Raw genomic sequence first — 57,671 nt, 5'->3', positions numbered from 1 at the left:
AGAAAAAAAGAGCGAACCAATAAAATGACGCATGGGTTTCTAGCCTACTACAATACTTTATTTAATGGTAAAGAGGCGCTAGAAAGCGAACTGAACAATCGGAAAAAGAACCATCAAGAAAATTATTATAAGCCCTATATCAAACTCTTTATGTACGACAATGAAGATGAGGCGGTAGAGGGGGAAAGCAACGATATTGTACCAAGTTTTGGTGGGGATATGAATGCCTCGAAACCCAAAAGCAAAGGGGCAAGCACTTTGGAAATTGCAGAAGCTAAAGCCCTAAAGGCGATTGAAAATCATAGTGTGATGAAAGATGGGGTAGAACGCAACAAAACTATATTTGATGCCTACTTAATCCTCGCCAAAGCCCGAATGTACAAAGGCGAATATCTTTCGGCATTAGATGCCATTAATACTCTATTGTCCCAAATGAAATCGGATAAGCGTTTGCCATTAGCCAAAATCTATGAAGCAAGATTGTATTACAAAATGGAAGACTACTACCGAGCCGATGAACTATTCACCAGTTTGAAAAATGAAGGGGTAGCGAAAAAATATAAAGGCTTACTCAGTGCATTTTATGCAGAAAATTTGTTGGCAGAAGGTAAAAAGGAAGCTGCCGTAGACGAATTGGCAGACGCCTATGCTTTTAATAAAAATAGAAATCTACGCTCTAGAATTGCCTTTTTAAGAGGACAAATTCTAGCCGATTTAGGCAGAGGCGAAGAAGCCAGAGAAAGTTTTGCCACTGCGTATAAAAAATCCAACAACTTTGAGTTTGAGGTAAAATCTCAAATCGAAATTGCTAAAACCTTTAATGGAACAACCGATGACTACGAAGGAGCAAAGCAATACTTAGAAAAAATAGCTAAAAAAGGAACCTACGCATCTAGGAAAAATGAATTTTATTATGCGTTAGGGCTAATGGCACTAAAAGCAGGGAAAGAGGACGAAGCCAACGCGTTTTTTGAAAAATCATTAAAGGAAAAGATGTCCGATGGACAAATCCGAGGGCTAACCTACTACGAAATAGGAAAAAAATACCTAGAAAAAGACGACTATATCGCTGCGGGGGCTTATTATGATAGTGCCGTATCTACCATGACTTATCAGCCGCAAAAGGAAACGTTAGAAAACTTATCTAAAAATATTAAAAAGATTTCTAAAAACTATTACCTGATCAAGAAAAACGATAGTATTCTAGCATTGACTAAAATGAGCGTGCCAGAACGGGAAGCCTTTTTTACTCAACATATTGAAAAGCTGAAAGCCCAAGAAGCGAAAGAAGAAGCCGAACGCAAAAAGCAAGAGGCGGATAAAGGGTTTGCCACCGCAGATTTTTCATTAACCACCACCAACCAACCTATGGGATTCATGGATTTTGGAGGGGGTAAGTCCAAAGGCTTTTATTTTGCTAACGCCTCTACGGTGTCAAAAGGCGAGGCTAACTTTAAACAGATTTGGGGCGACCGTGCTTTAGCGGACAATTGGCGATATTCTGCAAAAACCAATACCATAGAAGATGCTAAAAATGAAGCACTAGGGAAAACAGAAGTGAAAAATCCACGCCGCTTTGAAACTTCATTTTATATAGAACAAATCCCTACCGATACCGAAGCGATTGCCCAACTAAAAAAGGACAGAGATACGGCATTGCTAGGACTTGGGATAATGTATGAGGACTATTTCTCTAATACGCCTTTAGCAACTAAAACTTTAATGGATTTAGTCGCCCAAAACCCTGAGGAAGAAGTGAAGCTACAAGCCTTATACCAAGCCTTTTCTATTAATTATGGTAAGAATGAGGCAGCGGCAAATCAAGCTAAAGAATTGATTTTAAGAGATTTTCCATACACACACTATGCGGAATTTGTAAAAAATCCAAAAAGAGAGACATTAAGTGCGCCTATTCCAGAAGTAGAAACGGCGTATAAAAAAGCATTTGATTTATACACGAATGCACAATACGAGGAAAGCAAACAACTGATAGAATCCACTATTGAAAAATATCCTAAAGATGCTTTAGTTCCTAAACTTTCTTTATTGAATGCCTATAATACGGGCAAAACAGCGGGGAAAGAAATCATGATTTTGCAACTGCAACAGATTGCGCTGAACTATGAGAGACTGCCAGAAGGTGAAAAAGCTAAAGAGCTGTTACACTTTTTAAAGAGCGATTTGGATAGTCCTAAAGAAGAGAAAGAAGCTCCTAAAAGAGTTCAAAAACTTTCTAAACAAGTAAATGAAGACCCCGCAGTGGAACAGTTACCACCACCAGACCATCCTGGTTTTAACAATATGCCAAAGCAACAAGTGCCTGATAGGAAATTACCACCGCAGTAGAGAGTTGTACTGATGTAATAGTGTATCAATGTACCTAATGTACTGATATACTAATGTATAAAGCTATTGAAAATAAGATTATTGAGGGGGAGAATTAGCCTTAAAAAACTATGGACGGCGTATCCGTGTCATCTTGCCTCCTTAGCAAGAGAAAGCTATTAATTTATTCAAAAGAAACTAAATCTATTTATATTGTCGTTATAATAGACAGACCCTGGAACCAGTTCAGGGTAACACCGCTTATTAACACTCGCCCTAAATATAAGTAGTAAGTTACTCAACCTTCATCACTCAACACTTTTAACTTCATTTATCATCTATAATTTTCCTTTTATGATTTACTTCTTCATAATATTTTGTTAAAAATCATAGTTTTAACATTTATAAATCAAAAAAAGCGTTAAACAATTTTGTAGAAAATAAAATAATTGTAATTTTAACATTTCAAAACCAAAACTTGTGCGGAATAAATTTATCCCTATCATCTCTATACTCATGACGATTTCCCTTTTGATTTTCGTGAGTTTCCAATTCTATTGGCTTAAAGAATACTATGCCTCTATGGAGCAAGAATTTTCTTCCAAAGTAGAGCAAGCCTTAGAGCATTCTACTCAAAAAATAGCCGACCTCGAAATTCAAAAAATATTAGACCAAAACAAGGATTTACTAGCTTCGGTAAAGGAAAATAAGGACAAACCCACCCTTAACATCATTAAACAAATTACCGATTCTGCGGATAAAAAACTGATTTCGTTTAGTAGAAGTGTCATTGAACCACAGAAAATACCTGTGTCTACTAAAGGGGATACGCTGGAACGCTTTAAAATCTATACCGATGAGGGGATTTATAGAATTAAAAATAATAGTACCGAACTTTTGACGACTAAGCTCAGCCAAGAGATTAATGATAATTCTTATACTTTTAAAGATTTTGCTAAGTTGAATGCCAATAATTTGCCCATAGAAAAACGAGTGAATGGTAAAACGATAGATTCTATCGTCTCTAAGGAATTGGCATCTCTAGGGTTGAATACAGATTTTGGTTATGCAGTTTATAATAAAAACCATCAACTGACGACTATTGCCAGTCAAGGTTTTGCGGCAGATAAAGACCAAGACCATGCGCTGTATACTTACCCTTTGTTTCGGGATGCCAAAGATCAGCTGCAATACTCTTTGGCACTCATTTTTCCGAGTAAAAACTATTCTTTAATGAAGAATAACTTGCCGATGCTGTTTGGGACGGTACTATCTCTGCTTACGATATTGTTTATTTATATCATTTCCATCAACTATATGCTGAGACAAAAGAAAATAGCGGAAGTAAAAACCGACTTTTTGAACAATATGTCTCACGAGTTTAAAACCCCATTAGCTACCATTTCCGTAGCCACAGATTCCCTAGCTAATGATAAAATAGCTACGGATCCAGAAAAGGTAAAATTCTATTCGGGGTTGATAAAACAGGAAAATCTAAGGATGAAAAAGCAAGTGGAAAATGTGCTTAATATGTCTAAACTGGAACGGAATGAAATGAAACTGTTCCTAAAAGAAACCGATATGCAAAATTTAATTGGTAATATCGCGAATTCTGTAAGGCTTATTGTAAATGAAAGGGGTGGAACATTGACCGAAGATTTCCAAGCCCACCGTTACCATCTAAAAGTAGATGAATTCCATATTTCCAATACTTTGATTAACCTATTGGATAATGCCAATAAATATTCCCCAGAAGCCCCAGAAATTAAAATTTCTACGCGAAATGAAGGAAATTATTATATCATTTCTATTTCGGATAAAGGAATGGGGATGGAGCCACAAAACAAACAGAAAATTTTTGAAAAATTCTTTAGAGAAGAAACGGGAAATATTCATAATGTAAAAGGGCAAGGCTTAGGTTTATCTTATGTTAAAAAAATTGTAGAGCTGCACAAAGGCGGCATTAGTGTAGAAAGCACGAAAGGGGAGGGTAGCACCTTTATCATTAAGCTACCCATGGGTTTAACAAATAAAAAATAAGAATATGAGTAATAGAATATTATTAGTAGAAGACGACCAAAGTTTCGGAGCGGTATTAAAAGATTATCTTACGATAAACAATTTTGATGTTACCCTAGCCACCGATGGGGAGCAAGGCTTACAAGAATTTACCGATAACGATTTTGATATCTGTATTTTTGATGTGATGATGCCGAAAAAAGATGGTTTTACCCTAGCAGAAGATGTGAAAAAATTGGGTAAAAATGTCCCGATCATTTTCCTTACCGCGAGAAATCTTAGAGAAGATATTTTAAAAGGCTATCAACTCGGGGCAGATGATTATATTACCAAACCATTTGATACAGAGCTATTGCTTTACAAAATAAAAGCCATTCTTTCGAGAAGTGCTAGTCTGGAGGAAGAGGTAGAGCAAGAACAATTTAGCATTAGCAATATAGAGTTTGACTCTATGCTAAGACAGCTTAAAGTCCACGATAAAGATTATAAACTTTCCCCAAAAGAGAATGAACTACTCAAATTATTATGCCTACACCGTAACGATTTTATGCCTCGTGATTTGGCACTAAGAAAAATTTGGAAAAAGGAAAACTATTTTACCGCTAGAAGTATGGATGTGTATATTGCTAAACTTAGAAAACTACTAAAGGAAGACGAAGGTTTAGAAATCATCAATGTCCATGGGGAAGGCTTTAGGTTATTAGTTAAGAATTAATTATCTAAGTCATTATATTAAAAAAGCCATTTCATAATCTTGAAATGGCTTTTTAATTTATAAACTAAAGTTTAGGTTTACCCTACACTACCTTCTAAGCTAATTTCTAATAGCTTCTGTGCTTCTATAGCGAACTCCATCGGAAGTTTGTTAAGCACCTCTTTACTAAATCCGTTGACGATAAGGGCGATAGCCTTTTCTGTATCCAGACCTCTTTGGTTACAATAGAAAATTTGGTCTTCCCCAATTTTACTCGTTGTGGCTTCGTGTTCTAGCTGAGCCGTAGGATCTTTTATTTCGATATAAGGGAAAGTGTGTGCGCCACATTCGTTACCCATTAATAGAGAGTCACATTGTGAAAAGTTTCTAGCTCCTTTCGCAGAAGGCATTACTTTAACCAAACCTCTATAAGAGTTATTAGATTTTCCCGCAGAAATGCCTTTAGAAATAATGGTAGACTTGGTGTTTTTACCAATATGAATCATTTTAGTTCCCGTGTCTGCCCATTGGTGGTTATTGGTTACGGCGATAGAGTAAAACTCGCCAACAGAATGGTCGCCTTTTAATATACAACTTGGATATTTCCAAGTTACCGCAGAACCGGTTTCTACTTGTGTCCAAGAAATTTTAGCGTTCTTTTCGCAAAGCCCTCTTTTTGTTACGAAGTTATACACGCCACCTTTACCATTTTCATCACCAGGGTACCAGTTTTGTACGGTAGAATATTTTATTTCGGCATTGTCCATTGCGATAAGTTCTACTACGGCAGCGTGCAACTGATTTTCGTCTCTAGATGGTGCTGTACAGCCTTCTAGGTAAGATACATAACTGCCTTCATCGGCAATGACTAAAGTTCTTTCAAATTGCCCTGTTCCCGCTTGGTTGATTCGGAAGTAGGTGGATAGTTCCATAGGGCATCTTACCCCTTTTGGAATATAACAAAATGAACCATCTGAAAATACCGCAGAGTTGAGTGCAGCATAGAAGTTATCGCCTCTAGGAACAACTTTTCCGATATATTTTTTTACTAAATCGGGATATTCTTTAATCGCTTCTGAAATAGAACAAAAGATGATGCCTTTTTCCTTAAGCGTTTCTTGGAAAGTGGTTTTCACTGAAACTGAGTCCATCACCACATCTATCGCCACATTGCTATCGGTAACCCCAGTTAATCTTTTTTGTTCATCTAAGGAAATTCCTAGTTTTTCAAAAGTTTTTAATAATTCTGGGTCTACTTCGTCTAGGCTAGAGACTTCAGGTTTTTTCTTTGGTGCCGCGTAGTATTTTATCGCTTGGAAATCGGGCTTTTCATATTGGATGTTTGCCCAATCTGGCTCTTCCATTTTTTGCCAAATACGAAACGATTCCAAACGCCATTCCGTCATCCATTCTGGCTCTTCTTTCTTTTGAGAGATGGCGCGGATGATGTCTTCATTTAGTCCTGTTGGGAAATCTTCATATTCGATATCGGTATAGAATCCTGCTTCGTATTCTTTATTTTTAAGATCTTCTCTTAAATCGTCTTCAGTATATTTTGACATTATGTTATAGTAATTAGGTGAAAAATAGGGTTAAAGGGAAAAGCTCTCTCCACATCCGCAAGTTCTAGCAGCATTAGGATTATTAAAGATAAAACCTTTGCCATTAAGACCTCCAGAATATTCCAAAGTGGTTCCTGCAAGGTAGAGGATAGATTTTTTGTCCACCAAAATTTTGATGCCGTTGTCTTCAAAGATTTGGTCGGTGTCGTTCTTTTGGTTGTCAAACTTCAACACATACTCCAAACCGCTACAACCACCACTCTTTACGCCCACACGGATGTAGTCGGTATCAGGGTTAAATCCATCTTCCGTCATCAGTTGTATGGCTTTGCTTTTGGCTTGATCTGAAACTTTTATCACTATTAATATTAATTTAGAATTGATTTTCTTTTGATTTGCAAAAATACGAACTAATTTATGGATGGGCAAACATTCCCTTTCTATTTCAACGATAACTTAAATCAATGAAAATGAGTCCGCCGAGTTTTGGGATAAGGTTAATGAACGCCTAAATCCATTGGGCTTGTAAAGCTTCTATTTTTTGTTTTTGATCGAGGTATTTCTGCTGAAGTACCGAACCTTCGCCCATTCTACGATAGTATTCTAACGCTTTTTCCGCAAATTGTTTTTGGTTAAATTCTGGAGCATCAGAAATTTGTGGAAATACTTCATGAAATAACATTTCATAATAGGCTTGAAACTCGCGTTCGTTTTTATCTTCAACCAAACTTTCTTTAGACTTTTGCCTAACATGAAGCATTTCGTGAGCTAATAAATTAAGTACCAAATTGATATTAAAGTCGAAGAGGTTTCTAGGGATTTTCACCTTGATGGGAGTTCCTAAATGTCCTTCGGCAGTAAGCAGAATGGTTTTAGTATCCATTTCCTCTCGAAAGGCGAACCCCGCAAAATTGGGATGTTCTAATCCAAAACTGCGAATGACAAAATAAGCCGCATCTAAAATTTGCTGATGCCGCTTGTAAGCGTTGAGGTGAAATAAAAACTGATGATAATTCATAAAAAACCCTACTAAAAAAGTAGGGCGGTATTATATTTAAAATTCCATATTTACTTCCAACTTTTCTGCGAGTAATTTTGAAACTTTCTCTCGCAATGGGTCGATATCGATGTTTTGCATCGCATCGTTGGCAAAAGCGTAAAGCAATAAGGCTTGTGCTTCTTTTTTAGAAATTCCTCTTGCTCTTAGGTAGAATAAGGCTTCTTCATTGAGTTGCCCTACAGTACAGCCGTGAGAGCATTTTACATCATCTGCAAAAATTTCTAATTGTGGTTTTGAGTCTACTGATGCACCTTCACTTAATAAAATATTGTTGTTCTGCTGGTAGGCGTTGGTTTTTTGGGCAATCTTATCTACAAAGACTTTACCGTTGAATACACCATGGGCTTTATCCTTATAAATCCCTTTGTAGTTTTGGTAACTTTCACAATTGGGCTTGTTATGATGTACCGCAGTATGGTGGTCTACCAATTGTTCTTTACCGATAATGGTAATACCATTCATAAAGGAATTGATATTTTCCCCTTCTTGAATGAAATCTAAATTGTTACGCACCAATTTTCCGCCAAAAGAAAAAGTATTAACCGTCGCTAAGCTATCGCGTTCTTGCTTTGCAAACGAATAATCTACCATATAAGAAGTGTCTGAATCGTTTTGCAATTTATGCCAATCGGCTTTAGCGTTAGAGGCAACAAAAATTTCCGTTACCGCATTGGTAAACACAAAATGCTCATCTAAATTATGGTGACTTTCAATGACTTCTACCTGAGCGCCTTCTTCTACTACTAATAGATTCCTCGTATTATAAAATGTATTATCATTCTGATTTTGAGAAATATAAAATAGGTGAATTGGCTTTTCTATCACTTTGTTTTTTGGGACATGTAGGAAAAAACCATCGCTATGCATCGCCTCGTTTAATAAACAAAAGGGATTGTCTTTAGTGGCAATTTTGTTTAGATGCCCTTCAATCACAGATTGATACTTATCGTTTGATAACGCGTGTTTTAATGAAAGACACTCCACTTCATCAATTGAAATTTTTGAAAATGCGGGTTGCAATTTTCCATTGATGAAAACTAAGAAATCAAAATCCTCTTCGCCTAAGTGCAATGCTTCAAACTGCTCTTGGGTTAGCGTATGGGCTTCCGAAGCCGAGAATTGATAGTCTTTTTCGGTAACCTCTTTTAGGTTGGTATATTTGTATTCTTCGTCTTTTTTAGTAGGAAACCCTAAGGCTAAAAATTGCGCTAGTGCTTTTTGCTGAGTTCCAGAAAGTGAAGATTGGTATTGTTCTAATTGATTGTGTAATGACATTGTCAATAATATATTTTAGTTTGATGATAAACCCTTTGATTCTATTGGTGATTAACCTAATAGCCAGTCGTAGCCTTTTTCTTCCAATTCTAAGGCTAAGGATTTATCTCCTGTTTTGATGATTTTACCATCGGCGAGTACATGTACAAAATCGGGTTGAATATAGTTTAATAATCTTTGGTAGTGTGTAATTAATAGCACGGCATTGCCTTCGTTTTTAAACTTATTAACCCCTTCGGATACAATTCTAAGGGCATCGATATCCAATCCAGAATCGGTTTCGTCTAAGATGGCTAACTTAGGGTTGAGCATCATCATTTGGAAAATTTCGTTTCTCTTTTTTTCTCCACCAGAGAAGCCTTCGTTTAGAGAACGCGCTAGGAAATCTTTTTTAATGTTCAACAATTCTGACTTTTCGCGAATCAATTGTAACATTTCTTTTGCTGGCATATCCTCTAAGCCATTGGCTTTTCTTGTTTCGTTGATGGCTGCTTTGATGAAGTTAGTTACCGATACACCTGGGATTTCCACAGGATATTGAAACGAAAGGAAAATTCCTTTGTGGGCTCTTTCTTCAGGTGCATCTTCTACGATGTCTTCCCCTTCGAAAAGGATTTCACCTTCTGTAATTTCGTAGTCTTCTTTACCAGCAATTACCGAAGAAAGGGTAGATTTTCCTGCCCCATTGGGTCCCATAATAGCGTGAACTTCACCCGGTTTTATTTCAAGATTAATTCCTTTCAGAATTTCTGCACCCTCTTCAATCTTAGCGTGTAAATTATTTATTTTTAACATTGCTCTTAGTTATATTTATTCTTGTCTTTTATAATCTTAATAATTCTGCAAAGATAGTGAATTTTGTTGATTCTTATGATTTATATAAACTATCCTTGTAAAGGATAATATCAATAAGTATATGCCTATACTTACGATATACTCAATGTTATCTATAATTGTGCATAATTCGTAAGTCTACACTATTTCCTTCTTGTAAATCGTATATTCTTTGTAGAGGCGATAGCCTTCTAATCGCTCGATTTCTGCCCGCATTTTGGTGTTGTCTTTCATAATCAGATGGCTGTCCATGGTTTTGAAACCTAATTTGAGGGCAGATTTGAAGAGTCGGGTGGCGAGAATGGCATCATAGCCTTTGTTTTGTCGCTCGGGATGGACACCGCCTAAGAGTAAAACCAAACGCTTCGATTTTTTGGCGGCTCTCCAGATATGGTACCAACCGAATGGAAACAATCGCCCTTTGGCTTTGCGAATCCCTTGACTCATATCTGCCATAGCAACGACAAATGCCAAGGCTTTGCCCTCTGAATTAGTGATGATTTTGATGAGTTGGGGATTGAGCAAGGGTAGAAATCTGTTGGCAAATTCCTGTTTTTCTTCTTCGGTCACTTGTGTAAATCCGTAGATGTTTTGATAACTCTCGTTGATAAGGTCAAACACGGTGCTGACATAGGGTTTTACATCTTTGGTACGCGTGAATTCGACCACCTTGATGTCGGAATTTCTTTCTACTCGCTTTGTAAAACGCTCATAGCGATGAATCACTTGCTCGTCGATAAGGACTTCGTATTCATAGAGTTCGACAAATGGTTGGTAATCTCTTTGCTCTATAAAGGCTTTCATATAAGCAAAGGTGCAATTGGTTACCAACATGGTGGGTTCATCAAATCCACGCGTGACGAAACCTTGTGGTTCTTTATCTGAAAATCCCATCGGACCGATAAGTTGGGTGCATTTTTTGGACTTTGCCCATTCTTCTACCGCTTGGATTAGTGCATCGAAAACTTTTTGGTCTTCGTAGCATTCCATATAAGAGAATCTTGCCACTTGGGTGTTTTCCTTATGATTGTACTCATGTGGAATGATTCCCATAATTCGTCCGACAGCCTGATTGTTTTGATAAGCCAAGAACAATACCGTATCGTTGTGACTAAATGCGGGATTCTTTTTCTTATCAAAGAATTTCTCTTCATCTATATACAGAGGATGTAACCAATTGGGATGGTTTTGATGAATTTTTTCTGGTAAATATATAAAAGTCTTCCACTCTGAACGAGAGGTAACTTCTTTGATCGTAATTTCACTCATGATTTTTAATTTTAGAGATTAGCCAACGGATGGGCATCAGATGGTAAATGAGGATTCCAGATACCACACCCGTTAAGGCATCTATAGCGTAATGTGCTTTGATATAAACGGTTGCAAAAAATAATAGTATGGCAAATGGAAGAAAATATTTCCATAACGGACGCTGATAATGCCAAAGCCACAAGAGTATAATGGTGGTGATACCAATGTGCGAACTCGGAAATGCTGCGGTGGGTGCTTCTCCCTGCGATTGAATGAATTGTATCAATTTGCCGAAAACGCCTTGTGCTTGTATATAGTTATCTGGATATTCGAAATAAAACTGTGGACCTGCGGCAGGAAAAAGGATAAACAATATATAATAGACATTAAATGAGGCAATCAAAATGGTAGAAAAAACGGGCAAAAGCGTATTTCTATACAACGCAAGCAATACAGCAATGGGCATTAGATAATAGGAAAGATAGCCTGCAAACATACTCTCACTGAACCATTTTTGATTGAATTTTTGAGAAAAGACCAATGAGGGTTGATAGCCAAACATCTGTTGATCGATTTGCATCAATAATGCGTCTTTTTTCTCGAAAATTAGGGTGTTGAGCAATGCCGTTTCTTTGTAAACAGAGGCGAGAAAGGCATAACAAATAAGAATGCTTGCAAAATCGAAGTGGGTTTTATTCAAATATTTTTTTAGAAAAAAAAGGGAAATAAACAGTCCTACAAAAATTCCTCTATTGGTTAAGATGCTGATAAAATCAAAATTTTGAGAACCAAAAACTAATGCCAATACCAGCGTCAAAAGCATATAGATTGCTAATAACCACCAGTATATTGGGATGTTTTTAGTAAATTTCATTGTCGGTTCTTATATAAAAAGCCGACAAATATACGATGATTTACAATAATGTAATATGTGCGTGGGGATGCGAAAATAAATATTTTCAGGTTGGTTGTGGGGAAGTTCTATTAGTATTTTTTAATGCCTATTAAAGAATCTATTTTGGGCTAATTTAAAACAAAAACGCTCTAAAACAATCGTGGTTTCAGAGCGGTTAAAATTTCCCTTAAAAGGATTTAAGATTTACTTATCTTCTACCAATTTAAGGTCAAGCATGGTATTATTAAGGTCTTCTACATTAATTTCATAAGTGTAGTTACCATCTTTTAATGGCGTTTCACTAACATAATCAATCGGTTGGAAGGTATAAGTCTTGCCATCAATTTTTAAAGTTACCGAAGCGTAGCTATAGGCGGTTTCAAAATCTTTATAATCCGAAGTGGCTCCAGCGTTTAAGTTACGATAAGACACCTTATCGGTAGGGTTGGATACTTGAATGTCCGTAAAGTTATAAGCACTTTTATTCGCTAATCTGATATGAATTGTTTTTTCTTTGGCTACAGATTCTGTGGTAGTAGGCTCTGTAGATTGGCTTTCGGTATTGTTACTTTTACACGCTACTAAAGCACTTCCTAATGCTAATAATATAATGGTCTTTTTCATTTGTTGTTGTTTTAGATTTCTTGTATTAAAGCAAAAAACACTCCAAAATGAAGGAGTGTTTTATATATTTCTAATTATGAGTTAGTTATATATTCTCGTCAGTAATAATTCTTTTAGCAAATCTAAATCTTGGCGACCAGTAAGAGGACTTATTTAGAGAGGTAATAGATACTCCTTTGGATGTAGCTGCATGTATAAAAAGGATATCGCCATCTTCCGTGATATCGTATACAATCCCTACATGAGAGATTCTACTTCTGTTAGAGAAAAATAAAAGGTCGCCTTTTTGCAACTCACTGCGACTGATTTGTTCGCCTTCATGGGCTTGTGCTGCCGCTACTCGTGGTAAGTTTAGTCCTGTAGCTTCATTAAATACAGACAATACAAATGCAGAACAGTCGATACCACTTCTGCTCATACCTCCATAGCGGTACGGAGTACCTAGATAAGAGTTAGCATGTTCTAAAATATTATCAATAGTTTGGTTTAGTTTTACTGTTTTTTCAATTGTTGCTTTGGTTTCCAGTTTGTTTACTTCCGCTAGGGCTAATTTTGCTGCTTCAAAATTTTTATCATACTCAACTGCTTCTGAGTAGATGGATTGTTTAGCAGAGTTTAGACTCGCTTTACTTATTTTTGGAAGATTGGCATTAGGTTTGCTCTGGAATTGAGTAGATGATGGAGTAGCGGATACGACATAATTACTGACACACGATTGTAGAGAAAATGTTGTAATTGTGGCAACGATGTAGATTAATATCTTATTTTTCATCTTTGTTTTCTTTAATGACGATAGCAAAAATACATTATGTAGGCTATCCATTTATCTTTATACTAAGTTGAATAATCATTTTTAACAAAATTTAACATATTTAGACCGTTTGTTAAAACAAATAATCGCATCAATGCTTTATTTAGTGCGTTGATGCGATTATTTTTTTAAGAGTTTTTAACATCTTACTTTGTGAAGAGTAATTCTCTATATTTTGTCATTGGCCAAAGCTCATCGTCTACCATCATTTCCAGTGTATCAGAGGCTTCACGGATTTTATCAAACTTAGGTTTTACTTCTTTACAATAGAATTCCGCTTGTTTTTGATGATTTTTAATGGTTCGTGCTTTAGATTTTGCTTCTAAAAGTTCGTCTACCCCTACTTTAATTTGTGAGACATTTTTAGAAATATCTTTGATGAGTTCCATTTGTTCCTTACCTAAGGCTTTAAACTCCTCATCTCCAAAAATTTCTTTTAGCCCTTTTACATTATCAATCAATCGATTTTGATATTTCAATGCTGCAGGAACAATATGGTTTCGGGCAATATCAGAAAGGACTTTGGCTTCTATATCTATATTGGCACAATACTTTTCTAATTTTATTTCATTTCGAGCCTCAAATTCTCTGTGGTTATAGATGCCCAATTCCTCAAACAAATCAATGAATTTTTGGTCTAATTCCTTCTTAAGAGCTTCTGGTGTGGTCTTCAAATTATTAAGTCCACGTTTTTTAGCTTCTTTAGCCCAGTTGTCTGAATAGCCATCTCCTTCAAAGATAATGCGTTTACAATCTTTTATATACTCTCTCAGTACATTAAAAATTGCCTCATCTTTTTTAAGTTTTTTCTTTTGAATTAATGTGTCTACTTCTTCTTTAAATAGTTTTAATTGTTTAGCCACCATAGCATTAAGAGCCGTCATAGGTTCACCACAATTGGCAGAAGAGCCTACCGCTCTAAGTTCAAATTTATTCCCTGTAAAGGCAAATGGCGAAGTACGGTTTCTATCGGTATTATCTAAAAGGATTTCAGGGATTTTCCCAACCACATTCAGTTTTAAATCGGTTTTTTCCTCAGGGGAAAGTTTGCCATCAGTTACTTTTTCTAATTCCTCTAATACAGAAAATAACTGCGAGCCTATAAAGGCAGAAATGATAGCGGGTGGAGCTTCATTGGCACCTAATCTATGGTCGTTACTAGATGAAGCAATACTGGCTCTCAGCAAATCGGAATAATCGTGTACCGCCTTAAGGGTATTAATAAAGAAGGTTAAGAACTGTAAATTCTTTTTAGGGTTTTTACCTGGGCTTAATAAGTTTTCTCCTGTATCTGTTGCTAGAGACCAATTGTTGTGCTTACCACTACCATTAACGCCTGCAAAAGGTTTTTCGTGGAATAAAATATGGAAATGGTGCTTGTGTGCTACCCTTGCCATGATGTCCATCAACAATGAATTATGGTCTACCGCCACATTGGTTTCCTCAAACATAGGAGCCAATTCAAACTGGTTGGGCGCCACTTCATTATGCCTTGTGGTAGCAGGAATCCCCAGTTTCATACATTCTACTTCCAGTTCCTTCATAAAGTTCATCACTCTGGTAGGAATAGAACCGAAATAGTGGTCATCCAATTGCTGTCCTTTCGCGGAGGAATGTCCTAAAAGGGTACGCCCTGTGAAAATTAAATCGGGGCGAGATTGGTATAAGGCACTATCAATTAAGAAATATTCCTGTTCCCAACCGAGGGTAGCACTAACTTTAGTTACATTTTTATCAAAATAGGCTTTGCAGATACTCGTAGCGGCTTCATCTACGGCATAGAGTGCCTTTAGTAAAGGGGTTTTGTAGTCTAAGGTTTCCCCAGTATAAGAAATAAATATCGAAGGGATACATAGCGTAGTGCCTACAATAAAGGCCGGTGAAGTAGGGTCCCAAGCGGTGTATCCTCTTGCTTCAAAAGTATTTCTAATACCTCCGTTGGGGAAAGATGAGGCGTCTGGCTCTTGCTGTATGAGCATTCCTCCATTAAAGCGTTCTATTGCTCTATCACCTTCAATAGGCGAGAAAAAAGAATCGTGTTTTTCGGCGGTAGACCCCGTTAAAGGTTGAAACCAGTGCGTATAATGGGTAGCGCCTTTAGATAATGCCCAATCCTTCATGGCTACTGCCACTTGGTCGGCAATATGGCGTTGGATTTTAGACCCTTTTTTTACCGCATCCATAATGGAACTGAAGGCTTCCTTAGTTAGGTAGGCTCTCATCGTTTGTTCCGAAAATACATTTTCGCAAAAGAGTTCGGAAAGTTTTTTAGGGATTTCTACGGCATTATCCTTTCTAAAATTCATAAAAGGTAATGCAGACAAAGCTTTAAATCTTAATAGTGACATAATAGGGTGTATTTTATGGGGCTAATTTACAAAAATTAACAATATAAAATAAAAATACCCTTAAAAAATTAAGGGTAACTATGTTGAAGTTGTAAAAAATATCAATTAAGACTCTATTAAGGCTTCATCAATAAAGTATTGAATAATGGCTTTTTTCATTAACAGAGATTGTTCATTAGGTTTTAATTCTGGTAAGGGTTCTAATTCTTGGTAGTGTGGCCAGCCATCGTCGTCATAACGCTCAAATTTATAATAGCCAAAAGGTTCTAGCAACCTACAAACAGCAATGTGTAGCAAGTTGAGTTTGTCGTCTTTAGTGTAGTTTTGTTTGCCACCGCCTAGTTCTTGTACCCCAATAAGGAATAGCATAGTTTCAATGGGCGGATGGGTTTCGGCTTGAAAGTGTTCTATAAAAAATGCTTCTACCTTGTCCCAAAGTTCTCGTTCTGTGCTCCTCATGGTTATATAAATTTACTTTCCACTAAAGTCCATAGCCTTTGGGCGTATTCATCTACCTTATCCCAATTTCTTTCGTAGTAAACATCGCTGAGGTATTCGCGAGCAGCATCCAAATCGTCAAAGGTGTTCAGGCGATTAATGGTGTCATTGAGTTCTACTTGGCTACCACCAAACAACATTTTTGTAAATGCCAATCGGTCGTTTAGGTCTAATTTAAAATCGGTGGTTGGGGTTGGTTTTGGCGTGTTTTTAGGCGGTTCGGGATTGGTTTGTTCTGTTTCGGCGAGTAGTTCCTCATCAAAAAGACTTTGGGTTTTGATATTTTTTATTTGAGCGAGTTTTATTTTTCGGGCTTCGGCTTGCTGTGGAGTTTCAGTAGGTGTTTGGGGTGAGTCTTCTTTAGGCGATATGGTTGAAGGTTGAGGTTCTTCCACTTCGTTTATTGGGTTGGTATTTTCAACGAAGGGTTCTTCTTTAATTGGGGTATCATCGGTGATAAATTCAAACTCAATTTCTTCTTTGGTTTCGGTTAAGACGATTTCTGTTTCTGGTAAAGGCTTGGTTTCCTCTTCCAAAGGCTCATCTATACTTTTGTTTTCAATAGGCTCGTTGTGTTCCTCAGCAATAGGTTCACGGGCTGTTGTATCTTCATATTTAGGGAATAATATGTCCTGCTGAGACCTAAGAGATTCTACAAAACTAATTTTTTCGTACAAGGATAAAAGGATTTGCTTTTTTGAAATTAAATCGTCGATACTTTGAACTGTATCCAAGTCTTTGAAGAGTGATTGACAATCGTCTAAAATTTTATTTTCAATTTGGGATAAAGTATTCATGATGGATAAATTCTGATTTATTTTGCTTAATTTTGGGGTTCTTATTTTTTTGCTAAAATATAAAATGTTTTTAGAAAATACAATAAATCACGCGAAACAAAGTGGCTGGATGGAAGTCATCTGCGGCTCTATGTTTTCTGGAAAAACCGAAGAATTGATACGCCGACTTCGTAGAGCGGAAATGGCAGGGCTCAATGTGGAAATTTTTAAACCTAAACTCGATACCCGCTATTCCGAAGAGGATGTAGTTTCCCACAATCGAAACAAAATTAGAAGTACCGCGGTCGAAACACCAGATGAGATTTTGCTTCTAGGTGCTAATTGCGATGTGGTGGGCATAGACGAAGCCCAGTTTTTTGATGAAAGCATTGTTGAAATTGCCAATACCTTAGCCAATAATGGTGTTCGGGTGGTGATTGCAGGTTTGGATATGGATTTTAGGGGGCGCCCATTTGGACCTATGCCTAATTTGATGGCAACGGCTGAATATGTAACTAAAGTACACGCCATTTGCCGTCGTACGGGAAATCTTGCTAACTATTCTATGCGTATTTCCGAAAGTGATCATCTGGTGGAGCTTGGCGAAACCGAAAGCTATGAAGCGGTAAGTCGCCGAGTGTTTGTTGATGAATTTTTAAAATCCAAATCCTAAAGCCATGCAGTATACCCTTCAACAAATTGCTGATATAACCAATGCAACGCTTATTGGAACGGGTAGCCATACTATTCGGCATATCGCTTTTGATACGCGAACGATTTATTCGGTACAGCATACCGCGTTTATCGCTATAAAAACCCATAAAAACAATGGCGAAAAATATATCGAACGGGCAATAGAAAAGGGGATAAAAACTATAATTTCCGAACATAAAACACATGATGCCGAAGGGGTGTCTTGGCTGATTGTTGAAAATGCCCATGCCTTTCTGCATACCTTAGCCCAATTTCATTTGAAACAACACCCTATCACTACAATTGGCATCACGGGAAGCAATGGCAAAACAACGGTTAAGGAATGGCTATACCAATGCCTTGCCGACGACTACCGAACGGTAAAAAGCCCTAAAAGTTTTAATTCTCAACTGGGACTACCATTGTCCTTGCTAAAAATTGACCAAGGTGATGCACTAGGTATTTTTGAAGTGGGAATTTCTCAACCTAAAGAAATGGCGGTGCTTGAACAAATTTTTTCGCCGAAAATAGGATTGTTGACGCATGTTGGCTCAGCTCATTTATCTAATTTTGAGGATGAAAAAACCTTAATTAAAGAAAAATTACAACTTTTTAAACATACCCCAACGATTATCTATAATGGGGACAATCCTTTGGTAAAAGACTACATCACCTCGATTTATCCTGATAGACAACTGATTTCCTATGGCTTAAATCAAGGCAATGAGGTAAGTATCGTTTCGGATTTCCAAAATAGAGCGTTGCCCCTTTCGATTAAATGTGGAGGCAGAACATTTGAACTGCCCGCCCAGCAAAGAGATAGTGTAACGCTAATCAATGCCTTAGCCGTTATAGCAGTACTAGATTTTTTAGGGTATCCCGATGCGCAAATCATTGAAAAAATCAATGCCTTAAAGAGTATTGAGATGCGTTTGGAAAGTGTAAATGGGATTCGTGATAATTTGATTATTAACGATTCGTACAACTTAGATTTAGATTCGCTAAGAATGGCTTTCGAGTTTATAAAAACTTATAACAAGCCTTTAAAGTCCTTAATTATTACTGATTTTGTAGAAAAAGCCAATGCGGAGCAACTTTATAAAGAAGTGGTAACCCTTACTAACGAACAGCAATTTAATAAGGTTTTTTTAATCGGTAATGAAATCACCCAATATCAAAATGAATTTGAAACCGAAGTTTTTAGTTTCCAAGATATTGATGGCTTATTTAAAAGTCCTTTTTTTAATCAAATCGAACATCAATTAATTTTATTAAAAGGGGCAAGGAAGTTTGAAATTGAAAAGATAAAAGCCTATTTGGAACTTCAGAAACACGACACCGTTTTAGAAGTTAATCTCAATAATATTCTGCATAATATTACCATTCATAAAAATCTACTAAAGCCTGAAACTAAAATGATGGCGATGGTAAAAGCACATTCGTATGGCTTAGGAGGCTACGAAATTGCAGAGTTTCTTCAACATCATCATTTGGATTATTTGGGCGTTGCAGTAGCAGATGAAGGGGTAGAACTTCGCAAACACGGCATCACGCTACCCATTGTAGTTATGAACCCAGAACAACACAGTTATAACACCATTATCGACTACCATTTAGAGCCTAATATTTATAGTTTTAGAGTGCTGGAATTGTTTTATGAACAAGTGAAATCTAAAGGTTATGAAGGATATTATCCCATCCATATTAAACTGGAAACGGGAATGCATCGGCTAGGCTTTAAACCTCATGAAATCCCTCAACTCATCGAGCGTTTAAGTCAAATGAAACTTAAAGTCATCAGTGTTTTTAGTCATTTGTCTAGTTCGGATATGCCTGAGGAGCAAGACTATACTTTGATGCAATGCCAAACTTTTGAGCAATTATCTCATCAGTTGATTGAAGGATTAGGCTATACCCCTATGCGACATATTTTAAATTCAGCAGGCATCACTAATTATACAGATTACCAAATGGATATGGTGCGTATTGGCATTGGTATGGTCGGAGTGTCTAGCAATCCTAAGATTAAATCCTTGCTTCAACCCGCTATTGCGTTTAAATCGGTGATTTCTCAAATTTCAGAAATTGAAGCCGATGATAGTGTGAGCTATGGTAGACGCTTTAAGGCTCTACAACCGACGCGTATTGCAACAATTCCCGTTGGCTATGCTGATGGAGTGCCGAGATTGGTAGGCAATGGTGTAGGAAAAGTTAATATTAATGGAACATTGTGCCCAATAGTAGGTAGTGTATGTATGGATATGATGATGGTAAATTTAGAAAACATTCCAGCCAAAGAAGGCGACGAAGTGATTATTTTTTATGAACAACCTTCTATTGAAGATTTTGCCCATGCTTGCCAAACTATTCCGTATGAAGTCCTAACTTCTATTTCCCGACGCGTTAAGCGGATTTATATTAAAGATTAAAATTTACAACATGAACCTCAACCAAATCCAACAACCCTATATCCAAAAATTTCCAGGCGACTTCTCTAATGACCCTATGCAAAGGCAAACGCCTAAAATGCTCTTTGCCACTACAATCCCTGTGGAGTTTGAGGGGTATAAAGTTATTGCATTTAATGAACACTTAAGTCAGGAGATAGGGTTAGGAAAATTAGAAACGGCTCAGGATAAAGCTTTTTTAGCGGCTCAAAATTTACCTCAAAATATAAAATCTTATGCTACCGCTTATGCAGGACATCAGTTTGGCAATTGGGCAGGGCAGTTAGGCGATGGTCGGGCTATTTTTGCAGGCACAATCATTAATGATAGAAGACAACTTACGGAACTACAATGGAAAGGGGCTGGGGCAACGCCTTATTCCAGATTTGCTGATGGGCGTGCCGTGCTAAGGTCTTCTGTAAGGGAATATTTAATGAGTGAAGCAATACATCATTTGGGTATTCCTACCACCAGAGCCTTGTCATTATGTGAAACGGGCGAGTCCGTAGTGCGAGATATTTTGTATAATGGTAATGCTAAGCCAGAAAAAGGCGCCGTAGTGATGCGAACCGCCCCAACTTTTTTGAGGTTTGGACATTTTCAATTACTTACTGCTCAAGAAGAAATTGATACGCTAAAACAATTAGCAGATGATACTATAACACATTATTTTCCAGAGATTGAAGTAGATGAGCCTCAACCTTATCATCAATTATTTAAACAAATTACTCAGAAAACTGTTGAGATGATTGTGGGGTGGTATCGTGTGGGCTTTACCCATGGTGTGATGAATACAGATAACATGAGTATTTTAGGCTTAACCATAGATTATGGTCCGTTTTCCATGCTTGATGCTTACGACTTAAACTTCACCCCCAATACCACCGATTTGCCAGGCAGACGCTACGCTTTTGGAAAACAAGCCGAGATTGCTCAATGGAACTTATGGCAACTGGGGAATGCGTTATTTCCATTAATTAAGGAATCCCAATTTATTGAAGATACTTTAGAGGATTTTGCTCAAGAATTTTGGAACGCTTTTGATGCAATGCTTTGTCAAAAGTTTGGGTTGGATAGATTTATAGAAGATGATGTGGAGTTTTTTACACAATGGCAACAACTCATGATGGTATATGAGTTAGATTACACTCTATTTTTTAATGCATTGGAACACTTACACCAACCTATAGAATGGTCTGATATTTCTTATAAATCTTTAACTGCGGAAGACTATGAAGCGTTAAACCAATGGCTATTGACTTATAAAACAAGATTAGAGAAAAACACCTTTAGTGACGATGAGCGCTTGGCATTAATGCAAAAGAATAACCCAAAATTTATCCTTAGAAACTACCTGCTCTACGAATGTATAGAAGCTCTAAACGAAGGCGACAATCAAATGTTTAATCAGTTGCTAGATGCGATAAAAGAACCATATACCAACAAATACCCCCAATGGGCAACCAAAAGACCTTCAAAATACGATGGTGTAGCAGGATGTTCTATGTTGTCGTGTAGTTCGTAATAAAGTTATAAATAAATTGGAATGATTAATTATTTTTTATATAAAGGTGAATTTCGGAGTTGTGAAGATAGTTTTACTTCCACTGTTTTTGATTTATTAAAATATTTACCAGATGAGATTTTTGTGAGAATTTTAAAAAATTCTTTATTTCATCAAAATTTACCTGAATCGGGTAAAATTTTAGAAATGAGTTATTGGGCTAAATGGAAAGCAGAATATACAAATAACAAAAATTTCGTAGAACCTGATTTATTTATTCGTTTTGAAGCATTTGATATGATTATTGAAGTGAAAAGAGGAAATGAGAAACAACAAAACCTTTGGCAAATAGAAAATGAAATTAAGGCTTATTTTAATGAGTTTGAAGGTGATAAAAAAGATTTATATTTTATACAATTAGGTGGTTTACATAATTTAAATAAAGAATCAGACTTAGAAATCAAAAATAAAACAATCAAACTCTATAAAACAAATTGGTCTAAATTATTAGATCAAATTATATTTGAAAGGAAGCAATTAGATAATTTAGATTATTCTTTTACAAATTCATATAAAAGAATTCTTGATGACCTTATCAAGGGCTTTGAGTTACATAATTTTTTCAAAAATGAATGGCTCTGTGATTTGGAATTTACAGATATAACCCAACAGAAATTAGATCATATGTTTAGTTATGCAAAACGATAAAAATATAAAAGAGATTCTTGTTCAAGTTAGAAAAGCCTATAGGTTATTATATAATTACCAAAAAAGTGTATTAGATTTGATTAATTATATTGGTAGATATTATGGCTTTAAGTATAATGGTGGGTATCCAAAATTTAGTAATGCAGCTCCTAATAATGGAGGAGGCAAACTTGAGAATGTTTCATGGGATTGGCTAAACCTATATTTCTATGAGTTCAACTTTGGTTATAAAGAAATTGAAGGGGATAAAATTCACTTTGCTATTTTTCTCATGACCGATTCTGGCTATTTCGATTATAATACAGTGGATAAGCTTGATACGAATTCTTTTAAATCAGTAGAAGATTCTAAGAGTCAACTTATTTTTTTAGTAGGTAAAAATATATGGGAGGTTAGTCAGTGGAGTAATAGATGGAATAATTTTGACTTCATATTTGATAAAGAATTATATATAAATGAAGACTCTAATAAATTGATGATTTCAAAACATTACTTGTTAGAAAATTTTGAAACTGAATACAAAGCAAAGGAGTATTTGGAGCATTTTTTAAATTTTTGTAAAAAAGAATATAATATCGTTTTAAAATAAGTAATTGACTGCACACCTGAGAATTGTCATAATTTTTATTTTTTCTAATTATAAATAATTTCTATAGTTTTGCATATTATATGATGTGCAAAAGAAAACTTTTACTTTGTATTCTAGTGTGTTTTTATTCAGTAGTTTACTCTCAAGACTTTAGTTTAGATATTCAGTTAAAATCAAGTCGAGGAGTAGAGTACTCAGGGTATGCCCAAATTCAACTGACAAATACTAACAATAAAACGCCTTTTATCTATACAACCAGTAATAAAGGACAGCTTAAGTTAGAGCATTTACCACAAGGGATTTATCAGATTAAAACTACCCAACCCAACTATAAAGATTATACCAAAGTATTCCGTCATTATAATCACCAATCTAAGGTATTTTATCTTACACCCTTGGTAACCGATATAGAACAAGTGGTTATTACTGCTAAAGAATCACCTTCGTTGGCAAGTACTTCCGTAATAGATAAGCGAGCCATACAGCATTTGCAACCGTCTAGTTTTACAGATATTTTAGAGCTTTTGCCAGGTGGAAGAGCGAAAGATCCTGTGTTTAATGCCACAAATCAAATTCGTTTAAGAGAAGTAGGAACGAGTAATGAGAATTATGACACCTCTTCACTAGGAACTTTGTTTGTGGTAGATGGGATTAGAAAAAATGTAAATGCTAATATGCAATATATTACGGGACACGAGATGCTGATAGGCAACAATCCTAAAGGCTATGCCGCTAAACGAAGAAATACCATAAATAAAGGTGTAGATATGCGGGCAATTTCTACGGATCAAATAGAGCGTGTGGAAATTGTAAGAGGTGTACCCTCAGTGGAGTATGGAGATTTGACTAGTGGTCTAGTGAAAATCATAAGAAAAAAAGGACATACCAAATACGAGGCGCGTTTTAAAGCCGATGGTTTTAGTAAGTTATTTGCGCTGGGTAAAGGCTTCGGCTTTGATAAAGGCTGGAAAATGAATGTGGGAATAGATTATTTAGATGCCAAATCCGATCCTAGAAATGATTTTGAAAACTATAAACGATTGACGGCTTCAATAAGAACTGAAAAAGAATGGCAATTTAATCAATCTAATTTGGTTTGGAATGCTATGTTGGATTATGGACAATCTATAGATGACGAAAGGGTAGATCCAGATAATGATTTCCAGAGTATAGACCATTATAAATCATCTACTAAAAGTATCATCTTATCTAACCGACTGGAGTGGAATTTTTCACAATCTAAATTTTTAAAGAAAATTAACTTTGATCAATCAGTATCTCAAGGTTATGATAAAATTGAACAAACCCGATTTGTACAAGTCAGTCGCCCTACGGCTGTTCCCAATACAATGAAAGAAGGCGTGTCAGATGGTGTGTTTCTAAAGCCCAATTATACCTCTTATCTAGAAGTTGATGGAAAACCGCTGGATATTTATACTAAACTAACCGCAGATTTTGATTGGGGTTTTGATGCGATTAAAAATGATTTAAAAGTAGGCTCAGAGTGGAGTTACTCTAAAAATAATGGAGAAGGACAAGTTTTTAATCCACTAGAACCACCTTCACCTGATATTGATACTAGGCAAAGAACTTATCGCTCGATTCCTGCGTATCAAACTTTAGCGTATTTTGTGGAAAATAGATCGGAAATTCCTGTGGGTAACCATCGTTTTTCATTTTCGTCGGGTACAAGAGCGACATCGTTGGTGGGCTTAGATGCACGATATCAAATGTCGGGTAAGTATTATTTAGACCCTAGATTTAATTTTAAATGGATGCTACCAGCAGTTACCATCGGTCATAAGAAATTAATAGCGAGTATAGTATATGGTCATGGATTGCAAACGAAGTTTCCTGTGCTTAATTCATTGCATCCAGAGCCACTGTATATAGATTTTGTACAGCTCAATTATTTTCATGATAATCCATTGTATAGAAGGATTAACCTTAGAACACATATCATCAATCCTACCAACTACGATTTACAACCGGCTATCAATCGAAAGAATGAGGTTCGTATGGATTTGTCTTATGGTAAAAACCAACTTTCTGTAACTTATTTTGATGAAAATATGGATACGGGATTTCGTTCTACTTCTTTGTATAGAGTAATGGATTATAAAAAATATGATACCAGCGGTATTGATCATAACCATATTACAAGCCCACCAGATATTAATACTCTACCATATAAGAATATGAGTGTACTATCCACTTATGGCGTTACTTCTAATGGTAGTGAAACATGGAAAAGAGGGATAGAGTTTCAACTAATGACCAAGCGATTTAAGAGTATTAACACAAGATTTACCGTTAATGGTTCTTGGTTTAATACGATTTATAGAAATAGTATAGCCCTATACCGTCGTCCTAAAAAAACAATTTATGATGCTCGTGGTCAGGAATTTTATACGCTTGGACTTTATGAAAATGCAGAAGGTTATAGAGCGGAGCAGTTGAATACTAATTTTATTTTAGATACCTATTTACCGAGTTTAGATTTAGAAATTTCGGCATCATTACAATTTTTATGGTGGAAGGTAAATCAAAATCTAAGGTTAAATGGAACACCAATCGCTTATATCAACCCTGACGGGCAACGCTACCCCTACTTAGAAAAGGATAAGTCGGATTATCTATTGCAATGGCTAAATTACGAATACAACGACATTCTTTTTAGAAAAAAAGAGATACCTATGTCCATGCATACTAATATCAAAGTATCAAAAATTATTTATAAAAATTACCATGTCGCTATGTTTGTTAATAGACTATTCAGTTATTATAAACCTTATGAAGTGGATGGTAAATCAATTAATAGAAGAGGGTTAGTTGATCCTTATTTTGGGATAGAAATGAATTTTAACTTTTAAATATTATTAAATTATGAAAAAAATCTTTACCCTTTCATGTATGGCGTTATCTATGCCATGGAGCGCCCAAGAGTACACCAAAACGTTGGATTTTGGAAATGAAGATGGAGACTATAGAAAATCTGGATTCTATAATTTTGAAAATAACAATGCTACGCTTGTAGAAAATTTTAGTTGGGATGTTGCATTTTACACTAAAGATTCTAATAAAGTAGATATCCGTGTGAATAACACGGGAGGTGTAACGCTTTATTATCCTAACCATGAGGAAAGCGATATTAACAATTATACTAACGAACCTAATATCTATGATGGTTCCATGACTCAGTATATTAATATTTTGGAACAGTGGGGAGAAGGCGGTGCGTTTCAGCAAAATGCTAATGCTAGCGATGCTATGGATTATGGATGGGGAACTAGGCAAGCGGATGGAACCATCCAAGGTAATAAAGTGATTATTTTGAATAGCCCTCGTGGGGAGTATTATAAAATAAAAATCAACTATAAAGATAATTCAGGGTATAATGTGTCTTATGCAAAATATGATGGAAGTGCTTGGGGAGCTGTTAATACAATAGATATTCCGTACACTTCTGGTTCTGAAATGTACACTTATTATAGTATAGCTAATCAACAAACAGTTACAGTAGAACCTAATCAACATTGGGATATCTGGCTACAAGCTTATAAGGTAATTCCAAATACTAGTAAAGGTCCTGGTGGCTATGATGGGTTTGACAACTATTTTGGAGTTTTACAAAATCCAAATATCAAAGTGGCTAAAGTTACAGAGTCTGAAGGAGTTGATGACGTGGCGGATAGTCGTTATAAATCAGAAGCAAATACTATTGGAGACCAATGGAATAAATTGCATGCAAATAATTATGATGAGGATATTCAAATTACCCAAGACAGATATTTCTTTATCAAGAATAATAGCGGAGTATATCGTTTAGAGTTTTTAGCATTAAAGGATATGTTTAATGGTCATAAAACTACTTTTAAAAATAAAAAACTATCTGATAACGGCTTAGGGGTTGATCAAATTGGAGCCACAACAAATGAAAATAAAGTGTATTTGGCAACAAATCCAACCATCAATAAAACTATTGACTTAGTATTCGATTATAAAAATAATGCACATAGAACTTTCAATTTAGTTTTATATAATATGTCAGGACAGCAAGTTTATACAGAGCAATTTAATGAAAGTCAGTCATTTTTCAACAAAAGACTTAAACTGTCGAAATTGCCAGCAGGTATTTATGTGTTAAGATTAGCAGAAGGTCAAATACAAAAAACATTTAAAATCATTTTAAAATAATAACAAATGAAACTATTAATTAAAAATAGCTATCTGATTTTAATGTTGCTATTGCTCTACAACTGCTCTCGTGATGAGGGCGTTGTAGAGCAAACTACAACTGAAGTCAAGGTGACAGCCGCCATAAAGCAGGAAACAACGACTGCTACTATTAAGTATAAAACCTTAACTATTAATTTTAAGGAATTAAACACGGGAAAGACTTTTTCTAAAGAATTAAATGATACTAATACTTTTAATTTAACTTTAGATACAGGGTCTTATGAAATTAGTGCTACTGGGGAAGCAGAAGTTATCCTAAACGGAAATACTGTGGTGTCAAAAGTGAGCGGCTACAAAGATAGTTACCCTATCACAAGTAATACAAAAACTTTGGATTTAGATTTATTTATAAGTCCAACACAAACAGATTTTGTAATAGAAGAAGTCTTTTTCACAGGAACTCTTACGCCAGAAGGTAAGCAATATAATGACGATAAGTATTTTAAAATTTATAATAATACAGATAAAATCCTCTATGCGGATGGGTTAATGATTAGCCAATCTGAGTTTTTAACTACGGATAAGCAAGTTTATACACCTAATATTATGGATAAAGCCCATGCCGTAACGGCAATTATTATGATTCCTGGAAATGGAACACAGTATCCTGTAAAACCGGGGGAATATATCTTAGTGGCTGATACAGCGATTGACCATAAAGAGTTTAACCCTAAATCTTATGATTTAAGAACAGCAGATTTTGAATTCTATAAAGAAGGTATGGCAGATATAGATAACCCTAATGTTCCTAATACCATTAATGTATTTTCGAGAATGGTCATGCACAATCGTGGCTTTACAGCTTATACTATTTCTAGATTGCCACAAGGTATGACGGTAGAGCAATATCTAAAGGATTATAAATACCATTATAAATACGATTTTGTTTGGAATGGTGTAACTTATCCTATGTCGGGTGATGCTTACTCTATACCTAATGAATGGATTAAAGATGCCGTAAACTTAAGCGTGGCTTCAGAGTTTCAGTGGTTGGTTACCGCTCCTTCCATAGATAGGGGATGGACTTATTGTGGAACTAAAAATTCGGATAAAACGAGATATGGTAAAAGCGTGATCAGAAAAACACTAGGTTTTAACCAGTCTGGAAAAAAAGTATTAATGGATACTAATAATTCCACGGTAGATTTTATACCAGAATCTAAACCATCGTATGATAAAAATTAATAGATAATCATGAACTTTCGTTCCATTTTACTGTTTTTACTAGCTTTTAATATGATTTCAGCACAAGAAATAAAGGCTGTTTTAGATACGCTATACGAAGGTGCCTCAGCTCATCAGCAATTATATAATAATGTAATAGATAACCCTGCACAACAATATCTAAAACATTATACTGCTATATCTGAATTAAGTTTAGGTTGGCAGGCTCAAAACAAAGAAGTTTACCTTGTACAGCAAGACCAAGGAAGCCAAGGGTTAAATATTCAAACCCAATCTTATATGAAGCTAAATGATAACCATATCGTTTGGGGTAAGGCTAGCTACACTTCTTTAAAAAGAAAACAAGTGGTGTGGAACGAAAGTTCTGATTATAATACAATATTTCCATATGTATCCGCTGATGATGTTGGTGGAAATTTGGATAAGGAACTATATGATATTTTAGGTGGATATAATCGAAGATTTAATTCTATTCAGTTGGGTGTAGAAGCTGCTTATAGTGCATCTAATGAGTATCGGAATATAGATCCTAGACCGAAAAATGTGGTTTCTGATTTTAAACTTAGCATAGGAGTAGCTAAGGAGTGGCGAGATTACAGTATGGGGCTTAGTGGGTTTGCAAGAAAATACAGTCAGTCTAATGATATTCAGTTTTATAATAATTTAGGCTCAACATCAATTTACCATATGACTGGATTAGGAACTTATAACAATCTATTTATAGGAAATAAATTGTCTTCGTTTTATGATGGCTATGGTTATGGCAGCTCATTAGATTTAATTAATAAAAATACTAATGGACTAATGGCTAGCATTGGCTATAAAAATTTTAAACTAGATAAAATTATGACTTCTTTTCAGGATTTGGTAGCTTCTAGTACTGATGATCATTGTGTTTCTGCAAAGCTTTACTACGGACTTTTGGGTAATTCACTTAATACAACCTTTATGTTGGTAGGGAATTATCAAAACCGCAAAGGATACGAAGGTATTTTCTATAATCAGACTTCAACGAATTATACGAATTTGGGAGCCGCACAGCGGTATCATTACCGATATCAAAGCCTCAATTTTTCAACTAATTTAGAAAGTAAGCAAGGTAATATCCGTTGGTCAGTAGCGCCATTTGCTGAGGTCAATTTTCAAGAGGAAACTTATCGCTCCAATGTAGTTAAACAATCTTATACGCGTTTAAATTCAGGGGTTAAAGGTTATTTGCCTTTGAAATTTAGCCAAAGTTTGTTGCAATTAAATGCCCAGTTTGTATGGTCTGAAGTAATGAGCTTTACCAATCATTTTGGTTATGCGTATCCCGTTCAAGGGATAGAAGATATGATGCATCATAATGCAGAGTTTTTAAAATCAGACTTTTTACTTTTTCAATTAGATGCTAAGTACAGTTTTAAACTATCGAATATTGGGTATGCATTTATAAGTTCGGATGCCGTATGGCAGCATTTTACCAATCAGAATAATTTAGGGTATCAATTTGTGGTAGGTTTTATGTTTTAATACAATGAAGAAATTAATCCCCATTGCGTGTTTGCTATTTGTGCTTTATGCATTTACAAACCAGCTTAATTTTGAGCAGGAGGGTATTCCTATTGAAGAATACCGAAAATTATACAGCCAGCCGATAAAGGATTGGCCCAAACCAAATATTGATAGTGGGGTCGTGTGGCAGGAGTTTCAACCCATTGCCTATAACGATGCTTATGCTAAGGATATGGAAAATCCCATCAATATTTTAGGGAAAATGTTGTTCTTTGATCCAAAACTATCGGGTTCCAATCAGATTTCGTGTAGTAGTTGCCACGATCCAGAAATGGGTTGGTCAGACGGTAGAGAACACGCACTTGGAAACGACCATTTGCTGGGAAATCGTAATTCATTATCTTTATTCAATGTAGGCGAACGGAAATCGTTTTTTTGGGATGGCAGAGCCTCTAGTTTGGAAGAACAAGCCAATGGACCCATCACTGCCTTACACGAAATGAATACCACACCTAAAACAATGGTGAAAAAATTAAAACGGATTAAAGGTTACCAAGTTCTGTTTGCTAATGCCTTTGGAGATAAAAAGGTCACTTATGAGAGAGTGCTAAAAGCTCTAGCTTCTTTCCAAAAGACCATTAAAAGTAACCCTTCCCGATTTGATGAGTTTTTAGAGGGTAACTATAAAGCTTTAACCGATGAGGAAATTTATGGCATGCATATTTTCAGAACCAAAGCACGATGTATGAATTGCCACTCTGGAAAATACTTTACCGACGAGCAATTCCATAATATAGGTTTAACTTACTACAAAAGAGAATACGAAGACTTGGGACGCTACAACATTACCAAGAAGAAAGAAGATGTGGGTAAATTTAGAACGCCTTCACTTAGAGATGTGATGATTACAGCACCATGGATGCACAATGGCTTTTTTGATGATATGCAGGGGGTTATCAGTATGTACAATAGTGGCATGCAAATGATGAACCCTACAGCGAAGGAAAAACTAAAAGACTCCCTATTTCCGTCTACAGACCTGCTGTTACAACCGCTTGACCTTACCGTAGGCGAAGCAGAGGCTTTAGAGGCTTTCCTAAAAGCCATCAGCAATACCAAATACAAAATGAGCCGTCCTCAATTCCCAGTGAAATAAGTTTTAGCAAAAATAGCCTACCACATACCGTCTAAGCATAACTAAAATTCTTCTTATCTTTGCGGCAAAATAAAGGGAAAGACCATCATGACGATAAAAGAATTGCAACAAGAACTGATAGAGGAATTTGAATTTCTAGAAGATTGGGAACAAAAATACGAATACCTTATCGACTTAGGAAAAGGACTTGAGCCCATGGATGCAGCACAGAAAACAGAGGATAACCTCATTAAAGGCTGCCAGTCTCAGGTTTGGATAGACGCCAAGCTGGAAGAGGGCAAAGTTCATCTATTTGCGGACTCTGATGGGATTTTGCCAAAAGGGATTGTTGCCATGTTGCTGTCTATTTATAACAACCATAGTCCCCAAGAAATTATAGATTCGGATTTCGAGTTTATATCCCAAATCGGATTGAAGGAGTTTCTATCCCCTTCCAGAGCCAACGGACTTATGGCAATGACTAAGCAAATAAAACTCTACGCCCTAGCATTCCAAACCCAAATCTAATGCAAATTTTAGCCTATCGTTTTTCGGCTTTTGGGGATATTGCGATGACGGTTCCCGTAATCAAAGCGTTTTTAGAACAAAATAAAGAAACTACCCTCGTGATGGTATCAAGGAAGAATTTTGCAGATTTATTTGAGGGGATAGAACGCTTAACCTTTCATGGGATAGACATCAAAGCCTACGATGGGTTTTCAGGTCTTAAAAAATTATACAAAGAGCTCACCACCACTTATAAGATAGATGCCGTAGCAGATTTGCACGATGTAATCCGTTCTAAAATTCTCAACTACTTTTTTAAATTTAAACAAATCCCCGTTTATAAACTAGATAAAGGTAAAGAGGAAAAAAAACACCTTACCGATATTTGGAACCTTCAGAAACATCAGCTTAAATACACCACCGAACGCTATGCCGATGTCTTTAGAAGTATGGGGTTGGAGTTGCACCTATCACATCAGTATCCACAATTTGAGGTTGAAAAATCAGGGATTGGCATCGCACCCTTTGCCCAGCACGAAGGTAAAATGCTTCCTTTGGAAGCCTCTTTTGAGGTAGCAAAAGCCTTAGCCAAAACCCATAAAATCTATTTTTTTGGCGGCGGCAAAAGGGAAGTAGAAATTTTAAACCAATGGGAAGCAGAAATTCCGAATACCGAGAGTTTAGCAGGAAAATTGTCGCTTAAAGAAGAATTAGAACGCATTAAACACTTAAAAGTGATGATTTCTATGGATTCTGCCAATATGCACTTGGCGAGTCTTGTGGGGACGCGCTGCATTTCAGTGTGGGGCGCTACACATCCGTATGCTGGATTTTTGGGCTATGGACAAAGTTGGGAAGATGTGGTTCAAGTGCGAGACCTTACTTGCCGCCCATGTTCGGTCTTTGGGGATAAGCCTTGCTATCGTGGAGATTGGGCATGCTTACATGAAATTAATACGCATGAAATCCTTCAGAAAATAATGGGGTAACTTTGGGTTTCTCATATTTCTAATATCATTTAAGACTTTGCCTTGTGTTCGATAAGGGTAAACCTAATGAGGGTTTAGAAGTTTCCACTTGATATACCAACTAAAACCCTTATGGGTTTTTCTATTTACCCTTATGGGTTTTATTGTTTACCCTTAAGGGTTATTCTATAAACCCTTGAGGGTTTTTGTTATTTGGTAATGAGGGAAGGTTTAAAAGAAGCCTATCCATTAGCTAAAACCACAGGAGAGCTGGAGAAGGCTTAAGAGAGCTGATGCAGCGTATTGATAAAGGCGAGTATTGTCTGGGCATCAGAGAATTTTTCTAGTATTGAGGTCTTTTCGGCTATCGAAGTTGGGGGGATTGTATTAAAATTAGAAATCAAAGTTTTTAAGGTTTCTTTATTTTCCACCAAATGGCAGAGCTGGATCAAAGCCTTATCGTCTGTAATATTAGGATTGATGATAACACGGTTCGAGTGGTATAGGGTATTGAATAGCTTTACCTTAGTTCCCGTTGGCTGCATAGACCATAGAATGTTGGCATGGGCAGATTGGATGAGGTGTAATAAATTCTCATGTGTTTTTATAGGAACTAGTGCCACATTCGGATATTGGGCTAGGTCTTTTTTTATACCAGTACTGGCTCGGTCAGAAGCGATAATAAGTGTTTTATCAGGCAGCATTTTGAAAACACTAAGCACTTCATAGAGGGCTTTTTTATTATCCGCAGTGCTTAGATCGCTGTGGAATAGGAAGTAAGGCTCGTGCGGGGGAATAGTGGGCTGCCATTTGTTACCATGAAAAATAGGTAGCATAAAGGCATTGGGATTGTGTTTTGTAGCAAAGTCTAATTCCTTATGAGAAAGGCAAAACACCGCATCAAAGCGTGGGAGTATTTCTTTCTGATAGAGAGCGTATTTGTAGCTTTCTAATAGGTATAGGGCTTTTTTTAGAGGTTGCTTTTCGGATTTTGCAAGTCCTTTGTAGTAGAGATGTTCGTTATTGTGCAGGCGCAGATATAGAGGTCGGTTTAAGGAGGATAATGCGTCAAGCATTGCAGTAGTTTGCAAGCCTTCAAATAGAATAGGGGCTTTGTTTTTTTTAAGGTGATTGACTAAACTACTATGCTCTCTAGAGGCTACGGACAGCGGTTTCTTATTAAATAATTTGCTTAGCGAAGTTACCTTAGGGTAGAGGTATACGGCTTGGGTGATCGCGGCTAGTGGCTCAGGAATAGATGGTGTGTTGCAAAAGCAATGGAGATATATGGCTATCCCTTGGCTATGGAGGGCTTTTATCTTATAGAATACATCTATAATGCCTCCATAGTTGGGAGGGTAGGGTATATTGAAGGAAATGATGTTGAGTGCCTCAATCCTACCCATGGATGGTCTCTTTTTTACCATAGGATTGGATGATTTTGGCTTCGTACTCTAGCCATTCTTCCCATCGTTTATTGACTTTTTCAGGGTCGCCAAGTTGTCGAGCAAAACCGATAAATGTAGTATAGTGGTTGGCTTCGGAAATCATTAATTTTCGGTAGAAGGTTTTGAGTTCTTCGTCTTTTATGTTTTCGGTTAATACTTTGAAGCGTTCGCAACTTCTCGCTTCTATCATCGCTGCGAAGAGCATTCGGTCTACAATAAATTCATCTCGTGTGCCTTGGACTACAAATTTTAGTAAATCATTCACATAGTCGTCTTTTCTAGACCTTCCTAGCTTGTAGCCTCTGGCTTTTATGATATTATGCACTTGCTGAAAATGTTCTAATTCCTCCTGTGCAATTTCCAAAAGTTCCGTTACAATATCAGGATACTCTGGTAGCATGGTGATGAGCATAATGGCGTTGGTAGCAGCTTTTTGTTCGCACCATGCGTGGTCGGTTAAGATTTCTTCTATATTGCCTTCTGCAATATTTGCCCATCTTGGGTCGGTGGGTAGTTTTAGTTTAAACATGGTTTTGTTGTTATTCATTTGTTGAGGTTTTAGTTCTTATATCGTTTAGTACTTTCCAGCCTATGGCATCAAATAGTTTTAAGAGTTCAGCGATGAGTATGGCTAATGCTATATTCACGGGGTAAACTATCATTAATAAAATACTCCAGTGCATTTGCTCTTTTAAAGGATAAACCATAAAGTAAATAATGGTGGAGCTGATGCCTTGGGCAAAATAATAAAAAATGGCATTCCTTCCAATATAATTGATGAAATTATCCTTAGTAATTTTTAGTCTGTTGTAGAGTACGAATAGAGTAATTAAAGAAAATAGCGACCACAAGATATAAGGTGTTCTCGGTGGAAATTTAAATTTATTGATGTTGTAAAGTATATCCGCTCCATAATTACAGAATAGCAATCCCATGGCGATAAACCACACCCAATAAAGTAAAGGAATTGCCAAGTTTGGAATTTTTTTACCTCTAAGATGATGGGCAACTAAAAAGACGCCTAAGTAGAATGCAACATAGCCCACCTGACCTGTGGGATAATATACAGGAAATAGATTGAAAATTGCCGTTAATCCGAAACAAATCCCAATAGCCCAGAAAATATGCTTTGGAAAAAACCTTAAAATAAGGACGCCCAAAAAACTGAGGATAAAGTAAACCTTTAGATACCAAAAACTACCCATTACAACGGGGAATATATCACAATGGGTATATTGGTGTAAGTACCAATTGCCAAGGTTTTCCCATTGCGGGATATTATCGATATGTTTTGGGATAAATTTATCCCCGAAGATGGCATAGAATTGTTGAAGCCCTTCGATACCGAAAAAATACAGCCCCAAAACTTTAAAGAGATAATCGATAAAGAAAATAAGCGTTACAAAAAGCATATAGGTAATTTGTAACTTTAGTAGTCTAAAGCAGGTTTTCTCTATACTATTTCCTGAAGTAATACCGCTCAACGCAAAAAATAAGGGGACATCAAATAGCAACGATAGAATCCTTACCTCGGTGGGTAGGTAGAGCTGTCCACTCCAATAGGCGGTGTGGATAAAAATAATGGATAAAGTTGCTAGCCCTTTAGCAAAATCAATATATAAATCTCTTTTCATTTAAAAAGAAAATGAAGACCAAAGATACAGATTTATCTCTAAAGATAATTTTTACTTAGAGGTAATTTAAGCCAAAAACACTTATCTTTGCCTGAAATCTTTTATTTATGGCAAAATCTAGAGCAAGAGAAACAACGGAAGCAATAGAGCGTTTATATGTGGCAATGAGACACTTGTTTTATAGAGGGTTCTTCAAGCCAGCTGGGGTTTCGGGGGAAACACTCAGGAATTTATTACTGGTGATACAGCCAGAAATTTACGGCTCTATGGCACTTTCTAAAAAGGTAGAATTAGATGGGTTATTGTATGTGCTAGACCGCTTACCAGAAGGGATTGAAGAATGTGCATTTGTCCACTTGACTTCCGATGAGGGTTTTCATAAAGCCAGCTTTCAACCAATAGTTCCTAAAAAACGCCGAAGAAACTGCTACCGTATCGACCAGCACCAAATGAATATTGAAGTGCTACTAGGGCGTTCTGAAATTTATGATATACTAACCCACTTAACATTTTTCTACTTAGAAGCTGATAAAGTGAGAAACTTAGGCTTTGATTTGGATAACGATGGTACGCCACGCAGAATTTGGCATATAATAGAAGAGGTAGCGAAAGGCGAAAAGAAATTTACACGCAAAGAAAAGGAAGTCGCTCTCATTCAGTTGTCTGGCTTTTTAGGTAGAACATTTGAGGAAACGCTTTCGGCTTATGATAAGTTTGGGGATGATAGCAATCCCGATAGGCTCTTCAAGATTATTTATAATATGGGGGAAGTGAGTTTAGCGGACTGGAAGAAACAGCGCGAAAGAGAGATTTTCTTTAGTGCGATTCTTCAGGAGCGTGTGGGGCATCACTTTTTTGGAGAAAAATGGGCGAATAAAGTGAAGGAAGTTTTGGTACAGCATAACCTTCATAAGCGTCCGTTGCATATCATCAGTGCCAATATGCATAGTGTAAAAAATATGTTGTTTGCCAATAAAGCCTTAGGGGCTTCCACTAAGAAATCAGTGGATTATTCGCTATATGAGAAAATTAGTAACGAGGCTACACTCAGGAAAAAAGTCTCAGATTATGCCGTTTCTAAAGGCATGATTTATATTGATGACCAAAGCGGTAGTAATATTGATGTTCAAATTTTTGACCTCAAAAAAATAGATCTTTCCGAAACACCATTTAGCCATTACGAAGTAGATAAAGACAGCGTGATTATCGTATTCGACTATGCTTTTGGGGAGCAAGCCTTTGAGGTGATGGACGAGTTGCTAAAGCCTTTCTTCGTAGGTGAGGATGAGTACCATATGCTGGTGCGTTCTATTTCTATTATGGGAAAAGCGGGAATTTTAGAAGGTAAAAAAGGCGATATTATGATTCCTACATCGCATATTTTTGAAGGAACGGCGGATAATTATCCTTTTGAAAATGCCTTAAAATTAGAAGATTTTCAAGATGAAGATTTAAAAGCTTTTGAAGGAGCGATGATTACCGTGTTGGGGACTTCGCTTCAGAATAAAGATATTCTATCCTATTTTATGACCACTTCTTGGAAAGCGATTGGGCTAGAAATGGAAGGGGCACATTATCAAAAAGCCATTCAGGTAGCGTCTAAAATTAGACACCACATCAGCCCAGATTTATTCGTTTGCTATGCTTACTATGCCTCGGATAATCCATTAGAAACGGGAAGTACGCTATCTTCTGGCGGGTTAGGTTTAACGGGAGTAAAGCCAACTTACCTTATTACCTTAAGAATTTTAGAAAAGATTTTTAAAGACCAAGGTTAGAATCCTTATCATGATAAAAAGATAAAGTCTATGATACGCTGCAAATATCATAGACTTTTTTTATGTTAATTCAAGAAAGGGTTGTATTGCTTTTCAAAACCAATATTGGTACTCGCACCATGCCCTGAAAATACTTGGGTATTATCCTCTAAAATTAAAAGTTTAGTTTTGATACTTTCAATCAGTTGAGAATGACTGCCCATAAATAAATCTGTACGCCCAATACTCCCTTGGAAGAGTACATCACCAGAGATAATCCAGTCTTGCTTGGCATTATAAAACCCAATACTGCCAGGGGAGTGTCCAGGTAAATGAAGAACATCCAGCGTTTCTTGGTCTATTTCTAGTTGGTCGCCTTCTTCTAAATAAGTAATTTCACCTTCAAAAGCATGGAAACTAAAGCCATATTTCTGAGCCGTCATAGGGTTGGCATCTAGAATAACTTGGTCTTTGGCGTGCATCAGCACAGGGACTTTATAGGTGTCGTAAGCCTTTTGCAATCCCAATACATGGTCGATATGGGCGTGGGTGAGTAAAATATTTTTAATGTTTAATCCATGTGTTTCAATAAAATCAAACAGTTGTTGGGTTTCATGCTTTAGAGCATTGCCAGGGTCTATAAGATAGGCATTTTTGTCCGAGCTATATAGGATATAAGTGTTTTCTGCAAAGGGATTAAAGGTAAATGTTTGGATGTTTAGCATAGCGTGTATTTTGGTACAAATGTAGAGATTTAGGCATAAACCTGATTCATCAATATATAAAAATGACAAATCTCATATAAATTATATTATTTAGAATTAATAAAGACAATATATTTGTGAAATAAATTAACTCAAAATTTTATCTGATGAAAAAGACTGCTATATTGGCTATTGTACTATCGGCTTTTGTTCAATTAAACGGACAAAAAACGAAGCAAGACTCTATAAAAGAGATTGAAGAAATTCAGTTATTTGGTGAGGCTAAAAAACAACCAAAAGGCTTAGAGATTATTACCAGATTGCCTTTAAAACCTAAAGACCAGATCCAAAGTATTTCTATTATTTCGGATAAAGCAATAGCGGAAATGGGGGCACTAACGGTTACCGATGCTGCAAAAAACATCCCAGGTGTTGTTTTATTTAGTACTTACGGTGGTGGTGCAGAAAGTATGTCAATAAGAGGGTACAGAGGGACTCCAGTGCTAAAAAATGGAGTACTTATGAATTCTGATTTCCGTACGAGTTCTATGCTTTCTGATATGCAAGGGGTAGAAAGTGTGCAAGTGATAAGAGGTGCTGCTGCTATTACACAAGGAGTGGGAAATGCTCTAGGTGCCGCTGGAGGGGTTATAAACTTGGTTACTAAAACTCCGCGCTTTATAGATGAAACGAATATAGGCTTCCGTTATGGAAGTTGGGATATGTATCGTCCAACAGTAGACTTCCAAAGGGTGATTGATAGTGAGGGTAAAGTAGCGGTTCGTTTTAATGGTGCGTATCAAAATAATAAATCCTATACGGACTTTGTAAAAGGCGAGCGTTTTTATGCTAGTCCGTCTGTAGCGTATAGGATTGACAATAAAACCAACATTGTGGTACAAATGGACTATATGTATGATGAAAGAACCCCTAATAGAGGGACGGTGAATTTAGGACCAGACGATGTGAATAAAATTTATGATTTACCCAAAAATAAATTTTTAGGTTTTTCGAGCGATATAGCTAAAACAAAATCTATGAATTTTTTTACTTCTATTGATAGGAAATTAAATGATTATTTTAAAATAAGATTGGCTTATATGTCCTCGGATAATTATAACAATAGTCAATCTTCGGGCAGACTAAAACCTGTTAAAAATAAAGAACTTAACTATCGACAGAGATCTGTAGGAATTAGTTCTGGCGAAGACCATAGTAAAGTATTCCAAGCTGATATTGTAGGGCAGGATATAAAAACGGGTGGTATAATGCATACTTTCCAATTAGGATTTGACTGGAAAGAATCTTATACAGTTAATGATCGCTATGGCATTAATGGAAATTTACGAAATAATGCTATTGATGTAGATGTGATTGATGTCACTAAAGAAATAAATAATCATTTACCAAGCCATTTTGACTGGAGTCCTTTGCAAAAAGTAACTTCTGTGGTTTCTTCTAAAACACCAGAAATTGGAATCATGGCACAGGAAGTGATGAGCATAGGTAAATATGTGAAAGCCATAATGGGGGTAAGGTATAGCCAATTTAATGGGAATAACCAAACGGGTAAAAAATATGCTTGGGATCCATCCTTAGGATTGATGGTTGCACCAGCAGAGCATATCAATTTATATGCTTCCTATGCTACGGTATCTAGTCTTAGAGGCAATGATAGACCTTTGAAAGATGGAGGAACTATCGGAACATCTGTTACTAGACAGTGGGAAGCAGGTCTGAAATCAGATTGGTTTGATGAAAAACTAAGGTTCAATATCAATCTATTCTCTATGGATATGAATAATCTATCTTATAGTGTTTTAGATGCTAGTGGTAACCCGACAGGTTATTATGACTTTGCTGGAGATTTAACGAGAAAAGGAGTAGAAATAGACTTGATAGGTAAAATTTTACCAGAACTAGAAGTAATGGCTGGATATGCCTATTTAGACGCCAAATACCATGATAGTCCCGCCTATGTAAACGGTTCTAGACCCATGATGGCAGCACAGCATACTGGAAATGCATGGCTAAACTATACTGTGAGAGAGGGAGTGCTAAAAGGATTAAGTTTTGGTGGTGGTGTATATTATGTAGGGGAGCGACCAGTAAACGATTATACTCAAAAAACCATTATTCATAATACCGTACCACTTACAAAACCATTTATGTTAGATGCTTATACTACACTCAATGCACAGATAGGTTATAATTATAAACATATAGGTATTAAATTATTTGCCAATAACCTAACCGATGCTATTGGATACAATGCGTATTATAGAGGAGGGTATTTGAATAGAAATGATCCGAGAAATTTTGCTTTACAACTGAATTATAAATTCTAATCATAAGTTTTTTCATTTTATTTTATATTTTTCGGAGCTGAAGCAGCCTTTAGTGGGTTGCTTTGGTTTTTTATAACATACCTTAAAAATATTGAAAAACACATTAATTTTCAAAAAAATACCATTGGATGTCTTTGTAGTATCATAAAAAAAATTATCTTTGCTACTATTAGAATAAAATAAAACACTATACTTTACAATTTAAAATGAAAGGGATTTTAAAAATCTACCATCCAGAGGAAACGCTTAAATATCAAATAAGTAGAACTTATGGAAAATCAGTGTTTCATAATGAAGAATTTTTCTTAGAGGTAGAGATTACCACGACAGAAGATACCGACTATATAGAGGACGACTCTTTACAATACCAATTTCCACAATTGGCACTCCATGTGATAGACTTTCCTATTGATGCTAAAAATTTAGCAGGAAAAACCTTTACTATTACTAATGAAGATGAGGTATATACCGAAGTGAATTTGTTTGACGATGAAGATGCTGAAACTTTTGATAATGAACTGACTTTTTCCACAGGCGACGAAGGTGAATTACAGTTGTTATGGCAGGGCAAAATTACAGATTTCTATACCCATAGCGAGGACACGATTCCTTTTAAACTAAAATGCCATTTTAAACAAGACCGTATAGAGGTAGAAGATTAGTGCAGCACCACAATATCTACTTAAATTTTTCGTTTTTAATACAAAAAATAGAATTCAAATATGAATGATAGTTTGCAAGTGGCTACTGATGCTGCAACTCAAAAACAGGTGTTTTCCCTTTGGAATATCATCTTTGGAGGTGGCTTGGTATCCAATATTATTATGATTGCCATTTTCTTACTCGGTATTTTGGCGTTGTATATCTTTTTAGAGCGTTACTTTTTTATCAAAAGGGCTGGAAAATCAGATCCGAATTTTTTAAACGATATCAAGGACTTTATCTACGATGGTAAGATAGAGGCGGCAATTGACCTTTGCCAATCGACCAATACGCCAGAAGCCAGAATGATAGAGAAAGGTTTGAGCCGAATGGGTAGACCCATCAGCGACATCAGCAATGCAATGGAAAGCCAAGGCAACTTAGAAGTATCAAAGCTAGAAAAGAATCTTAATATATTGGCGTCTGCCTCTGGTGCTGCACCGATGTTAGGCTTTTTAGGAACGGTAATAGGAATGATTATGGCATTTTTTGAAATCTCTAATGTTACAGGTGCGGTTAGTCCTAAGTTGTTGGCTTCCGGGATTTATACCGCTATGGCAACTACGGCAGTAGGTTTGTTTGTTGGGATTCCAGCGTATTTCTTTTATAATATTTTAGTGACTAAAGTCGATAGGTTGGTCTTAAAAATCCAAACGCAAGCAGGTGAGTTTTTAGATACGATTAATAAACCAATTTAATTAAAGCTTTATGGAACTCAAACGAAGAAATAAAGCCAGCGCGGAGTTTAGTATGGCTTCTATGACGGATATTATTTTCCTATTGCTCATATTTTTTATGATTACTTCTTCGGCAATTAGTCAAAGTTCAATAGAGGTAAAATTACCGCAAGCTAATACAAATACTGTTAATAATCAAGACCCTACCACGGTAAGTATTTCACCAGAGGGAACATATTATATTAATGACCAAGCGGTGGCAAAGGAAGAACTAGAAAACCAATTGGTGGCTAAATTAAGTAATGACAAACAACCCTCTTTTACCATAAGAGCGGACGAAAATACCAAACATAAAGCCGTAGTCTATGTGATGGGCATCGCAGAAAAACACAAATACAATATCGCTATTGCTACGGTACAAGAGCCATAAAATTACTCACATTAATATGTATTCAACAGAAAGCATATCCAACTCTGAAAGAAACGACAGAATTAAAAGTGCAGTTTTGACATTTTTAATCAGTTTGTTGGTGCTATTGTTGATTTACTTTTATACTTTTACTAGAGAGACGCCACGCCAAGAAGTGGTGACGACAATGCTTATCAATTTTGGGGATAATGAAAATGGTAACGGCACAGAAGAACCGCAGCAACAAGAGGGTAGTCCTGCAATAGAGCAAAATATTGAAACTGAAAACCAAACGATTACGGAGGCAACGGTGCAACCTAAGCAGGAGCCCACAATTACGGGAACTAATACTAAAATCTCTACCCCAAAAGCAGAAAAAATAGAAAAAAAGACATCATCCCAATCGACTACTAAGCCAAAAGCCACCCCTAAAAAACAAAATACTTCTAAAAAGGCTGAAACTTCTAAAAAACAAGGTGATGATAGAGGCAATGCCGCTATTGGAAACCTTATAAAAGGCAGAGGAACTAAAGCAGGTGGCCAAGGCGACCAAGGTAATCGCGGTAATGCGGGAGACCCTCTAGGTGGTAGTGGTAATGGCGATAGTAAAATAGGGATAGATAGAAAATTGATAAGTTTTATCCCAGGAACTATGGGGCGAGGTGGTCAGCAGCCTGCGCATAATTGTACTGCTTCGGGAAGCATCAGTATTGATTATACGGTAGATAAAGCAGGCAATGTAGTGTCGGCAAGAAGAAGCGGTGGTATTGCCGACCCTTGTGTGGTACAGACCACGATAGCTTGGGTTAAACAATATGTAAAAGCCGAGCGCGCCAGCACATCGTCTAAAGGGATTTATAAAATTGTATTTTAGGGCTATTATTTAAGGCTAAACTATGCTGTATCTGCTCTTTACTATTCTGATTATAACTCCTATACTTATCGGATGGGGTACTTTGTTGGAGCGCTATTTTTCGCCACTTTGGGAAGGGGGCTCTTCAAAATTTTTTTCTGGAATACTATTACTGACTACCACTTGGACGATTTTATCATTTTTTATTTCAATTAATGAAGTTATAGAGCTTAGTTTTGGAATGGTTGGTTTAGGGTTGTTTATTTATTCTAAAGGTTATACCGAGGCATTTTCATTGCTAAAGCAACAGCCATATCTGTTTGTCATTAGCCTTGTTTTTATTCTGTTTTTTGGTAGTATATATCCCTTTATTTTAGACCATTATGGCTATTATACCAGTACGATTGATTGGATTTCTAAGGCAGGTTTGGTTAAAGGGATTGCCAACTTAGAATTAATTTTAGGGCAAATGTCACTATGGCATATATTCCAAGCGGGATTTTCTCATTTTACAGACGGGGCTTTAAGGATAAATGCGGTGGTACTTTTAGGGTTTGTCATGTATATCATTGAGAGAAGAGTACCGATTTACTGGCTGTTTATTCCGTTTTTATTTCTATTTGTTGCCTCACCGAGTCCAGATTTACCTGTGATAATAGGAGCCTTAATACTGGTAAATGAATTGGTTCATAAACCCAAAAACTTGGTAGGACTTTGGCTATTTTCTGTATTTATTTTTGCCATTAAACCTATCGCATTATGGATGCCTTTAGCCGTAGGGCTTTATATGGTATTAGTTCACCGATTGTGGTCTTGGAAATATCTTGCTGGCGTTTTTATGTTGGGATTAGTTATTATCAAAAATATTTGGTGTTTTGGCTATTCTATATTTCCTATTCAGGCATTAGATTTAGGGGTTTCATGGAAGCCGAACCCAGAACTGATGGGCATCTCTTCTCGGGTTGCCATTTTAAAAACTTATGATTTTCAGTACAGTTATGACTCGATTCAGCAATTTAATCTATGGGAATATTTTTATAATTGGGTTACTTTAGAAGGGATAAAGGGAGTGATTAATAGTTTATTTGTCATTTTATTATTAATACTGATAGGCTTGGCTTTTAAAAAGCGCAATAGAATATTATCAATTATTATGATTAGTATTCTTATTAAAAGTATTTTAGTATTATGGTTTTCAGCACAATATAGGTTTTTTCTAGAAGTTTTCTTTGTTGGACTTTTTTTAATGCTAGGACAACGCTTATCCAAGCAATTCATCTATTCAATAGCATTATTGATGAGTTTTGCGTTAACAATTCTATTTGTAAAACCTAGTTTAATTAAAGAAACTATACCCAGTTTTAGTGTAGGCCAATATATTGGTGAGGTGGAGTCGTCACAATGGTTAAAACCTAGTGTTTACAAGGGTGTACCCTATACAACACATCAGATTGGGAATTTAAAATTTAATGTGCCTCGGCATTATCCCTTTACCTTCACCACACCATTACCAGCCATATCACCAAGTTTTTTATACGATTACCATAGGGCAAAATTATTTCCTCAACTCATAGATTCGGATTTAAAAAAAGGATTCATCTGGAAACCTCTTACCGAACAACAACAGCAAGAACTAAAGCAAATTCTAGAGACGCTAGAGCAGGAAGCGCTTTAATGTATTCTTAAACAAAATATCACAATCTTTTCTCAAAATCTCGTTTAAAAATTTTTATATTTGCAACTATGGAATATAATACTAAGAGAACACCTCTACATATGCCAGAGTATGGCAGAATTATCCAAAGTCTCGTAGAACACTGCAAGACTTTACCTACCAAGAAAGAGCGTACCGAAATGGCGCACCAAATCATCGAGTTTATGGGAGTTAAAAACCCACACCTTCGAGATGAGGATAATGTAGCACACAAACTATGGGACCATCTATACATTATGTCGGGCTACGATTTAGATGTAGATGCTCCATATCCTTTCCCAACCGTGGAAGAGTTGAATCAAAAGCCTAAAAAAATGGATTATCCAAAGCTACAAGGCGATTACAAATTCTATGGGAAAAGTATTTTGCAATTAATAGAACGCGCACTAGAACTTGAGGAAGGAGACGAAAAAGAAGCCCTTATCGAGGTGATAGCCAACAATATGAAAAAATCCTATAATGTTTATAATAAAGAGCATGTTCAGGACGATGTGATTTTTAGACATTTAAAGGAATTATCCCAAAACCGTTTGGATTTAACCAGTATTGATTCGCTTGAGAAGAGTAAAATCTATTATAATACCAATAGAAACTCTAAAAATAACAAACCTCAGAATAGACGAAGATATAATACCAAATCTAAAAATAGAAAATAAATCATGAGCGGTTCATTTCAGATTAGGGGCGGGCAGCAACTGAGTGGGGAAATTACCCCTCAAGGTGCTAAAAACGAAGCCCTTCAGATTTTTTGTGCGGTATTGTTGACCGATCAAGAAGTAAGAATTAAAAATATTCCTAATATTCAGGATGTTAATAAACTGATAGATATTTTAGGTGACCTAGGCGTTAAAGTAACTAAAAACGGCAAAGGCGATTATACTTTTAAAGCCGATACGCTAAACTTTGATTATCTAAAATCTAAAGAATTTAAAAAAGACGCTACCAAACTGAGAGGGTCTATTATGTTGTTAGGACCAATGCTCGCAAGATTTGGGGAAGCCTATATGCCAACCCCTGGTGGCGATAAAATCGGCAGAAGAAGATTGGATACGCACTTTCAAGGATTTGTAGAATTAGGGGCTGAGTTTAAATACAATGAAGAAGAAAGTTTTTACAGCCTAAGTGCAAAGTCTCTACAAGGTAAATTCATTCTACTAGAAGAAGCATCGGTAACGGGAACTGCCAATATTGTTATGGCAGCCGTTCTCGCTAATGGGAAAACTAGGATTTATAATGCGGCATGTGAGCCCTACCTTCAGCAATTGTGTAAAATGCTGAATCGTATGGGGGCTAAGATTTCTGGTATTGGCTCTAACCTTTTAACGATTGAAGGGGTTACTCAGCTGCACGGCACAGAACATACCATGCTGCCTGATATGGTAGAGATTGGTTCATGGATTGGCTTAGCAGCAATGACGAAATCCGAGATTACCATTAAAGATGTCCATTGGAATCAGTTGGGAGTGATACCTAGTGTATTCAGAAAATTAGGAATCCAGTTAGAGAAAAGTGGGGAGGATATTTACATTCCTGCTCAGGAGCATTACCGCATTCAGAAGTTTATAGATGGTTCTATTCTTACAGTGTCAGACGCGCCATGGCCAGGCTTCACGCCAGATTTATTATCGATTGTTTTAGTGGTGGCGACTCAGGCTAAAGGTAGTGTGTTGATTCATCAAAAGATGTTTGAATCTCGCTTATTTTTTGTAGATAAATTGATTGATATGGGCGCTCAGATTATTTTGTGTGACCCACACAGAGCGACTGTCATTGGGCTAAACCAAGAAACTCCGCTTAGAGGAACCGTGATGACCTCACCCGATATTCGTGCAGGGAATGCTTTGTTGATTGCCGCTCTTTCTGCGGAAGGAAAATCTATCATCCATAATATTGAACAAATCGACAGAGGTTACGAAGATATAGACGGTAGACTAAAAGCTTTAGGGGCAAAAATTGAAAGAATTTAGTAGATAGTTTTTCATTTAGTTTTAAAAAATGAAACCGACGCTTATTTCTATCATTGGGGCTACGGGTATTGGAAAAACCCGTTTGGCGATTAAAGTTGCTCAGTTTTTTAATACTGAAATTATCTCTTGCGATTCTAGACAGTTTTTTAAGGAAATTCCTATAGGTACAGCCGCGCCATCTGAGGATGAATTATCAGCGGTTACACACCACTTTATTGGACATCGTTCGGTTACAGAGGATTACTCCATTGGTCAATACGAAGAAGATGCTTTGAAATTGCTTAAAACATTATTTAAAAAACATCATGTGGTAGTAATGGTAGGCGGCAGTGGGATGTACGAAAAAGCAGTGGTAGAAGGCTTGAACAATCTTCCCAAAGCCCACCCAGAGCATCAGAAAAAACTAGAACATATTCTGAATACAGAAGGTGTTGAAGGGTTGCAAAATATCCTTAAATCCTTAGACAAAGCATATTATCAAATTGTAGATAAAGAGAACCCAAGAAGATTAATAAGAGCGATAGATATCATTTGGCAAACCGATAAAACTTACACTCAAATTCTTTCTGAGGAGCAACCCCATCGCGATTTTGATACTATTCGTCTACAGATAGACGCCCCAAGGGAAATTATTTATGAGCGCATCAATCGTCGGGTAGATAAAATGATGGATGAGGGATTGTTAGATGAGGTAAAGGCTTTATGGCCTTATCAAAATTTAGTAGCGTTGCAAACCGTAGGTTATAAAGAGTTGTTTCATTACCTTAATGGAGATTGGACTTTAGATTTTGCGGTGGATGAAATAAAAAAGAACTCTAGGCGCTATGCCAAACGACAACTGACTTGGAATAGAAAAATTGAGGGGCAGCGCCATATTCCTTATGATTATTCTGATGAAGATTTAGTATCTTTGCTCCATAACTTAAATTTAAAATAATGGCAAGAACACCATCCAATATGTTAGAGCTAGGGACTAAAGCGCCTTTTTTTGAACTTCCAAACCCCGCTCAACAGAATAAACTTCAAAACTTAGACGATTTAAAGGGGGAAAAAGGAACATTAGTGATTTTTATGTGCAACCATTGCCCTTTTGTAATTCATGTGATAGATACTTTAGCGGAGCTTTATAAAGATTATAGAGGGAAAGGCATAGAATTTATCGCCATTAATTCTAACGATGTGGATAATTACCCTGCGGACGCTCCTGAATTTATGGTGGATTTTGCAGAAGAACATGATGTGCAATTCCCATACTTATACGATGAAAGTCAAGCCATTGCTAAAGCTTATGATGCCGCATGTACTCCAGATTTCTATTTTTTTGATGATAATTTGAACTTGGTATATCGCGGACAAATGGACGACTCCAGACCAGGCAATAGCCATGAAGTGACAGGCGAAGATTTAATTGTAGCCTTTGAGAACCTCCTAGCAGAACAGCCACAAGAAGAATTACAAAAACCTAGCTTAGGTTGTAATATCAAGTGGAAACGGTAAAATTAAAAAGCTGCCTATTTTATTAGGTAGTTTTTTTTATCTAATCCACAACACATGCTTCTCTATAGGGTTGTTATGGCTGTTTTTAAACTCATTAAATTCATTGGTAATTTTATCATAGAATTCATTATTACTGATAGATTGACCATTGATGGTCATTTTAAAATTTTTTCTTCTACTGATAGACTCTCGAATGGATAGGGCAGGGTCAGCAACTAATTTATCTACAAAATCATTGTATTTTTCTTTTGTTGTTTTGATGAAACCTTTAGGAAGTTTCACTTGGTCTTTAAAATTAACAATACTAATAGTATTGAAAATATAATCGTTTTTTGAGTCGAATAATTCTAAAATTAAACCTGGTAACCCCTGAAATTTATAAGGACCATTATTGATAGGTAATTCTGGCGCATACCATGCTACCCAATCTCTACCCGCAAAATGAGTGTTGGCTTTCTTTAGTGTATAGCCATATTTTTGTTGAGTTTCATCAGATATAGTCCATTTAAGATGAGGTATATCTATGGGATACGCAAAATGTTTTGAATTTACATTTTTAATTTCCCATACTTCATTGTTTTTTAAATCTTTATAAATACCAAAAATCAATTCATATTTTAGGGGTATGTTGGGTTGGACGCCAGTTCTACTATATTCCCTTGTTGCTTTTTCATAGATAGAGTCCAGTTGAAATTTTGTTTCATTATAAAAATAGGAAGTCTGGTCTTGTATTTTAAGCGCCATTTGTTCTGTATTAGTATCTTGGGAAGTAGAGTCGGGTTTGTAAGTAACCTCATAAGTTACTTTTATTTGAGATTTTCCCATAAAATAGATGGCAAAAAAACTAATAAACAATACCTTCGTCGTGAAGTTTAGGATATATTTTTTCAATTTTAGTAATTTTAAGTTTGTTAGTTCCTGTCGTTGAACAATTACAAGAATTATCTTTTATTAAATTGTTAATATCATTTTTATAGACTTTTGTATAATTGCTCCAATTTATAAACGCTTTTTCAGTGGTAATATTATCAATAGTTTTTAAATCTAACTTTGGTGTTTTCGTATCCATTGAAGTAGCTGTAAATTTATAATGTCCGTCATCACTTTTAAGGACAATTATGGGTACAAATAGAAAAAAATAGAATCTATAAATGATTGAAAATCAAATTATTAATAGATTCTATTTAGGTTAAATTGTGGAGCTGGAGGGATTCGAACCCTCGTCCAAACAAGCAATACGCAAGCTTTCTACATGCTTAGTTTATGTTTAATTTTCGTCGCAGGGCAGACCATAAACCGCCAACACTACGCTTATCTTCTAAAATTTTCGTCCTTTAGCCGAAGTTTCTAAAGGCTTATTTCCGCTTTTTCTATGCCTCATACTCGGACGCCGCAGAACAGAGCTGCCGTGAGACATCTTGTTTCCGTACTATACTTCGGGAAAAATGATAATCCTACTATGCTTCGGATTATGCAGCAAGAGCAAACTCTTCGTTGCCAGTTAAAAAATTGTAGCAAGGGATTTAAGAGATCGCGCTACGGTTCTCTGCATGCTTACTTACCCATTGGCCTTGCTGTCGAAACCAGTCAGCCCCATGTAAATAAGACCACAAAGATAATGAAATTTCCGTACCAAACACAAATCAGAAGTTGATTATATCAGATATTATCATAATTTATGTTATAAAATGTTAGATGGTTTAAAAAATTTGATAATCTTTATTAAACTAAGTTAAAGTGCTTTTAGGTCAAAAGGGAATCGTCTATTTTTGATTTCAAATTATAATATATGCAGAAACTTTTACTCTTTTGTATAGGACTATTATCAATGATGTACTGTCCCGCACAGCAATTATCAGGTAAAGTGACCGACGACACTCAAAACCCTATTGAAAATGCTACGGTTGTTAATATTACTCAAAATAAAATCACAACCACTAATGCTGAAGGTGGGTTTGCACTCAATGCCCAACTGAACGATCGCATTAGAATAGTTAAAAATGGATATGAGAGAATAGAATATCATGTGACTTCTTTTAAGTATAACATTTATAAACTTCAAACTTTAGTTAGGGAAATCGAAGAGGTAAAGATTAAGGTAAAAGCTACGGGGAATTTAGTCCACGATGTAAAACAATTTCCCGAAAATAAAAAACTGAAAACCCTAAAAACAAACCTTTACCAAGATTACAAAACTAAAAGTACTGCTACTTTGGCAAAAGATAGATTGGAACATCTGCCTACTTTTACCCAACCCAAAGTTGATGGAATATCACTAGGCAAAATAGAAAACCGATGGGAACTTATAGATGCGGTAAAGGCTTTTCAAGACATTTTAGGTGAGGACTATTTTCAAGCATTAGGCATTTCCAAAATGAATCAAGATCGATTTATATTTTTTGTGTTAAAGGATTTTGAGACCAAAGAAATATTAAAGTATGGAAGAATCAATCCCGATGAAGTTACCCGATTTATGATAAAAGCAGAAGAGGTAAAGGCTAATTTTAAATAATTAAACCTGATATACTACCGAATGAATTTCCGAAATTTTATCGTGTAAATGGTCTAAAGATTGATTAGAAAGCAAAAACAACGGAACCGAAGATTTTGAACAATCATAGGCAGGTTGGATATAGTCTTGGGTTAAAATCATAAATCTATTTCTTTTATAAAACTCGATTCTTCTCTTTGCGGTATCATTTAAGTGAGATGGTTCAGACTCTAAAACGATACAACCCAATTGGTTTTTAAAATAATCTAGCACCAAACTACCCAATTGCTTTCCTCGATATTCTGGAAATATTTCAAAATGTTCTAAAAAATAAAAATCAGATAGTTGCCAAAATAAAGCGTAACCAATCCATTCATTAAACCAGAATAATTGATAAAGTTTAACTTCGGTTTTTTGCAACAATTGATAAAAGGAAACAGCACTTCGCCTTTCGTCTTCGGGAAATGTTGTACAATAGGAACGGTATATGGATGCCAATTCCTGCTCGTGTGCTACTGAAAGTTGCTTTAGGGAAATGGACATATTACAAATCAAACACACTAGGACGGCGAATGATAAACATATCCTTTACCCAAAGTGTAAACGCCATACCCAAATACAATAGAAAAAAAATCCCTGCGGTAGCAAAAGTGGAATAGATAAAAAAGACCCTTAGTTTAGATACAGGAATTCCAATTTTGGAACCCATTCTTGTGAGTACCCCAAACCATTCACACTCCATACGATGTCGAATATTTTCAAGCATAATTAAGGTTTTAAAAGTTGATAACCAATGCCGCAATTTAAACATTTTTTCGCAGAACAAAGTTGTTTGTAGAGAAATAAATACGCTTGTGTATCTTTTGCAGAATTGATGTCTACCCCTAGCTTCTTCCATTGGGTAATAATGCTATTTTTCTCTGGTGGTAAGGCTTCATAAAAACGGAGGATATCTTCTGCCGTAGACTCTTTCTGGTTTTTATAATAAGTATATTTTAAAGGGAGTACCGCATTAATTATAATTAAGTGAATAAAACTTGTAGTCAATCGTTTGGACTGAGATTTTGCGGTAGTTTTTCCAAAATTATAATGCGTATCCCAATAATGAGATGCCACGACGGGTTGGAATAATGAAATGATATCACTCAAATGCTCTGCCTTCACAATTTTTGAAAATAAATTCTGATGCAAATGATAAAGGTGAGCCAACTGAGAAAGCCTAATGGTAGGAAAATTGGCAGGTCTTAATCTTAAAAATAATGGAGAAAGCCTTTGCTGAGGTAGATTATATTTGGCATTTAGAAAATAAAACTCTCTTTTCCAATGTGTGGTGGTGGCATCGGAAGGTTGGTCTAGCCAACCGCACAATCCATAAAATAAAGCCTCTAGCTGCTCACGATGCTGACTCACTTTGTTGATGATAGAAAAATCTATTAAGCCAGCCATTTGCTTAAAAATTTCTGCATTAATTCTTAATCCAAAAGCATAGGCTAGGTTTTGGAATAGTAAAGCTTCATAGTTTGATTTTAAATGTTCAAGGTCTTGAGTGATGATCTTTGAGCGTTGCTCTAGTTTTTCTAAAAGTAATTGTTCGGTAAATAAAAGTGGTGTTTTAGCTTTGTCAAAAATAGCATCACAAGGGATAAAATTAGACTTTGTATTTTGCAATGCTAAATGTTTTACTATTGTAAATTCATCAATATAAGGTTTAAGCTCTAAGGTTGGAATGTTTTTTTCTTGGAGTGAAGATAAATTTTCATCATGTTCGTAAACAGCATGTAGAATGAGATTGTCATAATGTTTATCCCCTTCATGTTGATGCTTCCGAAAATCGGATGACTTAAGGTGCAGTTCAATATGCCCTGCTAAAATTAACCCTTGGTAGCGTATTTTGGCATAGAGGAAATCAGGACCCGCATTTTTATTCCATTGTCCAAAATCTAGTATTTCTATCTCATGTCCTTCTGTATCTTTAAAATCTAGCCGTTTAAAGATTTTAAAATTCCAAAGGTATTGCAAGAGGTGTTCATTCATTTAGCTAAGATAATGATTTAAAGTATTTTGGTACATCGCTTCGTATTTTGGGAGTATCATTTTAAGGTCAAAGCTTTGGGCTACTCGTACTGCATTTTGCTTCATGTCTTTTAATAAAGTATCATCTTTTAATAGATGGATGGTATTTTTAGCCATATCTTCGGTATCCCCTACATTGGAAAGAAACCCCGTTTCACCTTGGATGTTCACTTCAGGGATGCCTCCTGCATTGCTACTCACCACAGCATTGCCTGCTGCCATGGCCTCTAACGCGGCTAAACCAAAACTTTCCTGTTCAGAAGGCAGTAAAAAGACATCGGTACATTTTAAAATTTCGTATAGGTTATCTGTTTTTCCCAGCAATCTAATTTTGTCTATTAAATGAGGGTTTTCTTCTAAAAAATAATGAATAAATTCCATTTCGGGACCTTCGCCAATGATAATGAGTTTGCTAGGAATTTCCAATTGTACCTTTTTGAACACTGCTAAAACATCTGGGATGCGCTTTACTTTTCTTAAGTTAGAAACATGAATCAAAAGTTTTTCCGAAGGCTCAGCAAACTGTGACCTACAACATAGCTCCTCTTTTTGGTAGAGTGTATTATCAATAAAGTTAGGAATCACTTGTATTTCATTATGAATGTTAAATGCTTTTAAGGTATCCTCTTTTAGGCTTTCAGATACAGAAGTAACGGCATCGGAATGGTTAATGGAAAATTGTACTGCCGCTTTATAGCTTGGGTGTTGCCCTACTAAAGTAATATCGGTGCCGTGTAATGTGGTTACCACAGGAATTTCAATAGCTTCATCTTTTAGCATTTGCTTGGCAACATAAGCGGCATAGGCATAAGGAATGGCATAGTGGGCGTGGATAATATCTAACTTGTATAACTTTACCACCTGATAAATCGCCGAAGACAACGCAATATCATAAGGTTGATATTTAAATAGCGGATAAGTTTCTACATTCACTTTATGAAAGTAGATGTTGGAGTTGGTCATATCCAATCGTGCAGGCAGGTTAGAACTGATGAAATGAACTTCATAGCCTTTTTGAGCCAAACTCATACCCAACTCTGTAGCTACAATGCCGCTTCCGCCGTAGGTGGGGTAACATAATATGCCAATTTTCATACGCTTTATTTTATTATTCCACGATTATTTTATTAGAAAAATCTTTTTCTGTTGGACAAATAATATCAATCCCCATGCCTTCTTTTATATGTTCGTTCACCACTACGGGCAGTCGACCATGGATTTTAGTCATGCCTTTTAAGGCTTTAGCCGTTGCTTTCATAGAAAGCGGATTGTTTTCGTATGCCACAAGAACAGTCGGGATAGCGCTAATATCAATATCTTTTAAAGCATAAGGACTACCAAATACTACTAATATGACTTGCTGTTGCTGGCTTAATCGCTTTAGCAATTGTTTACTTTTATACGATATTTTGTAAGGCTTATAGGCGGTGCTATTGTCTTTATGGAATCCCACGATTACTTTAGCACCTTTAGATAATTGGGCAACATCACTCTCTTTAATTAAGGTAACACGCTTACTATCATTGTTAAGTTCATTGATAAAATCTTGGTAAGGAGCTTCTTCTAAAGGTAAATAATAATAAGTCTCGCGATTTCTTAAAGGTAAAGCATTATTGTTATCTTTAAGAGCCGTCAATGCATTAGCATAAAGTTTTTCACTTAACTGACGATGCGTGTCATTATTAAGGTCATGTTCTATGCCAGAAGTCTCAATAGGTTGCTGATGGGTTAAGCCTAAAAGATATTTTGTTTTTAAAATTTTAATTACACTTTCCTTTAATCGTTGTTCCGAAATATCCCCAGACATTAAGGCCTGTTTTATCAGGCGTCTTCCAGAAGGCACATCTTGAGAAAACAGCATAATATCATTTCCTGCTTTAAAAGCCATTAAGTCCAAAACTCCAGGACTGAATTTTTTAGCTACAGCATTCATATTAAGTGCATCGGTAATGATTAGTCCATTATATTGGTATTGATGTTTTAATAAATCAGTTATGATATGATGAGATAGCGACCCAGGAATGCTCTTTTGCGGTTCTAATGCGGGAATATATAGATGAGCAATCATAACCCCACCAATATTTTTATTCATTAACGCTTTGAAAGGAGCTAATTCCATTTGCTCCAATCGCTCCTTAGAATGGGCAACTACAGGTAAATCTAAATGCGAATCGGTATCGGTATCACCATGACCTGGAAAATGCTTGATACTTGCCAGAACGCCGTGGTCTTGCAACCCTTGACTATATGCCAATGCTTTCGAAATTACATTATTAACATTAGAGCCAAAAGAACGATTGCCAATAATCGGGTTTTTAGGATTGGTATTCACATCTACTACGGGGGCAAAATCCCAATAAATTCCCATTCGTTTACAGTCTTGAGCTATTTGGCTGGACATTTCATAAATCAGTTGAGGGTCTTGAATGGCCCCGAGTGTCATTGCCCAAGGAAATTTATGTGCAATTGGAAGTCTTTGGTAGAGTCCCCACTCGGCATCCATACCTATCATTAGGGGGATTTTAGACTGTGCTTGAAATTCATTAATAAGCTCAATATGCTTTCTAGCATCATCTTGCATTAGAATAAGCCCACCGATATGCTCGTGCTCCACTAGGTTTCTTACATTTTGGATGAAATCATTCCCTTTATTATTATAGAGTGCTACAATAAACAGTTGCCCAATTTTATCCTCTAATGAAAGCTTTTGATAGGTTTGTTCTGCATAGGTCTCTGCTTCTTGATTTAATTGCTCGATATTCTCTTTAGGTTGATATTGAGCATTTAGGTTCAAAAAGTAAATAGATAAGGCTAAAAATAAAAGACGGTATAGTTTCATATTGTATTCTTAAACAACAAATATACAATTTTATCTATATATAATAAGGCTAAAAAGAATGCAAGATTTTATAGTGGATTAATTTAATAGTCTAATATTTGATAGTTATATAAACTTTTTCATTTGAGAACCAGTGGATTAAATTTTGTTATTATATTTTTTGATATAATAATTTGTGAGTTATAAAAAAAGTTTCTACTTTTGCAGTCGCAAATCGGGAGATGAGCAGCGCAGGAGATTAGAAAAAACATTTTGTAAAAAAAGACCTTAAAAATTTGGTCATATAAAAAATAGTTTTTACTTTTGCGCTCGAAAATCGGGAGATAAGCAGCGAAGTTGAAATTTTTAAGATTGAATCAAAAAAAATATTTAAAAATATTTTGATAATAAAAAATAAGTTGTATCTTTGCAGTCCGAATTCAAACACGGGGCGCAGGAGATTAAAAATTTACTTTTTAGGGATTAAAAAAATATCGAAAAATATTTTGGTAATTCAAAAATAAATTTTACTTTTGCACTCGCAAATCTAACGAAGTCTGACAGGCGAGATTAGAGGAAGCGAAAAGAAATAGAGAACATTGAAATACATATAACAACCAAGTAAGGATAAAAACCAAAGCGTAAAAAAAACTTTGAGTGAGACAGGAAGAACATACAATGGAGAGTTTGATCCTGGCTCAGGATGAACGCTAGCGGGAGGCCTAACACATGCAAGCCGAGCGGTATTTTTTCTTTAGCTTGCTAAAGAGAAGAGAGAGCGGCGCACGGGTGCGGAACACGTGTGCAACCTGCCTTTATCTGGGGGATAGCCTTTCGAAAGGAAGATTAATACCCCATAATATATTGATTGGCATCGATTAATATTGAAAACTCCGGTGGATAAAGATGGGCACGCGCAAGATTAGATAGTTGGTGAGGTAACGGCTCACCAAGTCAATGATCTTTAGGGGGCCTGAGAGGGTGATCCCCCACACTGGTACTGAGACACGGACCAGACTCCTACGGGAGGCAGCAGTGAGGAATATTGGACAATGGGTGAGAGCCTGATCCAGCCATCCCGCGTGAAGGACGACGGACCTATGGTTTGTAAACTTCTTTTGTGCAAGAATAAACCCAGATACGTGTATTTGGCTGAAGGTATTGTACGAATAAGCACCGGCTAACTCCGTGCCAGCAGCCGCGGTAATACGGAGGGTGCGAGCGTTATCCGGATTTATTGGGTTTAAAGGGTCCGCAGGCGGGCTTGTAAGTCAGTGGTGAAAGCCTACAGCTTAACTGTAGAACTGCCATTGATACTGCGAGTCTTGAGTATAGTTGAGGTAGCTGGAATGAGTAGTGTAGCGGTGAAATGCATAGATATTACTCAGAACACCAATTGCGAAGGCAGGTTACCAAGTTATAACTGACGCTGAGGGACGAAAGCGTGGGGAGCGAACAGGATTAGATACCCTGGTAGTCCACGCCGTAAACGATGCTAACTCGTTTTTGGATTTTCGGATTCAGAGACCAAGCGAAAGTGATAAGTTAGCCACCTGGGGAGTACGACCGCAAGGTTGAAACTCAAAGGAATTGACGGGGGCCCGCACAAGCGGTGGATCATGTGGTTTAATTCGATGATACGCGAGGAACCTTACCAAGGCTTAAATGGGAATTGACAGGTTTAGAAATAGATCTTTCTTCGGACAATTTTCAAGGTGCTGCATGGTTGTCGTCAGCTCGTGCCGTGAGGTGTTAGGTTAAGTCCTGCAACGAGCGCAACCCCTGTCACTAGTTGCCATCATTCAGTTGGGGACTCTAGTGAGACTGCCTACGCAAGTAGAGAGGAAGGTGGGGATGACGTCAAATCATCACGGCCCTTACGCCTTGGGCCACACACGTGATACAATGGCCGGTACAGAGGGCAGCTACACTGCGAAGTGATGCNAATCTCGAAAGCCGGTCTCAGTTCGGATTGGAGTCTGCAACTCGACTCTATGAAGCTGGAATCGCTAGTAATCGCGCATCAGCCATGGCGCGGTGAATACGTTCCCGGGCCTTGTACACACCGCCCGTCAAGCCATGGAAGCTGGGGGTACCTGAAGTCGGTGACCGTAAAAGGAGCTGCCTAGGGTAAAACT

The 57,671-nt window shown here is 36.4% G+C and carries 50 protein-coding genes, 1 rRNA gene and 1 other RNA gene (1 of these 52 running past the window's edge); 28 read left to right on the top strand and 24 right to left on the bottom strand.

What is annotated here, in order from left to right; genetic code table 11:
• The 3 genes from porW to C237_RS0103145 form a co-directional block, all read left to right on the top strand.
• Window positions 1-2,346 carry the 3' portion of a type IX secretion system periplasmic lipoprotein PorW/SprE gene (gene porW, locus C237_RS0103155; protein WP_018675044.1) on the top strand. It extends 57 nt beyond the left edge of the window, so 2,346 of the gene's 2,403 nt are visible here — the last part of the coding sequence; its start codon lies beyond the left edge, outside the window; the stop codon is at window positions 2,344-2,346.
• Between the two features lie 495 nt (window positions 2,347-2,841).
• The gene (locus C237_RS0103150) at window positions 2,842-4,365 is read left to right on the top strand and encodes a sensor histidine kinase (RefSeq protein ID WP_018675043.1); all 1,524 of its coding nucleotides are present in this window, start codon (window positions 2,842-2,844) and stop codon (window positions 4,363-4,365) included.
• 4 nt (window positions 4,366-4,369) lie between these two features.
• A complete protein-coding gene (locus tag C237_RS0103145) occupies window positions 4,370-5,059 on the top strand; it encodes a response regulator transcription factor (protein WP_018675042.1) in 690 nt (229 codons plus the stop codon).
• A gap of 77 nt (window positions 5,060-5,136) precedes the next feature.
• On the opposite strand, the gene sufB is transcribed toward C237_RS0103145, so the two are convergent.
• From sufB to C237_RS13865, 12 genes are all read right to left on the bottom strand, one after another.
• Window positions 5,137-6,600 (bottom strand): Fe-S cluster assembly protein SufB, encoded by a 1,464-nt coding sequence (gene sufB, locus C237_RS0103140; RefSeq protein ID WP_018675041.1) that lies wholly within the window; start codon window positions 6,598-6,600, stop codon window positions 5,137-5,139.
• Window positions 6,601-6,630: 30 nt separating this feature from the next.
• Window positions 6,631-6,960 carry a HesB/IscA family protein gene (locus C237_RS0103135; protein WP_026315460.1) on the bottom strand — a complete coding sequence of 110 codons (330 nt, stop codon included), beginning with the start codon at window positions 6,958-6,960 and terminating at the stop codon, window positions 6,631-6,633.
• Between the two features lie 148 nt (window positions 6,961-7,108).
• Window positions 7,109-7,618: a hypothetical protein gene (locus tag C237_RS0103130; protein WP_018675039.1), complete on the bottom strand. Its 510-nt coding sequence runs from the start codon at window positions 7,616-7,618 to the stop codon at window positions 7,109-7,111.
• Between the two features lie 36 nt (window positions 7,619-7,654).
• Window positions 7,655-8,935, bottom strand: a complete 1,281-nt coding sequence (gene sufD / locus C237_RS0103125) for a Fe-S cluster assembly protein SufD (protein ID WP_018675038.1) — start codon at window positions 8,933-8,935, stop codon at window positions 7,655-7,657.
• Between the two features lie 51 nt (window positions 8,936-8,986).
• Window positions 8,987-9,730 (bottom strand): Fe-S cluster assembly ATPase SufC, encoded by a 744-nt coding sequence (gene sufC / locus C237_RS0103120; RefSeq protein WP_018675037.1) that lies wholly within the window; start codon window positions 9,728-9,730, stop codon window positions 8,987-8,989.
• 177 nt (window positions 9,731-9,907) lie between these two features.
• Window positions 9,908-11,038, bottom strand: a complete 1,131-nt coding sequence (locus C237_RS0103115; RefSeq protein ID WP_018675036.1) for a hypothetical protein — start codon at window positions 11,036-11,038, stop codon at window positions 9,908-9,910.
• Window positions 11,031-11,894, bottom strand: a complete 864-nt coding sequence (locus tag C237_RS12795) for a phosphatase PAP2 family protein (protein ID WP_018675035.1) — start codon at window positions 11,892-11,894, stop codon at window positions 11,031-11,033. The genes C237_RS0103115 and C237_RS12795 overlap by 8 nt, the downstream gene beginning before the upstream one ends.
• 225 nt (window positions 11,895-12,119) lie before the next feature.
• Window positions 12,120-12,539 (bottom strand): hypothetical protein, encoded by a 420-nt coding sequence (locus tag C237_RS0103105; RefSeq protein WP_018675034.1) that lies wholly within the window; start codon window positions 12,537-12,539, stop codon window positions 12,120-12,122.
• An 85-nt stretch (window positions 12,540-12,624) separates the two neighbouring features.
• Window positions 12,625-13,311, bottom strand: a complete 687-nt coding sequence (locus tag C237_RS0103100; protein WP_018675033.1) for a C40 family peptidase — start codon at window positions 13,309-13,311, stop codon at window positions 12,625-12,627.
• A 185-nt stretch (window positions 13,312-13,496) separates the two neighbouring features.
• A complete protein-coding gene (locus C237_RS0103095) occupies window positions 13,497-15,698 on the bottom strand; it encodes a glutamine synthetase III family protein (protein WP_018675032.1) in 2,202 nt (733 codons plus the stop codon).
• Window positions 15,699-15,803: 105 nt separating this feature from the next.
• Window positions 15,804-16,157: a hypothetical protein gene (locus C237_RS0103090; protein ID WP_018675031.1), complete on the bottom strand. Its 354-nt coding sequence runs from the start codon at window positions 16,155-16,157 to the stop codon at window positions 15,804-15,806.
• Window positions 16,158-16,159: 2 nt separating this feature from the next.
• Window positions 16,160-16,993, bottom strand: coding sequence for a hypothetical protein (locus C237_RS13865; RefSeq protein WP_018675030.1), 834 nt, complete (start codon window positions 16,991-16,993; stop codon window positions 16,160-16,162).
• Window positions 16,994-17,057: 64 nt separating this feature from the next.
• Between C237_RS13865 and C237_RS0103080 the strand changes: the two genes are divergently transcribed.
• From C237_RS0103080 to C237_RS0103025, 12 genes are all read left to right on the top strand, one after another.
• A complete protein-coding gene (locus tag C237_RS0103080; protein WP_018675029.1) occupies window positions 17,058-17,645 on the top strand; it encodes a thymidine kinase in 588 nt (195 codons plus the stop codon).
• 4 nt (window positions 17,646-17,649) lie between these two features.
• The gene (locus C237_RS0103075; RefSeq protein WP_018675028.1) at window positions 17,650-20,094 is read left to right on the top strand and encodes a bifunctional UDP-N-acetylmuramoyl-tripeptide:D-alanyl-D-alanine ligase/alanine racemase; all 2,445 of its coding nucleotides are present in this window, start codon (window positions 17,650-17,652) and stop codon (window positions 20,092-20,094) included.
• A 10-nt stretch (window positions 20,095-20,104) separates the two neighbouring features.
• On the top strand, window positions 20,105-21,637 hold the full coding sequence (locus C237_RS0103070; protein WP_018675027.1) for a protein adenylyltransferase SelO: 1,533 nt from the start codon (window positions 20,105-20,107) through the stop codon (window positions 21,635-21,637).
• A gap of 21 nt (window positions 21,638-21,658) precedes the next feature.
• Window positions 21,659-22,324: a hypothetical protein gene (locus C237_RS0103065; protein ID WP_018675026.1), complete on the top strand. Its 666-nt coding sequence runs from the start codon at window positions 21,659-21,661 to the stop codon at window positions 22,322-22,324.
• Window positions 22,311-22,913, top strand: a complete 603-nt coding sequence (locus C237_RS0103060) for a hypothetical protein (RefSeq protein ID WP_018675025.1) — start codon at window positions 22,311-22,313, stop codon at window positions 22,911-22,913. The genes C237_RS0103065 and C237_RS0103060 overlap by 14 nt, the downstream gene beginning before the upstream one ends.
• 80 nt (window positions 22,914-22,993) lie before the next feature.
• Entirely contained in the window at window positions 22,994-25,786 is a 2,793-nt protein-coding gene (locus C237_RS0103055) for a TonB-dependent receptor plug domain-containing protein (RefSeq protein WP_245539692.1), read from the top strand.
• 13 nt (window positions 25,787-25,799) lie between these two features.
• Window positions 25,800-27,110, top strand: a complete 1,311-nt coding sequence (locus C237_RS0103050; protein ID WP_026315459.1) for a T9SS type A sorting domain-containing protein — start codon at window positions 25,800-25,802, stop codon at window positions 27,108-27,110.
• A 6-nt stretch (window positions 27,111-27,116) separates the two neighbouring features.
• Window positions 27,117-28,337 carry a DUF4876 domain-containing protein gene (locus tag C237_RS0103045; protein ID WP_018675022.1) on the top strand — a complete coding sequence of 407 codons (1,221 nt, stop codon included), beginning with the start codon at window positions 27,117-27,119 and terminating at the stop codon, window positions 28,335-28,337.
• 9 nt (window positions 28,338-28,346) lie between these two features.
• Complete coding sequence (locus tag C237_RS0103040) at window positions 28,347-29,849, top strand: DUF6850 family outer membrane beta-barrel protein (protein ID WP_156809709.1); 1,503 nt, start codon at window positions 28,347-28,349, stop codon at window positions 29,847-29,849.
• A gap of 4 nt (window positions 29,850-29,853) precedes the next feature.
• Entirely contained in the window at window positions 29,854-30,987 is a 1,134-nt protein-coding gene (locus C237_RS0103035; protein WP_018675020.1) for a cytochrome-c peroxidase, read from the top strand.
• 87 nt (window positions 30,988-31,074) lie between these two features.
• Window positions 31,075-31,494, top strand: coding sequence for a SufE family protein (locus C237_RS0103030; protein ID WP_018675019.1), 420 nt, complete (start codon window positions 31,075-31,077; stop codon window positions 31,492-31,494).
• Window positions 31,494-32,462: a glycosyltransferase family 9 protein gene (locus tag C237_RS0103025; protein WP_018675018.1), complete on the top strand. Its 969-nt coding sequence runs from the start codon at window positions 31,494-31,496 to the stop codon at window positions 32,460-32,462. The genes C237_RS0103030 and C237_RS0103025 overlap by 1 nt, the downstream gene beginning before the upstream one ends.
• 260 nt (window positions 32,463-32,722) lie before the next feature.
• Here the strand turns inward: C237_RS0103025 and C237_RS0103020 are convergent, their stop codons facing one another.
• The 3 genes from C237_RS0103020 to C237_RS0103010 are packed head-to-tail and all read right to left on the bottom strand — an operon-like array spanning window position 32,723 to window position 35,523.
• A complete protein-coding gene (locus C237_RS0103020) occupies window positions 32,723-33,868 on the bottom strand; it encodes a glycosyltransferase family protein (protein WP_156809708.1) in 1,146 nt (381 codons plus the stop codon).
• The gene (locus C237_RS0103015) at window positions 33,840-34,418 is read right to left on the bottom strand and encodes a MiaE family protein (RefSeq protein WP_026315458.1); all 579 of its coding nucleotides are present in this window, start codon (window positions 34,416-34,418) and stop codon (window positions 33,840-33,842) included. Before C237_RS0103015 ends, C237_RS0103020 begins: the two co-directional genes overlap by 29 nt.
• A 10-nt stretch (window positions 34,419-34,428) precedes the next feature.
• Window positions 34,429-35,523, bottom strand: coding sequence for an acyltransferase family protein (locus C237_RS0103010; RefSeq protein WP_018675015.1), 1,095 nt, complete (start codon window positions 35,521-35,523; stop codon window positions 34,429-34,431).
• A gap of 107 nt (window positions 35,524-35,630) precedes the next feature.
• Between C237_RS0103010 and C237_RS0103005 the strand changes: the two genes are divergently transcribed.
• On the top strand, window positions 35,631-37,301 hold the full coding sequence (locus C237_RS0103005) for a DUF6909 family protein (protein ID WP_018675014.1): 1,671 nt from the start codon (window positions 35,631-35,633) through the stop codon (window positions 37,299-37,301).
• 65 nt (window positions 37,302-37,366) lie between these two features.
• Here the strand turns inward: C237_RS0103005 and C237_RS0103000 are convergent, their stop codons facing one another.
• Complete coding sequence (locus C237_RS0103000) at window positions 37,367-38,005, bottom strand: MBL fold metallo-hydrolase (RefSeq protein WP_018675013.1); 639 nt, start codon at window positions 38,003-38,005, stop codon at window positions 37,367-37,369.
• 146 nt (window positions 38,006-38,151) lie between these two features.
• Here C237_RS0103000 and C237_RS0102995 point away from each other — a divergent pair, with 146 nt between their 5' ends.
• From C237_RS0102995 to C237_RS0102950, 10 genes are all read left to right on the top strand, one after another.
• The gene (locus C237_RS0102995) at window positions 38,152-40,332 is read left to right on the top strand and encodes a TonB-dependent siderophore receptor (RefSeq protein WP_018675012.1); all 2,181 of its coding nucleotides are present in this window, start codon (window positions 38,152-38,154) and stop codon (window positions 40,330-40,332) included.
• 206 nt (window positions 40,333-40,538) lie between these two features.
• Complete coding sequence (locus C237_RS0102990; protein WP_018675011.1) at window positions 40,539-40,994, top strand: hypothetical protein; 456 nt, start codon at window positions 40,539-40,541, stop codon at window positions 40,992-40,994.
• 60 nt (window positions 40,995-41,054) lie between these two features.
• Entirely contained in the window at window positions 41,055-41,732 is a 678-nt protein-coding gene (locus tag C237_RS0102985) for a MotA/TolQ/ExbB proton channel family protein (protein ID WP_018675010.1), read from the top strand.
• A gap of 10 nt (window positions 41,733-41,742) precedes the next feature.
• Window positions 41,743-42,141: an ExbD/TolR family protein gene (locus tag C237_RS0102980; protein ID WP_018675009.1), complete on the top strand. Its 399-nt coding sequence runs from the start codon at window positions 41,743-41,745 to the stop codon at window positions 42,139-42,141.
• Between the two features lie 16 nt (window positions 42,142-42,157).
• Window positions 42,158-42,994 (top strand): ferric siderophore ABC transporter substrate-binding protein, encoded by an 837-nt coding sequence (locus tag C237_RS0102975; protein ID WP_026315457.1) that lies wholly within the window; start codon window positions 42,158-42,160, stop codon window positions 42,992-42,994.
• 22 nt (window positions 42,995-43,016) lie between these two features.
• On the top strand, window positions 43,017-44,648 hold the full coding sequence (locus tag C237_RS0102970) for an LIC_10190 family membrane protein (protein ID WP_018675007.1): 1,632 nt from the start codon (window positions 43,017-43,019) through the stop codon (window positions 44,646-44,648).
• A gap of 68 nt (window positions 44,649-44,716) precedes the next feature.
• Window positions 44,717-45,343 carry a DUF4290 domain-containing protein gene (locus C237_RS0102965; protein WP_018675006.1) on the top strand — a complete coding sequence of 209 codons (627 nt, stop codon included), beginning with the start codon at window positions 44,717-44,719 and terminating at the stop codon, window positions 45,341-45,343.
• Window positions 45,344-45,346: 3 nt separating this feature from the next.
• Window positions 45,347-46,654 (top strand): UDP-N-acetylglucosamine 1-carboxyvinyltransferase, encoded by a 1,308-nt coding sequence (murA, locus tag C237_RS0102960; protein ID WP_018675005.1) that lies wholly within the window; start codon window positions 45,347-45,349, stop codon window positions 46,652-46,654.
• 28 nt (window positions 46,655-46,682) lie between these two features.
• Window positions 46,683-47,591, top strand: coding sequence for a tRNA (adenosine(37)-N6)-dimethylallyltransferase MiaA (gene miaA / locus C237_RS0102955; RefSeq protein ID WP_018675004.1), 909 nt, complete (start codon window positions 46,683-46,685; stop codon window positions 47,589-47,591).
• Complete coding sequence (locus C237_RS0102950; protein WP_018675003.1) at window positions 47,591-48,151, top strand: thioredoxin family protein; 561 nt, start codon at window positions 47,591-47,593, stop codon at window positions 48,149-48,151. The genes miaA and C237_RS0102950 overlap by 1 nt, the downstream gene beginning before the upstream one ends.
• A 36-nt stretch (window positions 48,152-48,187) precedes the next feature.
• Here C237_RS0102950 and C237_RS0102945 read toward each other — a convergent pair whose 3' ends face one another.
• The 3 genes from C237_RS0102945 to ssrA all read right to left on the bottom strand — a co-directional run bounded on the left by C237_RS0102945 (window position 48,188) and on the right by ssrA (window position 49,746).
• Window positions 48,188-49,042, bottom strand: coding sequence for a GLPGLI family protein (locus C237_RS0102945; RefSeq protein ID WP_156809707.1), 855 nt, complete (start codon window positions 49,040-49,042; stop codon window positions 48,188-48,190).
• Entirely contained in the window at window positions 48,996-49,220 is a 225-nt protein-coding gene (locus C237_RS0102940) for a hypothetical protein (protein WP_018675001.1), read from the bottom strand. Before C237_RS0102940 ends, C237_RS0102945 begins: the two co-directional genes overlap by 47 nt.
• Before the next feature lie 125 nt (window positions 49,221-49,345).
• Window positions 49,346-49,746, bottom strand: a transfer-messenger RNA (tmRNA) gene (ssrA, locus tag C237_RS14165).
• A 194-nt stretch (window positions 49,747-49,940) separates the two neighbouring features.
• On the opposite strand from ssrA, the gene C237_RS0102930 reads away from it, so the two are divergent.
• A complete protein-coding gene (locus C237_RS0102930) occupies window positions 49,941-50,663 on the top strand; it encodes a carboxypeptidase-like regulatory domain-containing protein (RefSeq protein ID WP_026315456.1) in 723 nt (240 codons plus the stop codon).
• Here the strand turns inward: C237_RS0102930 and C237_RS0102925 are convergent, their stop codons facing one another.
• The 5 genes from C237_RS0102925 to C237_RS12785 are packed head-to-tail and all read right to left on the bottom strand — an operon-like array spanning window position 50,664 to window position 55,554.
• Window positions 50,664-51,185, bottom strand: a complete 522-nt coding sequence (locus C237_RS0102925; protein WP_018674998.1) for a GNAT family N-acetyltransferase — start codon at window positions 51,183-51,185, stop codon at window positions 50,664-50,666.
• Between the two features lies 1 nt (window position 51,186).
• A complete protein-coding gene (locus C237_RS0102920; RefSeq protein ID WP_026315455.1) occupies window positions 51,187-51,408 on the bottom strand; it encodes a hypothetical protein in 222 nt (73 codons plus the stop codon).
• 2 nt (window positions 51,409-51,410) lie between these two features.
• Entirely contained in the window at window positions 51,411-52,676 is a 1,266-nt protein-coding gene (locus tag C237_RS0102915; RefSeq protein WP_018674996.1) for a DUF2851 family protein, read from the bottom strand.
• Window positions 52,677-53,810: an N-acetyl-alpha-D-glucosaminyl L-malate synthase BshA gene (gene bshA, locus C237_RS0102910; protein WP_018674995.1), complete on the bottom strand. Its 1,134-nt coding sequence runs from the start codon at window positions 53,808-53,810 to the stop codon at window positions 52,677-52,679.
• Window positions 53,811-53,823: 13 nt separating this feature from the next.
• Window positions 53,824-55,554: a glycoside hydrolase family 3 protein gene (locus C237_RS12785; RefSeq protein WP_018674994.1), complete on the bottom strand. Its 1,731-nt coding sequence runs from the start codon at window positions 55,552-55,554 to the stop codon at window positions 53,824-53,826.
• A 654-nt stretch (window positions 55,555-56,208) separates the two neighbouring features.
• Here C237_RS12785 and C237_RS12780 point away from each other — a divergent pair.
• A 16S ribosomal RNA gene (locus tag C237_RS12780) occupies window positions 56,209-57,671 on the top strand; the annotation flags it as partial.

Source organism: Riemerella columbina DSM 16469 (assembly GCF_000374405.1).
Taxonomy (GTDB): Bacteria; Bacteroidota; Bacteroidia; order Flavobacteriales; family Weeksellaceae; genus Riemerella; species Riemerella columbina.
Note: the sequence above shows the minus strand (reverse complement) of the source record. Positions and strands in the feature narration are given on the sequence as shown.

What these genes read in the sequence shown, in the direction of transcription:
- C237_RS0103150 (WP_018675043.1), top strand. Translation starts at nt 2,842, where the DNA reads ATGACGATTTCCCTTTTGATTTTCGTGAGTTTCCAATTCTATTGGCTT.
- C237_RS0103145 (WP_018675042.1), top strand. Translation starts at nt 4,370, where the DNA reads ATGAGTAATAGAATATTATTAGTAGAAGACGACCAAAGTTTCGGAGCG.
- sufB (WP_018675041.1), bottom strand. Translation starts at nt 6,600, where the DNA reads ATGTCAAAATATACTGAAGACGATTTAAGAGAAGATCTTAAAAATAAA.
- C237_RS0103130 (WP_018675039.1), bottom strand. Translation starts at nt 7,618, where the DNA reads ATGAATTATCATCAGTTTTTATTTCACCTCAACGCTTACAAGCGGCAT.
- sufD (WP_018675038.1), bottom strand. Translation starts at nt 8,935, where the DNA reads ATGTCATTACACAATCAATTAGAACAATACCAATCTTCACTTTCTGGA.
- sufC (WP_018675037.1), bottom strand. Translation starts at nt 9,730, where the DNA reads ATGTTAAAAATAAATAATTTACACGCTAAGATTGAAGAGGGTGCAGAA.
- C237_RS0103115 (WP_018675036.1), bottom strand. Translation starts at nt 11,038, where the DNA reads ATGAGTGAAATTACGATCAAAGAAGTTACCTCTCGTTCAGAGTGGAAG.
- C237_RS12795 (WP_018675035.1), bottom strand. Translation starts at nt 11,894, where the DNA reads ATGAAATTTACTAAAAACATCCCAATATACTGGTGGTTATTAGCAATC.
- C237_RS0103105 (WP_018675034.1), bottom strand. Translation starts at nt 12,539, where the DNA reads ATGAAAAAGACCATTATATTATTAGCATTAGGAAGTGCTTTAGTAGCG.
- C237_RS0103100 (WP_018675033.1), bottom strand. Translation starts at nt 13,311, where the DNA reads ATGAAAAATAAGATATTAATCTACATCGTTGCCACAATTACAACATTT.
- C237_RS0103095 (WP_018675032.1), bottom strand. Translation starts at nt 15,698, where the DNA reads ATGTCACTATTAAGATTTAAAGCTTTGTCTGCATTACCTTTTATGAAT.
- C237_RS0103090 (WP_018675031.1), bottom strand. Translation starts at nt 16,157, where the DNA reads ATGAGGAGCACAGAACGAGAACTTTGGGACAAGGTAGAAGCATTTTTT.
- C237_RS13865 (WP_018675030.1), bottom strand. Translation starts at nt 16,993, where the DNA reads ATGAATACTTTATCCCAAATTGAAAATAAAATTTTAGACGATTGTCAA.
- C237_RS0103080 (WP_018675029.1), top strand. Translation starts at nt 17,058, where the DNA reads ATGTTTTTAGAAAATACAATAAATCACGCGAAACAAAGTGGCTGGATG.
- C237_RS0103075 (WP_018675028.1), top strand. Translation starts at nt 17,650, where the DNA reads ATGCAGTATACCCTTCAACAAATTGCTGATATAACCAATGCAACGCTT.
- C237_RS0103070 (WP_018675027.1), top strand. Translation starts at nt 20,105, where the DNA reads ATGAACCTCAACCAAATCCAACAACCCTATATCCAAAAATTTCCAGGC.
- C237_RS0103065 (WP_018675026.1), top strand. Translation starts at nt 21,659, where the DNA reads ATGATTAATTATTTTTTATATAAAGGTGAATTTCGGAGTTGTGAAGAT.
- C237_RS0103060 (WP_018675025.1), top strand. Translation starts at nt 22,311, where the DNA reads ATGCAAAACGATAAAAATATAAAAGAGATTCTTGTTCAAGTTAGAAAA.
- C237_RS0103055 (WP_245539692.1), top strand. Translation starts at nt 22,994, where the DNA reads ATGATGTGCAAAAGAAAACTTTTACTTTGTATTCTAGTGTGTTTTTAT.
- C237_RS0103050 (WP_026315459.1), top strand. Translation starts at nt 25,800, where the DNA reads ATGAAAAAAATCTTTACCCTTTCATGTATGGCGTTATCTATGCCATGG.
- C237_RS0103045 (WP_018675022.1), top strand. Translation starts at nt 27,117, where the DNA reads ATGAAACTATTAATTAAAAATAGCTATCTGATTTTAATGTTGCTATTG.
- C237_RS0103040 (WP_156809709.1), top strand. Translation starts at nt 28,347, where the DNA reads ATGAACTTTCGTTCCATTTTACTGTTTTTACTAGCTTTTAATATGATT.
- C237_RS0103035 (WP_018675020.1), top strand. Translation starts at nt 29,854, where the DNA reads ATGAAGAAATTAATCCCCATTGCGTGTTTGCTATTTGTGCTTTATGCA.
- C237_RS0103030 (WP_018675019.1), top strand. Translation starts at nt 31,075, where the DNA reads ATGACGATAAAAGAATTGCAACAAGAACTGATAGAGGAATTTGAATTT.
- C237_RS0103025 (WP_018675018.1), top strand. Translation starts at nt 31,494, where the DNA reads ATGCAAATTTTAGCCTATCGTTTTTCGGCTTTTGGGGATATTGCGATG.
- C237_RS0103020 (WP_156809708.1), bottom strand. Translation starts at nt 33,868, where the DNA reads ATGGTAAAAAAGAGACCATCCATGGGTAGGATTGAGGCACTCAACATC.
- C237_RS0103015 (WP_026315458.1), bottom strand. Translation starts at nt 34,418, where the DNA reads ATGTTTAAACTAAAACTACCCACCGACCCAAGATGGGCAAATATTGCA.
- C237_RS0103010 (WP_018675015.1), bottom strand. Translation starts at nt 35,523, where the DNA reads ATGAAAAGAGATTTATATATTGATTTTGCTAAAGGGCTAGCAACTTTA.
- C237_RS0103005 (WP_018675014.1), top strand. Translation starts at nt 35,631, where the DNA reads ATGGCAAAATCTAGAGCAAGAGAAACAACGGAAGCAATAGAGCGTTTA.
- C237_RS0103000 (WP_018675013.1), bottom strand. Translation starts at nt 38,005, where the DNA reads ATGCTAAACATCCAAACATTTACCTTTAATCCCTTTGCAGAAAACACT.
- C237_RS0102995 (WP_018675012.1), top strand. Translation starts at nt 38,152, where the DNA reads ATGAAAAAGACTGCTATATTGGCTATTGTACTATCGGCTTTTGTTCAA.
- C237_RS0102990 (WP_018675011.1), top strand. Translation starts at nt 40,539, where the DNA reads ATGAAAGGGATTTTAAAAATCTACCATCCAGAGGAAACGCTTAAATAT.
- C237_RS0102985 (WP_018675010.1), top strand. Translation starts at nt 41,055, where the DNA reads ATGAATGATAGTTTGCAAGTGGCTACTGATGCTGCAACTCAAAAACAG.
- C237_RS0102980 (WP_018675009.1), top strand. Translation starts at nt 41,743, where the DNA reads ATGGAACTCAAACGAAGAAATAAAGCCAGCGCGGAGTTTAGTATGGCT.
- C237_RS0102975 (WP_026315457.1), top strand. Translation starts at nt 42,158, where the DNA reads ATGTATTCAACAGAAAGCATATCCAACTCTGAAAGAAACGACAGAATT.
- C237_RS0102970 (WP_018675007.1), top strand. Translation starts at nt 43,017, where the DNA reads ATGCTGTATCTGCTCTTTACTATTCTGATTATAACTCCTATACTTATC.
- C237_RS0102965 (WP_018675006.1), top strand. Translation starts at nt 44,717, where the DNA reads ATGGAATATAATACTAAGAGAACACCTCTACATATGCCAGAGTATGGC.
- murA (WP_018675005.1), top strand. Translation starts at nt 45,347, where the DNA reads ATGAGCGGTTCATTTCAGATTAGGGGCGGGCAGCAACTGAGTGGGGAA.
- miaA (WP_018675004.1), top strand. Translation starts at nt 46,683, where the DNA reads ATGAAACCGACGCTTATTTCTATCATTGGGGCTACGGGTATTGGAAAA.
- C237_RS0102950 (WP_018675003.1), top strand. Translation starts at nt 47,591, where the DNA reads ATGGCAAGAACACCATCCAATATGTTAGAGCTAGGGACTAAAGCGCCT.
- C237_RS0102940 (WP_018675001.1), bottom strand. Translation starts at nt 49,220, where the DNA reads ATGGATACGAAAACACCAAAGTTAGATTTAAAAACTATTGATAATATT.
- C237_RS0102930 (WP_026315456.1), top strand. Translation starts at nt 49,941, where the DNA reads ATGCAGAAACTTTTACTCTTTTGTATAGGACTATTATCAATGATGTAC.
- C237_RS0102925 (WP_018674998.1), bottom strand. Translation starts at nt 51,185, where the DNA reads ATGTCCATTTCCCTAAAGCAACTTTCAGTAGCACACGAGCAGGAATTG.
- C237_RS0102920 (WP_026315455.1), bottom strand. Translation starts at nt 51,408, where the DNA reads ATGCTTGAAAATATTCGACATCGTATGGAGTGTGAATGGTTTGGGGTA.
- C237_RS0102915 (WP_018674996.1), bottom strand. Translation starts at nt 52,676, where the DNA reads ATGAATGAACACCTCTTGCAATACCTTTGGAATTTTAAAATCTTTAAA.
- bshA (WP_018674995.1), bottom strand. Translation starts at nt 53,810, where the DNA reads ATGAAAATTGGCATATTATGTTACCCCACCTACGGCGGAAGCGGCATT.
- C237_RS12785 (WP_018674994.1), bottom strand. Translation starts at nt 55,554, where the DNA reads ATGAAACTATACCGTCTTTTATTTTTAGCCTTATCTATTTACTTTTTG.